This window comes from Streptomyces sp. NPDC127038 (assembly GCF_042725875.1).
Lineage (GTDB): Bacteria > Actinomycetota > Actinomycetes > Streptomycetales > Streptomycetaceae > Streptomyces.
In genome coordinates this window covers 1-57,353 of sequence record NZ_JBHXDQ010000039.1, presented here as the reverse complement: position 1 = coordinate 57,353, position 57,353 = coordinate 1, and the positions used below count along the sequence as shown (strand labels likewise).

Genomic DNA, 57,353 nt, shown 5'->3' with positions numbered 1-57,353 from the left:
TCGCCTGGGGCAAGAAGGTCCTGCTGCGCACGCCCCTCGTCGGCAACACCATCTACGAGTCGCTGCACGGAGCCAAGAAGGGCTTCAAGGACGCCTTCGCGCCGCAGGGCATGTTCGAGGACCTCGGGCTCAAGTACGTCGGCCCGATCGACGGCCACGACGTGAGAGCCGTGGAGTCCGCCCTGCGCCGCGCGAAACGCTTCCACGGGCCCGTCCTCATCCACTGTCTGACGGAGAAGGGGCGCGGCTACGAACCGGCGATCGCGCACGAGGAGGACCACTTCCACACCGTCGGCGTGATGAACCCGCTCACCTGCGAACCCCTCGCGCCGTCCAACGGCCCTTCCTGGACCTCGGTGTTCGGCGACGAGATCGTCAGGATCGGCGAGGAGCGCGCCGACGTCGTGGCCATCACGGCGGCCATGCTGCATCCCGTCGGTCTCGGCAAGTTCGCCGAGCGGTTCCCCGACCGGGTGTGGGACGTCGGCATCGCCGAGCAGCACGCCGCCGTGTCCGCGGCCGGACTCGCCACCGGCGGTCTGCATCCCGTCGTCGCCGTGTACGCGACCTTCCTCAACCGGGCCTTCGACCAGCTCCTCATGGACGTGGCGCTGCACCGCTGCGGGGTGACCTTCGTCCTCGACCGGGCCGGGGTCACCGGCGTCGACGGGGCCTCGCACAACGGCATGTGGGACATGTCGATCCTCCAGGTCGTGCCCGGCCTCAGGATCGCCGCGCCGCGCGACGCCGACCAGCTCAAGGCCCAGCTGCGGGAGGCGGTCGCCGTGGACGACGCGCCGACCCTGATCCGCTTCCCGAAGGAGTCCGTCGGACCGGTGGTCCCGGCGGTGGACCGGGTGGGCGGCCTCGACGTCCTGCACCGGGGCGAGCACCCCGAGGTCCTGCTCGTCGCCGTCGGCGTGATGGCCCCGGTCTGCCTCCAGACCGCCGACCTGCTGGAGTCCCGCGGCATCTCCTGCACCGTCGTCGACCCGCGCTGGGTCAAGCCCGTCGACCCGGAGCTGCCCCGCCTCGCCGCCGGTCACCGGCTCGTCGCCGTCGTCGAGGACAACAGCCGGGCCTCGGGCGTCGGCGCCGCCGTCGCACTGGCCCTCGGGGACGCCGAAGTCGACGTACCCGTACGGCGGTTCGGCATTCCCGAGCAGTTCCTGGCGCACGCCAAGCGGTCCGAGGTGCTCGCCGACATCGGGCTCACGCCCGTGGAGATCGCCGGACGGATCAGCGCCGGCCTGGCCGTCAGGGACGAGCGGGCCAAGGCCCTACCCGAGCTGACCCCGGCCGCCGACCGGCCGGCCGAGGACGAGCCGTCCAAGGAGAAGAAGGAATGAACGACCCTGCCCACAAGGGCGAGTTCGACCTCGGCGCACTCCTCGCCGAACGGGGCGCCGAGCGCTATGACCTGCACACCAGGTACCTGAACCACCAGCTCCCGCGCATGCTGCACACCATCGGCTTCGACAAGGTCTACGAGCGGGCCGAGGGCGCGCACTTCTGGGACGCCGACGGCAACGACTACCTGGACATGCTCGCCGGCTTCGGGGTGATGGGACTCGGCCGCCATCACCCCGTGGTCCGGCGGGCGCTCCACGACGTCCTCGACGCCTCGCTCGCCGACCTCACCCGCTTCGACTGCCAGCCGCTTCCCGGCCTCCTCGCGGAGCGGCTGCTCACCCACAGCCCGCACCTGGACCGGGTGTTCTTCGGCAACAGCGGCACGGAGGCCGTCGAGACCGCGCTGAAGTTCGCCCGGTACGCCACCGGCAGGCCGAGGATCCTGTACTGCTCGCACGCCTTCCACGGGCTGACCACCGGCTCCCTCTCGGTCAACGGCGAGGACGGGTTCCGCGACGGCTTCGCCCCGCTGCTGCCCGACACCGCCGTCCCGCTCGGCGATCTCGACGCCCTGGCCCGCGAGCTGAGGAAGGGAGACGTCGCCGCGCTGATCGTGGAGCCGATCCAGGGCAAGGGCGTCCACGAGTCCCCGCCCGGATATCTGCGCGCCGCCCAGGAACTGCTGCACCGGCACAAGGCCCTGCTGGTCGCGGACGAGGTGCAGACCGGCCTCGGACGGACCGGGGACTTCTACGCCTACCAGCACGAGGAGGGTGTCGAACCGGACCTGGTGTGCGTGGCCAAGGCCCTCTCCGGCGGCTATGTCCCGGTGGGCGCGACCCTCGGAAAGGACTGGATCTTCAAGAAGGTCTACTCCTCCATGGACCGGGTCCTCGTGCACTCGGCCAGCTTCGGCTCCAACGCGCAGGCCATGGCGGCGGGCCTCGCCGTGCTCTCCGTGATGGAGAACGAGCAGACAGTCGCCCACGCGCGGATCACCGGCGAGCTGCTGAAGTCCCGGCTGGCGGCCCTGGTCGACCGGTACGAACTGCTCAGCGAGGTGCGCGGACGAGGCCTGATGATCGGCATCGAGTTCGGCCGGCCCCGGTCGCTCAAGCTGCGCAGCCGCTGGACCATGCTCCAGGCCGCGCGCAAGGGCCTGTTCGCGCAGATGGTCGTCGTGCCGCTGCTCCAGCGGCACCGCATCCTCACCCAGGTCTCCGGCGACCACCTGGAGGTGATCAAACTGATCCCGCCGCTGGTGATCGACGAGAAGGACGTCGACCGGTTCGTGGAGGCCTTCACGGCCGTGATGGAGGACGCCCACAGCGGTGGCGGGCTGATGTGGGACTTCGGGAGGACGCTGGTGAAGCAGGCCGTGGCCAACCGCTGAGACCCGGCCGTCCCTCCTGGCCGCCCGACGGTCACCGGCGGGGGCGGCCGGGGCACGATCAGGGGGTGCGAGCAGGGGTGCGGCCGGGCTCTTTGCCTCTGGGGCAAGAAAATTGCCCCGGAGGTAATTGTTTGGCTCAATGGTCCTATGAGCCCCGCCGATCCAGGGGCGGCCCAAGAGCCGTCCGCCGAGCTGCACGCCGTGGCACCCCGGCTGCGCGCCCTGCGCCGCGCCGCCTCCCTCACGCTGGAGGCCGCGGCCCGTGCCGCCGGGCTCTCACCCGCTCATCTCTCCCGGCTGGAGACCGGGCAGCGCCAGCCCTCGCTGCCGATGCTGCTCACGCTCGCACGGGTCTACGGTACGACGGTCTCGGAGCTGCTCGGCGAGGCGGTCCCCGAACGTGACGCGGTCGTCAGGGCCGCCGACATGGAGCCGGCCCCGGCGGGCGGCTGGACCTACTGGCAGGCGGGCTCCGCGGGCCGCGGCATGCAGGCGCTGCGCGTGCATGTCCCGTACGGCTCGCAGGGCGACATCGTGCGCGTCCACCCGGGCGAGGAATGGCTGTACGTCCTCCAGGGGCGGCTCAGTCTGCGGCTCGGGGACACCGCGCACGTCCTCGCGCCGGGGGACAGCGCCCACTTCGACTCGCTGACCCCGCACCGCATCGCCGCCGCCGAGCGCGACGGGGCCGAGCTCCTCTTCGTACACACCCTGCTGCAGAGCCCCGTCGCCGCGCTGTGCCTCGGCGCGGCGGCGGGCCACCCCACCCCGGGAGAGACGTCATGACCGAACCCACGGAACCCCGCCGGTCCATGGAGGACAGGTTCCCCCGCGCCCTGTGGGTGCGGCTGATCATCTACGTCGCCGTCGGCCATCTGTTCGCGGCCTTCATCTACCTGCTCTTCACGCTCGGCGCCCAGAACCAGTAGCCGCCCGGCCCGCGCGCGGCTCAGTCCAGGAGCCGCGCGCGCAGGCGCTCCCGCAGCTCCGGCGTCAGCCCCAGGCCCTGCTCCAGATAGGCCTCGACGCCGCCCCAGGTCTCCTCGATCGTCTCGAACGCGGCCGTCAGGTACTCGGCGCGCGCGTCGAACAGGGGGCTGAGCAGTTCCATCACCTCGGGGGAGTAGGCGCCGGCCGAGGAATTGGTGCGGTGCACCTTGTAGCGGCGGTGCGTGGCGTTCGACTCCAGGTAGTCGGCCACGATCGCCTCGCGCTCGACGCCGAGGGCGAGCAGGGTGACGGCGATGGACAGCCCGGCACGGTCCTTGCCCGCCGCGCAGTGCATCAGCGCGGGCACACTGTCGTCGGCCAGGGCGTGCAGCACCTGGGAGTGCTCGGCCGTCCGGTCCCGGATGATCGCGCGGTACGAGCCGATCATGCGGTTCGCGGCCTTGCCGTCGCCGAGGAGGCCGCGGAGCTGGTCGATGTCGCCGTCGCGGACCATCTTCCAGAACTCGCTGCCGTCCGCCGGGTCGCTCAGCGGGAGGTTCACGTTCCGCACGCCCGGCAGCTCGACGTCCGGGCCCTCCAGCTTCTGGTCGGCGGCGTTGCGGAAGTCGAAGATCGTGTGGAGCCCGAGGGAGGAGAGGAACGCGGCGTCCTCCTCCGTGGCGTGCGCGAGGTGGCCGCTGCGGAAGAGCTGCCCGTGGCGCACGCGTCGGCCGTCCTCGGTGGGCAGCCCGCCCACGTCGCGGAAGTTGCGCACTCCGCCGAGCTCGGGCTCGGTCGACGGGATCTGCTGCGTCACGGGGGCTCCTTCTCTTCGGCCTCCGGCGTCGCCGGGCTGGACTCGGCGCCGCTCGTCGGCAGTTGTACCTGCTCGCGCTCTCGACGATACGACATGGGTTCCTCAGGCAATGAGTTATTCATTCGCATGCATGTTCGAATCAAAAGCGCGTTTCGGATCTCTCTTTCCGGAGGGAAGGTCGAATGTGCCGGATATCCACGCACAGCGCATTTGACCGCTCTGTCCGAATAAGCACCTTCATGACAACTGGCCCTGGAATAGGGGGTGCTGGGGCGAGTCGCGTGAGGAGGGTCATATTCGTGACGATGCGTTGCCGTCGCCGTTTCTCAAGAGGTCCGTGTTTCCAGGCGGGTTGAGATGTCCGGAAGATCGTCATTCCACGGAGGGTGACGGCGAATTCCGCATGGATCAAGAAGGGCGAGCGTGCGGAAACCGGACCTGGTTGTCGACGCGCTCTCATGTCGCTTACGTTCTGCCTCAATCCGGACGGACGCCCAATCCTGCCGCCGCCCGGAATCCGCACACTCACCCGCACACGGCAGGAGCGGGGGACCCACAGGTTCCGTGCCTGGTCCGGTTCCCGGAACAGGCTAGGGGTACAGCCGCGCAGCGACGCGGCCGGGCATCTCCAGCCCGCACCCGACAGCTCACCCCGCAGGCGACGGAGAGGAATCCGCCATGCCCGCCAAGGGTAAGCACCGCCGTCCCAAGTCCCTGCGATTCACCCGCACCATGGCCGCGGCCGGAACCGGTGGCGCCGCGCTCGCGCTGCCCCTGATGGGAGCCACGGGCGCCCACGCCGCGACCCAGGCCACCGTCGCCCAGCACGTCGAGAAGGCCCCGGCCGTCGCCCACGCCGACAAGGCCGCCGAGGCCCCCACGACGAAGACGTACGCGGTGAAGTCCGGCGACTACCTCTCGAAGATCGCCGACGAGCAGAACGTCACCGGCGGCTGGAAGAAGATCTACTCCGACAACCGCTCCGCCATCGGCAGCGACCCGTCGCTGATCCACCCCGGGCTGAAGCTGTCGCTCGGCCACAGGGCCGCCTCCGTCGCCCACACGGCCACCCGGACGTCGGCCCCGGCGAAGTCCGCGGCGACCCCGGCCGCCGACACGGCCGCGTCCGCCCCCGCCTCCACGGGCAGCTCCACCAGCAGCTCCTCCGGCTACACCCTGCCGGTCGACAGCAGCACCATCGGCACCGGCTACAAGGTGGCGGGCAGCATGTGGTCCAGCGGCTACCACACCGGTGTGGACTTCGTGGTCCCGACCGGCACCACCATCAAGTCCGTCGCGGCGGGCACCGTCGTCTCCGCGGGCTGGGGCGGCGCCTACGGCAACCAGGTCGTCATCCAGCACGCCGACGGCAAGTACTCCCAGTACGCCCACATGTCGTCGCTGTCCGTCTCCGCGGGGCAGACCGTGACCGAGGGCCAGCAGATCGGCCTCTCCGGCGCGACCGGCAACGTGACCGGACCGCACCTGCACTTCGAGATCCGCACCACGCCCGACTACGGCTCCGACGTCGACCCGGTGGCGTACCTGCGCTCGCACGGTGTCGCCGTGGGCTGACGCCCCACCTCCTGCTCCTGACGGCAGGGCCATCGACGGAGGCCGGACCCGTGATCCCCTGGGTCCGGCCTTCGCCGTACGAGCGGGACCGCTTTCCGGGGTATCCGGGTGATCGCTGCTTCAACATCCTTGATGCGGGCCTTATTCCGGAGTTGACCAACGTTTGGCGCGTGGCTTATCTCACCGCCCGTCAACCCTTCCCTACGGTCGCGTAGCTCACATCGAAAGGTGAATCATGCTCGATGTGGCAGACGATTCGAAGAATGACAACAGATCAGTGATCGGGTCGTACGTGGCGGTGGGGGACAGCTTCACCGAGGGCGTCGGCGACCCTGGGCCCGACGGGGCGTTCGTCGGCTGGGCCGACCGGTTCGCGGTCCTTCTCGCGGACCGCAGGCCCGAGGGCGACTTCGACTACACCAATCTCGCGGTGCGCGGGAAACTGCTCGACCAGATCGTCGAGACCCAGCTCCAGCGGGCCAAGGAACTCGGCCCGGACCTGGTCTCGTTCTGCGCCGGCGGGAACGACATCATCCGTCCCGGCACCGACCCCGACGAGGTCGCGGAGCGCTTCGAGCGCGCGGTCGCGGACCTCACCTCCGCCGTGGGCACCGTGATGGTGACCACCGGCTTCGACACCCGTGGCGTTCCCGTGCTCAAGCATCTGCGCGGCAAGATCGCCACCTACAACGGTCATGTGCGGGCCATCGCGGACCGCTACGGCTGTCCCGTCCTCGACCTCTGGTCCCTGAAGACGATCCAGGACCGCCGCGCGTGGGACGGCGACCGGCTGCACCTCTCTCCCGAGGGGCACACCCGGGTGGCGCTCCGGGCCGGACAGCTCCTCGGCTACGAGGTGCCGGCCGACCCCGACCAGCCCTGGCCGCCCCTCCCGCCGCGCGGCACGCTGGAGATGCGCCGCGACAACATCCAGTGGGCGCGCGAGTACCTGGTCCCCTGGATCGGACGACGGCTCCGCGGGGAGTCCTCCGGCGACCACGTGGCCGCCAAGGGAGCCCTGTCACCGGACGACATCAAGCTCCGCATCGAATCGGTGGCCTGACCCGAACGGCCCCGACGGGGCACCCTTTCCCGGACCGGCGTCGGTGGGCACCCCGGGCGGGGCCGATGGGGGGCGGCACCCTGGGCGCAGCCGGTGATCGGCGGCACTCGGGGTGGAGCCGACAGGGCTGCCCCCCGGCGGAGCCGGCATTCCGGGCGGGGGCCGGATCGTACGTACGGGCACCGGACTCCGCGTGGGGCTCCGGGCCCCCGGCCGGGATCCGGGCCTCGGGTCGGACCTCCGGGTGCCTGGTCGGACCCCACGCCCCGGGCCGGGCCCCGGATCCGGGTGAAGTCCGCGTCCCGGCTCCGGCTTCGCGCGCGGGCCCGGCCCCCGCGCTCCGAGCCGGACTCAACGGCTCTGTCGGGTTCCCGGCCCCGGGCCGCCGTCCCCACCGGGGCGGGACCCCGGACCTTGGTCGGCCCCGGGACACCTGATGGTGCCCCGAGCCTGGGTCGGACCCCGGACCCCTGGGACGACCTCGGACCCCTGGTGTGACCCCGGACCCTTGGTCGGCCCCGGCACGCCTGATGGTGCCCTGAGCCTGGGTCGGACCCCGGACCCCTGGTGGGACCCTGGACCCTTGGTGGGACCCCCGACCCTTGGTCGGCCCCGGGACGCCTGGTGGTGCCCCGAGCCTGGGTCGGACCCCGGACCCCTGGAACGACCCCGGACCCCTGGTGGGCCCCCGAGCCCAAGTCGGACCACGGGGCCCTCGTAGCACCCCGGCCGGGGTCAGGCCTGCGAACCGCGCGGCTAGCGCACTGCTGCCATCAACGCCGCGCGTTCCAGGCCCAGTTCGCGGGCGAGGGCCTCGTCCACCCATTCCTGGGTGCGGGCCCGTGACACCGCGCCGGAGTACGCCGTCATCTGGACCGCGAGCCCGTCCAGCAGGGCCGTGAGCCTGAGGGCCGCGCCGACGGGGTCCGGGCAGCGGAACTCGCCCGCGGCCACGCCCTCCGCGATCACCTCGGTCATCGCGGCCTTCCACTGCCGGTCGAGATCACGGGTGACCTCGCGCAGCGCGGGCTCGCGCAGGGCGACCGCCCAGCCCTCGATCCACAGGCGCCAGCCCTTGGCCTGCCCGGTCGGCGCGTACCACCGCACGGCGGCCCGAAGGCGTCGCAGTGCCGTCGTACGGCGCCCGAGCAGCTTGCGCAGACGGGCGAGGTCGTCCTCGGCGGCATAGGTGAACGCGGCGGCGACCAGCTTCTCCTTCGTCGAGAAGTGGTACAGCACCAGCGCGTTGCTCACGCCCAGGGCCGAGGCCACGTCGGCGATCCGTACCGCCGCCACGCCCCGCGCCTCGATCTGTTCGACGGCGGCCCGCAGCAACTCCTCGCGCCGCTCCGCCACGCTCAACCGAACTCTCGCCACGCGGCAACCCTACACAGCCCGCACGGGGGAGACCCCGACAGGAGTTGGCGCCTTCCCGCCGCCCCGCCGGGCGCCGGCCTCAGCGGTACCAGCCGAACCGCTCCGCGATGACCGGCAGCCGGTCGGTGACGATGGCGTGGGCGGCGGCCCGCGGGGTCGTCCCGTCGGCCTCTGCGCGCGCGAGCGTCCGGTCGATCAGGGCGCGCATCGAGCGCCGGGTGTGGGCGAACGCCTCGTCCGCGTCGGCGCCGATGTCGCCGAACAGGGTCCACCACCACCAGGCGTTCGTACCGGAGTTGACCACGACGTCCGGCAGGACCGTGACCCCGCGCGCGGCCAGCAGCCGCTCCGCGTCGGCCAGGACGGGCATGTTGGCCGCCTCGACGATCCACCGGGCCGTGATCTCCCCCTGGTTCGCCGTGTCGATCGCGTACGAGACGGCGGCAGGCACCAGCACCTCCGCGTCGGCGGACAGCCAGGCGTCACCGGGGAGTTCACGGTCCGCCGGGCGCAGCACCCCGCGGTCGACCGTGCCGTAGGCGTCCCGGGCCGCGAGCAGGGACTCGACGTCGAGGCCGTCCGGGTTCGCGATGGTCCCCTTGACGTCGGCGACGGCCACGATCCTGAGCCCCGCGCGCGCGAGGAACCGCGCGGTCGCCCCGCCCATGGTGCCGAGCCCCTGCACGGCGACACGCGTTCCCGCGTACGGCGTTCCGGCCCGGTCCAGGGCGGCGAGCACCGACTCGGCGACCCCGCAGCCCCCGACCAGTTCGTCGAGGCCGATGCCGTCCACCTCGACCGCGAAGGCGTCCGCGAGCCGTTCGCGGGCCGCCGCCTCGTCGTCGAGCAGCGGGTACACGGCCTGGATGGACGAGACGAGGCCGGCCTCGGCGGCGGCCCGGTCGACCAGGTCCTGGCTGAGCCCGAGGTCCTCGCCGGTGGTCCAGAAGGACTCGATGTAGGGGCGCATGGCGCGCAGGTAGCGCACCAGCAGGCCGTACGCCGCCGGATCCTGGGGATCGCAGTCGATGCCGCCCTTGGCGCCGCCCAGCGGGATGTAGCGGCCTTCGGGGTTGTAGTGCAGCGCCTCTTTCATGGTCATGCCACGGGCGAGTCCGGCGACCTCCTCCAGCGTGCAGCCGGGCCGCATCCGCAGGCCGCCGCTGGAGACACCCCGTACGAGCCGGTCGACGACGAGGAAGCCCGCGCGGCCGGTGACGTGGTCCGTCCAGGTGAGCGTCATCAGGGGGGCGGCGGTCATCGGGTCTCCTCGGGGACGACGATCAGGGTGGGGCCGGGGGTGCGCAGGGCCTCGGCGAGCGCGGCGCTCAGCTCGTCCGGGCCGTACGCGTGCGTGCCCTGTCCTCCGTAGGCGCGGGCCAGGGCGGGCAGGTCGACCGGGGCGAGGTCGACGGCCGTGGGCGTGTCGCCCCGGGCCGTCATCTCGTCGCGGATCTCCCCGTAGCCGCCGTTGTCGAACACCACGACGGGCAGCGGAAGGCGGAGCTGTACCGCGGTCGCCAGTTCCTGCACGGTGAACTGGAGCCCGCCGTCCCCGCTGAGCGCCACGACCTCGCGGCCGGGGCACGCCGCCTTGGCTCCGATCGCCGCGGGCAGAGCGTAGCCGAGCGTGCCGTAGCCGGTCGGGTGAAGATAGCGGCCGGCGGGGCCGAGCGCGAGGTGGGGGAGCGCTCCGTAGTAGCAGCACTGGGCGCTGTCGGAGGTGATCACGGCGTCGTCGGGGAGCACGGAGCGGACGGCCCGCAGGTACGGGATCCAGCGGGCGTCGCGTTCCGCCGTCTCGGCGTTCCGGGCGGCACGCAGCGCTTCCGCCTGCCGGGCGGGTTCCGGGTCGGCCACGCGCGCGTGCGGCCGCGAGCCGTCCGGTTGCCCGACGGCGGCGAGCAGGGCCGTCAGGCTGAGCCGTGCGTCGCCGACGACCGCGATGTCGGCGGCGAGGCCCGCGTACATCTGGCCGGGGTCCACGTCGACGCGGATCAGGGTGCCGTCGAGGGAGGGCGGCGCGGACCAGAAGTCGGACTCGGCGAGCTCGGTGCCCACGGCGAGCACGGCGTCCCGGCCCGCGAGCCAGCTCCGTACCGAGGGACTGTGCAGGGACACGCCGAGGGCCAGCGGATGGGTCTCCGGGACGGTCCCCTTGCCGTTGGCCGTGGTGACGACGGGTGCGCCCAGCGCCTCGGCGAGGGCCAGTGCGGGGACGGCCGCGCCGCGCGCCCCGCCGCCGAGGACCACGGCCGGCCGGCGGGCCTCGCGCAGGGCCTCGGCGGCCCGTTCCACCGCCTCCGGGAGCGGGGCTGGGTGTGCGACGGGCGGACTGACCCGAATGGGACCGGTCTCCTCGGCCGCCTCCAGCAGATCGAGGGGGATCTCGATGTGCGCGGGCCTGGGCCTGCCGGTGCGGAAGAGGGTGAAGGCGCGTGCCACCGCCGCGTCGATCTCGGCGACCGAGGACACGCGGTGGCTGAACGCCGCCACTCCCCGCAGCGCCTCGGTCTGACTGCGGGTCTCGTGCAGCAGTCCGGTGGCGAGCCGCGGGTGGCGCAGGGGCACACCGGGCGAGATCACGAGGAGCGGCACGCTGTCGGAGTAGGCCTGGCCGACGGCCGCCGCGGCGTTCAGCAGGGCCGGCCCGGTCGTGGTGATCACGACGCCGGGACGGCCGGTCACGCGCGCGTAGCCGTCGGCGGCGTATCCGGCGCCCTGCTCGTGGCGCGTCAGGACGTGCCGGATCCCGTAGGCGGACAGATGGCGGTAGATCTCCAGGTTGTGGGTCCCGGGGATGCCGAAGGCCCGGGTCACCGCGTGTCCGGACAGAGCGCGGACGAGGGCCTCGCCGCCGGTGAGGATCTCGCCCATCACAGGCTCCGCGCGGCGGCGCGGCGCCCGGTGCGGGCGGTGCCCGTGGCCGGGTCGGCGGTGAGGTCGGACACGGTGTCTCCAGACGTGGAAGGGCCGGCGCGGCCCGCGGGTGCGGTGAGCGCGGCGGGGCGGTCGGACCGGACGCGCGCACACTGACTACTGAACCATGAGTCAGTATCGGAACGAGTGCCGGGTCATGTCAACGCGCCGGACCGGCGTCCGCCGGAGGCGCGGGGCGAAGGTGCGGGCACTGGCGCGGGGCGGGGCGCGCGGCGGGGTGCGGCGCGGACACGCGGACGGAGGGCGCGGTGGCCCGTGGGACCGGTCCGCACTCCCGCAGGGGCGGCTCGCGGGACCTGCACGCACACCCCCCGGGCCGGCCCCGGCGGGGTCCGGTTGGTGTGATCGCCCCCGGAACGCGTCCCGGGGGCGGAAGAAGAGCGGGTGCGACGGGGTTGAGGACATACGGACCCGGGGTCACGGACATCGCGCAGTGACCGGGGTGACCCGGCGCTGTCAGAGGCGACGACCATAATGAAAGCCTGACCGACTCCATCTGGAGGTATCCGTGACCGGTTTCCGTACCCTGAGCTCCGGGCTCCGCGCGCTGCGGCCCGCCGCCTTCGGCGCGGATCCGGCTGGTGCGCGCCTGCGCCGCATCCGCAGTTCGCCGAATTTCGCGGACGGAGTGTTCCAGAACCCGGAGACCGCCCGCACCCGCCCCGACGGCTCGATGACCGAGTTCGCCAAGGTCTACTTCCGCAGCGAGGAGCGTGCCCACCGCTCCCCGGCCGGGACCGTGCCGGTGCACCCGACCACCCTCGCCGACCTGGCCAGGCCCGCCGCCACCGGGCTGCGGCTCACCTGGATGGGGCACTCCAGCGTCCTCGCCGAGATCGACGGCCACCGGGTCCTGTTCGACCCCGTCTGGGGCGAGCGCTGTTCGCCGTTCGCCTTCGCCGGCCCCAAGCGGCTGCACCCGGTCCCGCTGCCGCTCGCCGCGCTCGGTCCGGTCGACGTCGTGGTGATCTCGCACGACCACTACGACCACCTCGACATGCCCACGATCAAGGCGCTGGGCGGCACGGACACCGTGTTCGCCGTGCCGCTGGGCGTGGGAGCCCACCTGGAGCACTGGGGCATCGCCGCCGAGCGGATCCGCGAGCTGGACTGGAACGAGTCGGTCAAGGTCGGCGGGATCACCCTCACGGCGACGCCGGCGCGCCACTTCTGCGGGCGCGGCCTGCGCAACACCCAGCACACCCTCTGGGCGTCCTGGGTCGCCGAGGGCGAGGCGCACCGGATCTACCACAGCGGCGACACCGGCTACTTCCAGGGCTTCAAGGAGATCGGCGCGGCCCACGGCCCCTTCGACGCCACGATGATCCAGATCGGCGCCTACAGCGACTTCTGGCCCGACATCCACATGACCCCGCAGGAGGGGATGCGGTCCCATCTGGACCTCCAGGGCGGGAAGCCCTCCGGAGTGATGCTGCCGATCCACTGGGGCACGTTCAACCTTTCCACCCACGCCTGGGCCGACCCGGGCGAGGGCACGCTGGCCGCCGCCCGCGCGGTGGGCGCCCGCGTCGCGCTGCCCCGCCCGGGTGAGCCCTTCGAGCCGACGGCCGAGAGCGTCCCGTCCGAGCCGTGGTGGCGGGGCGTGGCACGCGTGCCCGCGGGCGGCTGGCCCGCCGTCGAGGAACCGGCCACGGACAACACGGCGGGTGACGTCGCGGACGGCTCGACGGAGGGCACCGGAGAGCCCGAGACGGTGCCCGCGGGCTGATCCACCGACCGACGGCGAGGGCCGGGGAGCGTCATGCTCCCCGGCCCTCGCTGTTTGCTTGCGACCGCTTCTGACCAGCTCTGATCGGATCCGCGGGGCCGCGCGAACGGGTGTCCGATCGCCTTATCGGTCAGCCGTGCGAGGGCTCATACCAGAGCGGGAAGCCACCTGGGGGACTTTGTCAACAGCCCACCGCACATGATGGGTTGGCGACTACTGTCAGTTGCCGACGGGCGACGCAGGGCCGATTTTTTCGGCTCTCTCGACCGGCACCGCGACGGCGACGCCCGAGTCGCGGAACCGAGGGAGCTCCACGCCCCCGACGCATCCAGTACGAGGACGCCGATGTCTCACCTCCGCGCACCGGCCGTACGCGCAGACCGCCGCGAGGGCGGGCGGCACGGCCGCCCGGCCGCCCGCGCCACCGCCGCGCCTCCCGAGACGCACCTGCGGCCCCAGCTGCTGCGCCTGGCGGTCCTGCCGCCGACCGCCGTGGCCCTCAGCGCCTGCGCCGCCGTACTGTTCACCGTCCGCTCCACCGGAGCCCGGCCGGGACTCGTCCTGTGGACCGTCCTCGCCGGAGCCGCGGGCGTGGCCCTCGCCGGCGTCCTGATCGCCGCCGTGGCCGCGAACCGCACCGCCACCTCCGTGCGCGAACGCATAGGAGCCCTCCGCCGCACGAGCGCCCGCACCGAGACCGAACTGGCCGCCGTGGTCGAGGGGCTGCGCCGCGGCGAGGACCCGCCCGCGCGCAGGAAGCGCCGCCGCCCGCCCGCCGACGCCGACGACTTCGAGCTGCTCGCCGCCGACCTCTCCCGCGCCCACGACGGCGCCGTGACGGCCGTCGTGCAGGCCTCCCGGCTCTCGAGCCGGGCGGACAGCGACCAGAAGGTCGAGGTCTTCGTCAATCTGGCCCGGCGTCTTCAGTCCCTCGTGCACCGCGAGATCTCCCTCCTCGACGAGCTGGAGAACGAGATCGAGGACCCGGACCTGCTCAAGGGCCTCTTCCACGTCGACCACCTCGCCACCCGCATCCGGCGCCACGCCGAGAACCTCGCCGTGCTCGGCGGCGCCGTCTCGCGCCGTCAGTGGAGCAACCCGGTCTCCATGACCGAGGTGCTGCGCTCGGCGATCGCGGAGGTCGAGCAGTACTCGCGGGTCAAGCTGGTGCCCCCGACCGACGGCACCCTGCGCGGCCACGCCGTCGCCGACGTCATCCACCTGCTCGCCGAACTCGTCGAGAACGCCACCCTGTTCTCCGCCCCGCACACCCAGGTGCTGCTGCGCGTCGACCACGTCACCTCGGGCCTGGCCATCGAGGTGGAGGACCGCGGGCTCGGCATGCAGGCGGCCGAACAGGACAGGATGAACGCCCTGCTCGCCGACCCCGACCAGGTCAACGTCGACGGTCTGCTCCAGGACGGGCGCATCGGCCTGTTCGTGGTCTCGCAGCTCGCCCGCCGGCACGGCATCCACGTACGGCTCCAGAGCAACATCTACGGCGGTGTCCAGGCCGTACTCGTGGTTCCGCAGGGCCTGTTGGGCGCGGCGCCGGACGCGGGCGAGGGCGCAGGGGCCGAAGCCGTCGGTGTGGCACAGGCACAGGCGCCGGCACAGGCACCCGCCCCGGTGACCGGGACGGACGGCGCGGCGAACGGGAGCCGGAGGCCCGCCCTCGGCCCCGGGCCCGCGCACACGCCGCCGGCGCAGGTCCCGGCCCTTCCCGGCGGGGGACACCGGATGTCCCCCGTGGTGCCGCGGCAGGGTCCGCGCGAGCCGGTGCCCGGGCCCGCGCGCGCGGAGCGGACGTCCCCGGGCGTCGCGGGCGCGCCGGCCGGAGCGCGCGGCGCGGCACCGCTGCCGGTGCGCGGTGCCAGGGACGGGCGGCCCAACCCCGCCGAGGCCGTCCCCGGAATCCGCCCGGAGGACCGGCTCACCGCCGCCGGGAACGCGGCCATGCCGCCCACACCGCGCACCGGAGTCGTGCGCGGCACCATGGACAAGCCCAACCTGCCCAAGCGGCGCGCCCAGGAGCACCTCGTTCCGCAGCTGCGCGAAGGACAGGCGCCCCGCCCGGCGGCCCCGGAGAACCCCGTCGGGCACGACCCGGGGCTCATGGCGGCGTTCCAGCGCGGGATCTGGCTGGCGGAGGCGGCCGCCCACGCCGACCCGGCGGCCGGGGAGCTCCCGGAGCCGTTCCCGGGCCCGTCGCCCGCCACCGGACCGGCCGCCCCGGCGTCGTTCCCGGACCGGGCCCGCCCTGACGGGCTCCACCTGGACGCACCGCACCTGGACGCACCGCACCTGGAGACGCCGCTCCCAGAGGCGGCGCTCCGCGAGGCGGTGCGCGCGGAGGGCACGGTCAGGGCCCGCCGTGAGCCGCCCACGGGCACCGTCGCCCCCGACGGCGACCCCCTGGACGTACCCCTGCCGGACACGTCCTCGGACGCGCGCCTCGGCCCACGCCCGGACGCACCCCCGGAGTTCCTTGAGGACGGCACACCGGCCGTTCGCACGGGTCCGCAGCCCGCCCCGCACACCCGCACACCGTCCGGAGCCCACGACATCGCCTCCGGCCACGACCGCACCGCCCGGCACGACGGGAGCACACCGGCCGGATGACGACCTCCCCCTCCACCCCCACCGCTCCCGCAGACCTTCGTACCTCAAGGAGTCGATCCCCCATGGCGAGCGATGTGCCGACCGGTCACGTGTCCGACCTCGACTGGCTGATGAGCGGCCTCGTCCAGCGCGTACCCCACACCACGAGCGCCGTACTGCTCTCCAGCGACGGGCTCGTCAAGGCCGTCCACGGCCTCGCCCCGGACAGCGCCGACCACATGGCGGCGCTCGCCTGCGGCCTGTACGCCCTCGGGCGCAGCGCCGGCGTGCGCTTCGGGGACGGCGGCGAGGTGCGCCAGGTCGTCGTCGAACTCGCCTCGACGCTGCTGTTCGTCTCCACCGCGGGCTCCGGGACCTGTCTCGCCGTGCTCGCGGGCCGCGAGGCCGACGCGGCCGTCCTCGGCTACGAGATGGCGATGCTGGTCAAGAGCGTCCGGCCCTATCTGGTCACCGCGCCCCGGCAGCACGCCGTCGAACCCTCGGCGATGAGGTCTTGAGGGGGGCCGCGGCCGGCGACGGGCCCTGGCTCGACGACGCGGCGGGACGCCTGGTGCGCCCCTACACCGTCAGCGGCGGACGGACCCGGCCGAGCACCGCGCTCGACCTCCTCTCGCAGGTCATGGCCACGGGAGCCACACCGCTCGGCCATCTCGGACCCGAGCACAACCAGGCGCTCGAACGCTGCCGGGCACCCGTCTCGGTCGCGGAGGTCGCCGCCCATCTGAAGCTGCCGGCCGCGGTCACCAAGGTGCTGCTGTCGGACCTCGTCGACTGCGGGGCGCTGACCACGAAGCCCCCGCGGTTCCACCACAACCCCACTGACCGATCCCTTCTGGAGGCAGTGCTCGATGGACTACGACGACAGCTCTGACCCCTTCCCCACCGCGCTGAAGATCCTGGTGGCGGGAGGGTTCGGGGTCGGCAAGACGACGTTCGTCGGCGCGGTGAGCGAGATCGCGCCGCTCAGTACGGAGGAACTGCTGACCACGGTCAGCGCCTCGACCGACCGGCTCGACGGGATCGAGAACAAGGTCGAGACGACCGTCGCCATGGACTTCGGCCGCATAACCCTGGACCCGGAACACGTGCTCTATCTCTTCGGCACACCCGGGCAGGAGCGGTTCTGGTTCATGTGGGACGAGCTCTCCGACGGCGCTCTCGGCGCGGTGGTCCTCGCCGACACCCGGCGCCTGGAGGACTGCTTCGCGGCCGTCGACTTCTTCGAACAGCGCGGTCTCGCGTTCATCGTCGCGGTCAACGAGTTCGACGGCTCCTACCGCTACGACCCGGCCGAGGTCCGCGCGGCCATCGACCTCGACCCCGCCATCCCCGTGGTGTGCTGCGACGCCCGGATCTCCAGCTCGGGCGTGCAGACCCTGCTCACCCTGGTCCGCCACCTCCTCGCCCACGCGCCCGCCCCCACCCCGAGCCATGGAGCCCGCGCATGACGTACGACCCGCCCGGGACGGCCGGTCGCCTGCTGCTGACACCGCAGGACAAGGACGCTCCGGCCCGGGTGCGACGGCTGCGCAGGCTGGGCCTCGGGGAGCGCTCCGAGCCCGGCCTCGACGCCTTCGCCGACCGCCTGGCGCAGATCGCGGCCGCGCCGTACTCGATGGTCAACTTCATCGACGAGCAGCAGCAGTTCTTCGCCGGTCTGCACACCCCCGACGACGGCGCCGGGGGCGGCCGCCGCGCCGTCCTCCCGGACGGCGACGGGCTCGAACTGGGCCGCTACATGGCCCGGGACCACGGCTTCTGCCCGCACGTCGTGGTGCGCCGCAAGGCCCTCGTCCTGGAAGACGTCTGCGACTACCCGCGCTTCGCCGGGAACCCGGTCGTCGACGAGTTCGGCGTCCGCTCCTACCTCGGTGCCCCGCTGCTCGACCGCAGCGGCATCGCGCTCGGCACGATCTGCGTCGTCGACGTCGAGCCGCGGCCCTGGGGGAGGGCGGGTCTGGAGACCATCAAGGCGATGGCGGCCGAGCTGGCCGGACAGCTCGGCCGGCGGGAAGAGGTGCACGGGATCTGACGACGCGCCGGGGCCCGGGTCCGGCCCTGTCGGCCGCTCGGGACCCATCCTGTGACGTATGCCGGACCCCGAGCCAGACGCAGGTGGCGGGCCCCCGTGGAACGGGGGTGACGCATGGCCACGTAGCCATGGCTGACCTCACCGACCCCCACGTCCTCCGCCCGCCTCCCCGCCGCCGCGGCGGCCCGGCGGCCGTTCCCGGCCGGTCCGGGAGAACACGGGCGTGAAGGAAAGCTGGGGCCGCGCTTAAGAAATCCTCGATGGACCCGGGGCACCGTCGTACGGCAGATTCCTGGGTGAACCCACCTCTCTCCCCGGTACGGGCCGCTTCGGCGTGCCCTTTCCCGGGACCTCACGCACAGGAGCCGTACGAGTGAAGGCGCTGGTCAAGGAGAAGGCGGAGCCCGGACTCCGGCTCATGGACGTCCCGGAGCCGCAGGCCGGCCCCGGCGACGTACTGATCAAGGTCCTCAGGACCGGGATCTGCGGCACCGACCTGCACATCCGCAACTGGGACGGCTGGGCCCAGCAGACCATCAAGACGCCCCTCGTGCTCGGCCACGAGTTCGTCGGCGAGGTCGTCGAGACCGGCCGCGACGTCAGCGACATCAACGTCGGCGACCGCGTCAGCGGCGAGGGCCACCTCGTCTGCGGCAAGTGCCGCAACTGTCTCGCCGGACGCCGTCACCTCTGCCGCGCCACCGTCGGCCTCGGCGTGGGCCGCGACGGAGCGTTCGCCGAGTACGTCGTGCTGCCCGCCACCAACGTGTGGGTGCACCGCGTCCCGGTCGACCTCGACGTCGCCGCGATCTTCGACCCGTTCGGCAACGCCGTCCACACCGCGCTGTCCTTCCCGCTGGTCGGCGAGGACGTCCTGATCACCGGTGCCGGCCCGATCGGTCTGATGGCCGCCGCCGTGGCCCGCCACGCGGGCGCCCGCAACGTCGTCATCACCGACGTGAGCGAGGAGCGCCTGGAGCTGGCCCGCAAGATCGGCGTCAGCCTCGCCCTCAACGTCGGGAGCTCGACCATCGCCGACGGGCAGCGCACGCTGAACCTGCGCGAGGGATTCGACATCGGCCTGGAGATGTCCGGCCGCCCCGAGGCGATGCGCGACATGATCGCCAACATGACCCACGGCGGGCGGATCGCCATGCTGGGTCTGCCGTCCCAGGAGTTCCCGGTCGACTGGGCCCGGATCGTGACCTCGATGATCACGATCAAGGGCATCTACGGCCGCGAGATGTTCGAGACCTGGTACGCGATGTCGGTCCTCCTGGAGAGCGGCCTCGACCTCATGCCCGTGATCACCGGCCGTTACGGGTTCCGGGACTACGAGGCGGCGTTCGACGACGCGGCCGGCGGCCGTGGCGGCAAGGTCATTCTCGACTGGACCCTCTGAGGACTTAAGGAACTGATGATGTTCGACTCCGTCCGTGACGACCTGCGCACCACCCTCGACGAGATCCGCGCCGCCGGGCTGCACAAGCCCGAGCGGGTCATCGGCACCCCGCAGTCCGCGACCGTGAGCGTCACCTCGGGCGGCCGCCCCGGCGAGGTCCTCAACTTCTGCGCGAACAACTACCTCGGCCTCGCCGACCACCCCGAGGTCGTCGCCGCCGCCCACGCGGCGCTCGACCGCTGGGGCTACGGCATGGCCTCCGTGCGCTTCATCTGCGGTACGCAGGAGGTGCACAAGGAGCTGGAGGCGCGGCTGTCCGCGTTCCTCGGCCAGGAGGACACGATCCTCTACTCCTCCTGCTTCGACGCCAACGGCGGTGTCTTCGAGACCCTCCTCGGCGCCGAGGACGCGGTCATCTCCGACGCCCTCAACCACGCCTCGATCATCGACGGCATCCGGCTGTCCAAGGCGCGCCGCTTCCGGTACGCCAACCGTGACATGGCCGACCTGGAGGCCCAGCTCAAGGAGGCCTCCGGCGCGCGCCGGAAGCTGATCGTCACCGACGGCGTCTTCTCGATGGACGGCTACGTGGCCCCGCTCCAGGAGATCTGCGACCTCGCCGAGCGGTACGACGCGATGGTCATGGTCGACGACTCGCACGCGGTCGGCTTCGTCGGTCCCGGCGGCCGGGGCACCCCCGAGCTGCACGGGGTCATGGACCGCGTCGACATCATCACGGGCACGCTCGGCAAGGCCCTCGGCGGCGCCTCCGGCGGCTACGTCGCCGCCCGCGCCGAGATCGTCGCCCTGCTGCGCCAGCGGTCCCGCCCGTACCTCTTCTCGAACACGCTCGCCCCGGTGATCGCCGCCGCCTCCCTGAAGGTCCTCGACCTGCTGGAGTCGGCCGACGACCTGCGGGTGCGGCTGCGGGAGAACACGGCGCTGTTCCGCTCGCGGATGACCGAGGAGGGCTTCGACATCCTCCCCGGCGACCACGCGATCGCCCCCGTCATGATCGGTGACGCGTCCGTCGCCGGCCGCATGGCGGAGCTGCTCCTGGAGCGCGGCGTGTACGTGATCGGCTTCTCGTACCCGGTCGTCCCGCAGGGGCAGGCCCGTATCCGGGTGCAGCTGTCGGCGGGGCACTCCACCGAGGACGTGAACCGGGCCGTGGACGCCTTCGTGGCGGCGCGGGCGGAACTCGACGCCTGACGGCCGGGCGCGCCCCCTTCGCCGGGGGCGCCCACCGGTCCGATGGCCGGAAAACGCGTGTGACCTGAGAGAATCGGTCGCATGATCGAAGCGCGGCGGCTCCACATCCTCCGTGCGGTGGCGGACCACCGCACGGTCACGGCGGCGGCCGCCGCGCTGTATCTCACCCCCTCGGCGGTCTCGCAGCAGCTGACCGCCCTGGAGCAGGAGACGGGCCACCGGCTCGTCGAGCGCGGCGCCAAGGGCGTACGGCTCACCCCGGCCGGCGAGATCCTGCTCGGCCACACCAATGCCGTTCTCGCTCAACTGGAGCGCGCGGAGGCCGAGTTGGCCGCGTACAGCGCGGGTTCCGCCGGTACGGTCACGGTGGCCTCCTTCGCCACCGGCATCGGCCTGGTCGTGGCCCCCGCGCTGGCCAGGCTCGCCGTCACCTCGCCCGGCATCCTCGTGCGCGTCCAGGACGCCGAGGGCGACGCCAGCCTGCCGATGGTGCTCGACCGGCAGGTCGACATCGCGGTGGCCGTCGAGTACCGGGGTGCCCCGGACGCGGACGACCCGCGCCTGACCCACGTCCCGCTCTACGCGGAGCCCTTCGACGCGGTCGTGCCGGTGACCCACCGCCTGGCCGACGCCGAGGAGGTGCCGCTCGCCGAGCTGGCCAAGGACCCCTGGATCGGCCCCTACCCGGGCAACCCCTGCCATGACGTGGTCGTCCTGGCCTGCGAGAACGCCGGGTTCCAGCCGCGCCTCGAACACTCCTCGGACGACTTCCGGGCCGTCGTCGCCCTGGCCTCCGCCGACGCCGGCGTGGCCCTCGTACCGCGCTCGGCGCTGCGGGGGATGGAACTCACCGGCGTGGTCGTGCGCCCCGTGGACGGCGTCGCCCCCACCCGCCGCGTCTTCGCCGCCGTACGCCGCGGCGCCGAGGACCACCCCCTGATCCGCCCGGTCCTGGACGCGCTGACGCGGGCGGCCACGGTCGACTGATCCCGGAGGGTCCCGTATCTGGGATAGCATCCCGGATATGGGAATCGAGGACGAGGGTGCCGTCGACGTCCGGCTCGGGGCGCGGCTGGCCGAGCTGAGGGCCGAACGGGACTGGACCCTGGGGGAACTGGCGGAGCGCAGCGGGATCAGCCGATCGACCCTCTCCCGAGCGGAGCGCGCCGAGATCAGCCCCACGGCCTCGCTCCTGAACCGCCTGTGCCATGTGTACGGGCGGACCATGTCGCAGCTGCTCAGCGAGGTCGAGCGGGAGTCCGCCCTGCTGGTGCGCGCCGGGGACCAGACGGTCTGGACGGACCGGGCCTCCGGATTCGTCCGGCGCTCGGTGTCGCCGCCCCATCCGGGGCTGCGCGGGGAGCTCGTCGAGGGGCGGCTCGCGGCCGGCGCGGACATCGCGTACGACCGGCCCCCCGTGCCCGGCCTTGAGCAGCACGTCTGGGTCCTCGACGGCCGCCTCGACGTGACCGCGCAGGACACGGAGCACCGCCTCGGTACCGGTGACTGCCTCCGGCTGCGCGTCTGGGGGCCGACCCGCTTCCACTGCCCCGGCCCCGAGGACGTGCGGTACGCCTTGGCGGTGGTCCTGCCGTGATCACCACGACCCGTCTCGACGCGGCCGAACTCAGTTCCGCTACAGCCGAGTTGGCTGACCTGCTCATCGACACCGTGGACAGTGGCGCCTCGATCGGGTTCCTCGCCCCGCTGGACCGCGCGGACGCCGTCGCCCATTGGCGGGAGCGCGCGGACGCCGTCGCCGCCGGGCGCCACACGGTCTGGGTGGCCCGCCGCGGCGACCGGTTGCTCGGCACGGTAGCCCTCGCCTTCCCCGACAAGCCCAACAGCCGCCACCGCGCCGAACTCGTCAAGCTCATGGTCCACCGGGACGGCCGCGGACAGGGCGTCGGCCGTACGCTCCTCACGACCGCGGAGACGGGAGCCGCCGCCGCGGGGATCACCCTCCTCCACCTGGACACCGAGACCGGCAGTCCCGCCGAGTCGCTGTACCTCTCGGCCGGCTGGACCCGGATCGGGGCGATACCGGACTACGCGGCGACGCCCTCGGGCGCGCTGCACCCGACGACGATCTTCTACAAGCGGCTGGGAACGGCCACCGAACCTCCGGACCCGGCCGAACCTCCGGACCCGGCTGAACCTCTGGGCGCGGCCGAGCCCCCGCGCTCCGCCGCTCCCCGGCACTCTGCCTCGCCCCCGCGCCCGGCCCGCTGACGTCGTGCTTCGTCGCGTCGATGTCAGTGGCATTGGCTAGCGTGCTTCTCATGCCGGATGCCGAAGACGTACGCCGTATCGCCCTCTCCCTGCCGGACACCACGGAGAAGATCGCCTGGAGCATGCCCACCTTCCGGGTCGCCGGAAAGATGTTCGCCACGCTGCCCGAGGCCGAGACCTCCATCGCCGTGCGGTGCCCGAAGGAGGAGCGCGACGAACTGGTGCTGGCCGAACCGGAGAAGTTCTGGATCGCCGACCACGAGGCCGGCTTCGCCTGGGTCAGGGCCCGCCTCGCGGCCCTGGAGGACGACGACGAACTCCACGCCATCCTCGCCGACTCCTGGCGCCAGGCGGCCCCGCCCCGACTCGTCGACGCCCACCCCGAGTTGGGCCTGCCGTCCGACGGCTGAAACGCCCTCTGCACCGCCGTCGCCGCGTGGCATGATCCGCATCGCGGAGTGATCCGGGGGGACGGACACGCCGCAGGGGCGGGCCGCTTCGTGGGGGAGCGGCCGGGGCGTGGGGAGGGCACGAGCGGGATGTCCATGACGTCATCGGGCGAGGAGCCGCGGAGAGCAGGGCCGTCGGACCGCGCGGCGGGGATGCGCGCACAGGACGGCGGCGCCGACGCCGGGGGCGGTCCGCCCGGCCACGGGCCCGGGGCGCCGGGCCCGGAGCGCTCCCGGGCCGACCCCCTTCAGGACAGGGCACAACGGCCGGTCTGGTCACGGGACTTCGCCCTGTTCTTCGTCGCGCGCGCCCTCGCCCGGCTCGGCGAGAGCATGCTGCCGGTCGCCCTCGCCGCGGGACTCCTCCGGTACGGATACGGCGCCGGTGCCGTAGGCCTCGCCATGGCCGCGTCGGCCGCGCCCTTCGCCGCACTGGTGATCTTCGGCGGGGTGATCGCCGACCGGTTCAGCACCCGCAGACTGATGATCGGCGCCGACCTGGTGCGGCTCGCCGCCCAGTCGGCCGCCGCCGCCCTCTTCTTCACCGGCCACGTGGTGCTGTGGCAGATCTGCCTGATCGGCGCGGTCAACGGCGTGGCCGGTGCCGTCTTCCAGCCCGGTGTCGCCAGCACCGTGCCCCGCCTGGCCACCGACATCCAGGGAGCCAACGGCGCCATCCGGATCGCCGAGTCCGCCGCCCAGCTCGCCGGCCCGGCCCTCGCGGGCATGCTGGTCGCGTTCTCCTCCGCCGGAGGGGTCTTCGTGGCCCACGCCGCGACCTACGCGCTCAGCGCCCTGTGCCTGCTGCTGCTCCGGCTGCCCCCGGCCGCCCCCGGAAGCCCGGCCCACGGCGGGACCTTCAGGGCCGACCTCGCCGAAGGATGGCGGGAGTTCAGCTCCCGCACCTGGCTGTGGGGGGTCATCGTGATCTGGTGCGTCTACATGATCTCGGTGTGGGGCCCGACCGTCCCCCTGGTGGCGACCGAGGTCGTGCAGCGGCACGGCCCGCGGGCCTACGGCCTGATCAACTCCGCCCTCGGCGCGGGTACGGTCGTCGGCGGGCTCCTCGCCCTGCGCCTGCGCCCGCGCCGCATGCTGCGCGCCGGTTCCTTCGCCCTCCTGGCCTTCGCCTGCTTCCCCGCGGCCGTCGGGGCGGGGTACGGCGTTGCGGTCATCTCGGCAGGCGCCGTGGCGGCCGGAGCGGGCATGTCGCTGTGGGGGGTGATGTGGGCGACGAGCGTGCAGACCCAGGTCGCCCCCGACGTCCTCAACCGCATCCACGCCTACGACGTCGCCGGGTCCCTGGCGATGATGCCCGTCGGCCAGGCCCTCGCGGGGCCCGCCGCCGCGGCCCTCGGCGCGGACCACGTCCTGCTCACCGCCGGCGTGATGTCGCTCGTCGTCCCGGTGGCCCTGCTCTCGGTGCCCGCGATCCGTGACCTGGTACGGGTCGACGGCTCCGCGCCCCGGCCGGCGAACGCCCTCGCGGGACCGCCCGGACCGGCCCGCCGCCCACCCGGCCCGCGCAAAACGGGTGCGCGACCACCGGCGTGAGTGCGGTATTGTTTCCGTGCACGTCCAGCCAGGGGAAACCCCAGGTCAGACGGGCATCGGGACGTGGCGCAGCTTGGTAGCGCACTTGACTGGGGGTCAAGGGGTCGCAGGTTCAAATCCTGTCGTCCCGACTGGAGTCTTCTCCGTAGTCGCAGGTCTGAGGCCGTTCTCTCGTAGGCGAGAGGACGGCCTCAGTCGTTTCCGGTCCCGGCCCACACGGGTCTCCCGGTCCCGGCCCGGATGGGGTCCTCCGGTTTCCGCTCACGCGGGTGCGAGGTTCTCCGGCCTCGTCTGCGCGGACGACGGGGTGAGGTCCTGTTCGGCCCAGATCGCCTTGCCCCGGCTGACGCCCCGGACACCCCAGCGGCGGGTGAGCTGCGCGGTGATGAAGAGCCCGCGCCCGTGCTCGTCCATGTCCAGCGCCCGGCGCAGATGCGGGGCGGTGCTGCTGTCGTCGGCGACTTCGCAGGTGAGGGTGTCGCCGAGGATCAGACGCAGCCGGATCGGGCCCTCGGCGTACCGGACGGCGTTGGTCACGAGCTCGCTGACGATGAGCGCGGTGTTGTCGGCGAGGTCGGGGCCGATGCCCCAGCCGGCCAGTTGAGCGGTCGCGGCCCTGCGGGCCCGGGAGACGATCGCGGGGTCGTTGGGGAACGTCCAGGTGTTGGTCCGGTCCGGGCCGAGTGCGCGGGTACGGGCCAGGAGCAGGAAGGCGTCGTGTTCGAGCCGGTCGGGACTGAGATCGCGGGCCAGCGAGTCGCACAGCGCCTGGAGGGAAGGGCCGGGCGCGACATCGGAGATCCGGGCCGGCAGCGACCGCGTCATGCCCGCGGGATCGGCCGTGAGGGCCGTGTTGTGGAGCACCAGGGTGCTGCCCGGGGGCAGGGCGCGTTCGGTGGCCCGGTACTGGGCGACGCCCTGGCCCAGCGCGGGGCCCGGGTCGACGTCGAGGTTCTCGACCTGTCCGCCCGGGTGGACCAGGACGGGCGGCGGATGCCCCGCGCTCGCCGCGGTGCAGAGGCGGGTGACCGGGTCGTAGACGACGTAGAGACAGCTCGCCGGGGCGGTGCCGGACACGGCGAGGCCGGGATCGCCTGCCGGAACCGGCTGAGGGGGGCTGGCGAGGTCGTGCAGGCGCTCCAGGATCTCGTCGGGCGGCAGGTCGAGGCCGGACAGCGCCTCGATCGCGGCCCGCAGTTCGCCCATGGCCGTGGGATCGGCCGCGTCCGCCCCTCCGGCGCTGTCCCCGGTGACGAGCGCGATCCTGGCGCCGGACAGGGGAATGACGTCGAACCAGGCGCCGCCCGTCCCGGCGGGCAGGTAGGTGTGGGCGAGGTCGACCGCGGCGGCTCCTGGCGTTCCGGGCTGGGTGAGCCGTCCGGTGAGGATCCGGGCCGTGGAGCGCTCGCGTCCGTACTGGCGTGCGTTGTCCAGGCAGAGGGCCGCGTGCGTGGTGAGCTGCTCCGCCACGGCCAGGTCCTTCTCGTCGAACGGGGTCGGATTGCTCCACCGGTAGAAACAGGCCAGCCCGAGCACGAGGCCCCGGGCCCGGATGGGGACGAGCAGCATCGAGTGCACTCCGGCGGACAGGATGCGGGCGTCGCGCCGCCGGTCCGGGTCGAGCCAGACGGCGTCCGGGCGCAGCCCGCTGATCAGCCGGGGGGCCAGGGTGTCCAGGGCGGCCCGGTAGGGCGTGGCGGGCGGGTAGGCGGTGATCTCGCCCGTCCTGGGCACGCCCTGGTGTTCGGGACCGGCCACGGAGCGGAAGCCCGCGCGCCGCAGGACCGCCCCCCGGTCGCGGGACTCCGGGGTGGGCGCGTGACCGCGCACGACGGAGTCGTAGACGTCGACGGTCACGGTGTCGGCCAGACGGGGGACGGCGAGGTCGCCGAACTCCGCGGCGGTACGGAACACGTCCAGCGTGGTGCCGACCCGGGTGGCCGCCTCGTTCAGCAGGCGCAGGTTCGCCTCGGCCCGCACCCGGGCGGTCACGTCGGTCAGCGCGGCGGCGACCCCGAGCACGGTGCCGTCGGCGCGCTGGAGCCGGAGGACGTTGGCCGAGACGACCGCCTCGGCCGCGGGCTCCCGACGGCTGCGGAGCCGGACGGTCAGGTCGAACACCGGGTTCCCGGACTCCAGCACCTGCCGGGCGGCCCGCTCGACGACTCCACGGGCCGAGACCTCGAAGGCCTGGAGCACCTCGGACAGGGAGGACCCGACCATGCGGTCGATCGGGAAGTCGCGCAGCATGCGCGCGGCGGTGTTCACCCGTACGAGCCGCAGGCCCCGGTCGTAGACGTGCAGGCCGGCCGGAGACCGGGAGAACAGCGCGTCCAGGAGCGCGCCCTCCAGCTCCTCGCCCGTCGAGTCGGCTGTCGAACCGTATCCATCCGTCACGACGGAACACCTCGATGAGTCGGCAACGATCCGTCGCACCGATCCAACCTCCGACCCCGGGCTCCTGCCACCGGAGCGGGCCGACGGCCGTCCGGAAGCCCGCAGCCCCCGCCGCGCCGCCCGGTTCCGGCGGCGCGTGCAGGGTTCCGCCGGGGTCCTGGCCCGGAGCCGCCGGTGGCCGAGAAAAACGCGTGGACCGGGTGGCCCCCGTCACGGGACCATGGACCTTCTCGCCCGCCCGCCATGTCCGGACATCGGCATGCCGCGAACCGTGGACGGCGTGACCCATGGACGGCCCGGCGGGCAGCCGTACGACGACACAGGACTGTGATGGCCTCTCCTGAATCGCCCAAGGCCTTACCGCGCAAGGGTTCGGTGCTCCTCGCACTCCGCTACTACGGAAGGGAGCTGCGCAGGCTCCGACGACTGACCGTGCCCGGCATGCTGCTGCCGGCGCTGGGCAACATCGGCATCAGCTACGTCGCGCCGCTCGTCGTGGCGAAGCTGGTCGGCCGGATCGCGGGCGACGGCGCCGTCTCCGCCGGCGACGCCCTGCCGTACGTCCTCGCCTTCGGCGCCGTCCTGCTCCTCTCGGAGGCGTTCTGGCGCCTCGGCCTGCACTGCCTGAACCGACTGGACGCCCTCGGCATCGAGCGGCTGTACGTGATCGGCATGGACGAACTGTTCGCCAAGGACGCCGCGTTCTTCCACGACAACTTCGCCGGCTCGCTGACCAAGCGGGTGCTGAGCTTCGCCTCCCGCTACGAGGAGTTCGTCGACACCATGACCTTCCAGGTCGTGGGCAGCCTCGTGCCGCTGCTCTTCGGCTCGGTGGTCCTGTGGCGCTACGAACCGCTGCTCGTCGTCGGCCTCCTCGTGATGATCGCCGTGACGGGGGTGTGCGTGGTGCCGCTCATCCGCCGCCGTCAGGCACTCGTCGACGAACGCGAGGAGGCGATCGCCCGGGTCTCGGGCCATGTCGCCGACAGCCTGATGAACATGGACACCGTCCGGGCCTTCGCGGCCGAGGAGCGCGAGGCGGCGGAGCACCGCTCCCGGGTGGCGGCGTCACGGCGGCTCACCCTGCGCTCCTGGGACTACGGCAATCTGCGCATCGACACGTTCGTCGCGCCGATGTCCGTCCTGACCAACGCGCTCGGCCTGCTGCTCGCCGTCACCCTCGGAGGGGGCGCGCACGGGGTGGAGGCGGTCGTGGTGGCCTTCACGTACTACGCCAACGCCACGAGGATCATGTTCGAGTTCAACCAGATCTACCGGCGGCTGGAGAGCTCGATGACGGAGGCGGCCCAGTTCACCGAACTGCTGCTGAGGCCGCCGACCGTGCTCGACCCGGTCGCCCCGGAGCCGCTGCGTCCCGGCGGCGCCGACGTCCGCTTCGAGCGGGTGGACTTCACCCACGGCGGCGCCGAGCCGCTGTTCACCGGCCTCGAACTGGACGTTCCCAGCGGCGCGAAGGTCGGTCTGGTCGGCCGGTCGGGCGGCGGCAAGACCACGCTCACCCGGCTGCTGCTGCGGATGACGGACATCGAGGGCGGCCGCATCCTGATCGGCGGCCAGGACATCAGCAAGCTGCGCCAGGCCGATCTGCGCAGCCAGATCGCGTACGTGCCGCAGGACCCGGCGATGTTCCACCGCACGCTCCGGGACAACATCGCCTTCGCCCGTCCGGACGCCACCGAGGCGGAGATCCGGCGCGCGGCCGAGGCGGCCCACGTCACGGAGTTCGCCGACGCGCTGCCCGAGGGGTTCGCCACCATGGTCGGGGAGCGTGGCATCAAGCTGTCCGGCGGCCAGCGCCAGCGGGTCGCCCTCGCCCGCGCGATCCTGCGCGACGCGCCGATCCTGCTGCTCGACGAGGCGACCAGCGCCCTGGACTCCGAGAGCGAGATCCTGGTCCAGTCGGCGCTGTGGCGGCTCATGGAGCGGCGTACGGCGCTGGTGGTCGCCCACCGGCTGAGCACGGTGGCCGGCATGGACCGGCTCGTCGTCCTCGACCGCGGACGGATCGTCGAGCAGGGCACGCACCAGGAGCTGCTCGCGTCGGACGGCGCGTACGCGAAGCTGTGGCGCCACCAGTCCGGCGGCTTCATAGACGACAGCCCCGCCACGGCCGACCGCCACTGACCCGCGGCGGCCCGTCGCGGGCCGGGTGGCCGGTCCGGCCCGCGTGAGCGCGCTGTGGCGCGGCCCGGGTGGCCGGTCCGGTGCGGGTCGGTCAGGACGGGTCGGCGCGGGTCGGTCAGGACGGGTCGGCGTGGTGCAGCGGTACCGTCCACTCCAGGACGGTACCGCTCGGCTCGTTGGCCGTCAGGGTGCAGCCGCCGCCCAGGTGCTCGGCCCGGGTGCCGATGTTGCCCAGGCCGCTGCGACGGGTGACGTCGGGCCCGATCCCGCGCCCGTTGTCCGCCACCCGCAGCCGCAGCGCGGTGGCGGTGGCCTCGGCGGTGACCTCCACCGCGGTGGCCTCCGCGTGCCGGGCGACGTTGGACAGGGCCTCGCGCAGCACCGCGACCACGTGTTCCCGCTGCTCGTCGGACACGTCGGTGTCCAGCAGGCCGCTCATCCGCAGGGCGGGGGCGAAGCCCAGGGTCTCGGCCGCGCGGCCCACCTCGTTGACGAGCCGGGTGCGCAGACCGGCGCTGGCGTCGGACCGGTCGCTCTCCCGCAGGGCGTAGATCGTGGACCGTACGACCTTGATCGTGTCGTCGAGGTCGTCGACCACCCGCTGGACGCGTTCGGCGACGTCGGGCCGGTCGGCGAGACGGTTGAGGACCGACTGGAGGCTGAGCCCGCCCGCGAAGAGCCGCTGGATGGCCAGGTCGTGCAGGTCCCGCGCGATCCGGTCACGGTCGTTGAGGATGAGGAGCTGTTCCGCGTCGCGCCGGTGCTCGGCGATCTCCAGGGCCAGCGCGGCATGGCCCGCGAAGCCGGCGATCATGTCGACGGTGGCGTCGGGGAACGCGGTGCCGCCCTGCCGGTTCGCGACCTGGAGCACGCCCCGCACCCGCTCGTGGGTGCCGAGCGGGATCACGAACGCCGGGCCGAGGTCGAGGACCGAGGCGCTGCCCGTCCCGGTGCGCGGGTCCTGGCTGAGCGAGGGACTGACGATCCGCTCGCCCGAGGCGTACACCTTGGCCGCCAGACTCGTCCCGTCGGGCAGGGTCAGCCCCCGCACCTGATCGGCGTCGCGCCCTTCGGCCGACTCGATGACCAGGTCCGTGGTCCCGCTCAGCGGCAGCGCCAGCGTGACGAGATCGGCGTCGGACAGCTCCCGGACCGTGGCCGTGAACGCGTGCAGGACGTCGACAGGGTCGGCGCCCGACAGCAGGGTGCGGGTCAGATCGCTGCTCGCGGCCAGCCAGCGCTCCCGGCGCCTGGCGTCGTCGTACAGCCGGGCGTTGTCGATGGCCACACCGGCCGCCGCGCCGAGCGTGCGCAGCACCGCCTCGTCCTCGGCGTCGAACTCGGCCCCGCCGTGCTTCTCCGTCAGATACAGATTGCCGAAGATCTTGTCGCGGACCTGCACCGGGGTGCCGAGGAACGTGGTCATCGGGGGGTGGCCGGGCGGGAAGCCGACCGAGTCCGGGTGGTCGCTCAGGACGGGGAGCCGCAGGGCGTGCGGCTCGCGGATCAGCAGGCCGAGGATGCCCTCCCCGCGGGGGTAGTGACCGATGCGGGCGATGGTCTCCTCGTCGATCCCCACCGTGATGAACTGCTTGATGCCGCCCTCGTCGCCGAGGACGCCGAGCGCGCCGTAGCGGCAGTCGACGAGCTGCACCGCGGACTCCACGATCTGCCGCAGTACGACGTCGAGGTCCAGGTCGCTGCCTATCGCGAGGACGGCTTCGAGGAGGGTGTGCACCCGGTTCTGGGTGCCGCGCACACGCTGTACCTGCTCCTGGAGGTCCTCCAGAAGGGCGTCGAGCCGGAACTGCGGGGCCGACGGCTCCTCCGGAAGGTGTGCGCTCCGGTCCATTCGACATCCCCTCCACGTACCGCCCGTCGAAGCCATGATGCCCGACCGTCAGCGCCCGTGGTCGGGCACCCGCACGGAACGGGACGGGGGCTTCGGGGGCGGAACGGGGAGGAACGCGCGCGAATCGTCCAGGAGCGGTGCGCGGGGCCGCCGGCCGCGGGGGCACGACGCGCACATCACGTCCGCCGAGGGCCGCCCGGTGTTCGGCGTTCGGGCAGCCGGTGGTGCTCGATCCGGTGTGGGGGACGGGGCTCGGCCGAGTGCGTGTCGTCGACGCGGAAGGTCAGGCCGTTCATCACCCCGACCACGCCGTCGACGCGCCAGGCCAGTCCGACGGCCTCCGGGATCTCGCCGCGGCGCTCCAGCCGGCCCTCCAGCCGCACCACCCCGTCACCGACCGAGACGATCACGGAGCCCGGCGGCACGGACAGGGCCCGGCCCAGTACGTCGGTGACCTCCCGGCGGATCTCCTCGTCCGTCCGCAGGAAGACCCGCAGCAGGTCACGGCGGGTGGCGATCCCGATCAGCCGGTCCTCCTCGTCCACCACCGGGAGCCGTTCGACGCCATGGCGCTCCATGACCCGGGCGGCGTCGGCCACGCGCTGCTCGGGATGCACGGTGATCGCGGGAGTCGACATCAGCTGCTCCGCGGTCCCGCGACGCGCTGCCCCGGCCTCCGCGGCCCCGGCACCCGCGGTCGCCGTCCGCCGCGGGCCGGACGACTGCCACGGCCACGGCCACGGCAGCGCGCGGCGCAGCGAGCGCGGACGGCGGCGCGGTTCCCGTCCGCGGCCGGACCGGGCGGTCCCCGACCGCAGCAGATCGGTCTCCGAGATCACGCCCACGACCTTGTCGTCGTCGTCCACGACCGGCAGCCCGCTGATCCGGTACCGGTCCAGCAGCCGGGCCACGTCCTTGAAGGACATCTCCCGGCGCGCCCCGACCACCTCGCTGGTCATCACCTGCCCGACGATGAGGGTCATCTCGCCATCTCGCTTCCTGCTCGGACGGCTTCCCAGCCTGCCCCCGCGGGGCCCGCGCGGGCAGGGGCCGACCGTCCCCGGCCGGGGGCCGGACCGTCCCGGGACCCGGGTCCAAGGCCCCGGGCCGGTCAGGACGCCGTCCGCGGCCCCGCTCACCCGCGCTTCAGGCCGACCCCGCCGTACAGGGACACCGGGCCGTCGCCGATCGGGGTCTCGTCCTCCGCGAGCCCGGGGCGCCAGTCCTTCACCTGGACGACACCGGGCTCGACCAGGTCCAAGCCCTCGAAGAAGCGGCTCACCTCGGCGTGGGAGCGTCCCACCAGGGTGACGCCGCCGCGCGCGTACGCCTCGATGCCCCGCCGGACCTCCTCCGGCTCGAAGTCGGCGGTCATCGCCGACAGCACCAGGAAGCTGCCCGGCGCCAGCGCGTCGACCAGGGCGCCGACCAGCTCGTACGCCCCGCCGTCGTCGGCGATGAAGTGCATCAGCGCGATCAGCGACAGGCCCACGGGCCGGTCGAGGTCGAGCACGCGCCCGGCCTCGGCGAGGATCTTCCCGGGCTCGCGGACGTCGGCCTGGACGTACTCCGTCAGGCCCTCCGGGGTGCCGCGCAGCAGCGCCTCCGCGTGGGCGAGGACGATCGGGTCGTTGTCGACGTACACCACCCGTGCCTCCGGGGCGGTGCGCTGGGCGATCTGGTGCAGATTGGGCTCGGTGGGGATGCCGGTGCCGATGTCCAGGAACTGGCGGATTCCCGCCGTACGGACGAGGTGACGGGTGGCCCGCTGCATGAACCAGCGGTTGCTGCGCGCGGCCCGCTTGGCTCCGGGATCACGCGCCGTGATCTGCTGCCCGAGCCGCTCGTCGACCGGGTAGTTGTCCTTGCCGCCGAGATACCAGTCGTACACCCGTGCAGGATGCGGCCTGGTGGTGTCGATCCCGTCCGCGGCGGACTCGGTCCCCGTCATACGACAACTCCCCGTTCAGCTCGGTCGGTTCACCCCGTCGGCCCGGCTGCGGCGGGGTGCGCGAGCAGTCTGCCACCCGGGCCGGGAGCGGAGCGGCCGACGGTCGATCCCCGGCCACGGTCCCGGCGGGGGATCTTCCCAAGCGTCCGGCGCGGGACTATAGTCCAAAACTAGCAGTGCTAATTAATGCTGGCGCCGGCCCGGACCCGTCGAACTCCGATGCCGGTCGCCGGTGTCCGTCGGGTCCGGTGGATCGTCCGCCGGTGCCCGTCACGACCGGTGGGATCGTCCGCCGGTGTCCGTCACCTCCGGTGGGCCGTCCGCCGGTGTCCGTCAGGAGTCCTGCCGTGCGTCCCGTCCACTTCGCGGCCGCCCGCCGCACCCCCATCGGCAAGCTGCGCGGTTCCCTGTCCTCCGTGCGGCCCGACGACCTCGCCGCGCACGTCGTCCGCGGCCTGGTCGCCGAGGTGCCCACGCTGGACCCGGCCCGTGTCGACGACGTCTACTGGGGCGCCGCCAACCAGGCGGGCGAGGACAACCGCAACGTCGCCAGGATGGCCGCGCTGCTCGCCGGACTGCCCGACAGCGTGCCCGGCGCCACCGTCAACCGGCTCTGTGCCTCCGGCCTCGAAGCCATCACCACGGCGGCCCGCGCCATCGCCTCCGGCGAGGCCGACATCGTGCTCGCCGGCGGCTCCGAGTCGATGAGCCGGGCCCCCTTCGTGCTGCCCCGCCCGGACGAGGCGCTGCCGCACCGCATCGAGACCGTCGACACCCGGCTCGGCTGGCGGCTGGTCAACCCGGCGATGAGGGACCTGCACGGCGTCCTGTCCATGGGGGAGACCGCGGAGGAGGTCGCCGAGCGGTACGGCGTCTCGCGCGAACGGCAGGACGCGTTCGCGCTCCGCAGCCACCAGCGGGCCGCGGACGCCCGCAAGAACGGGTACTTCGCCTCCGAGCTGCTTCCGTTCGAGCGCCCCGACGGCGTGATCGTCGACAGCGACGAATGCGTGCGGGAGGACACCTCGCTCGACAAGCTGGCCCGCCTCAAGCCGGTGTTCCGCGCCGGGGGCTCGGTCACCGCGGGCAACGCCTCGCCGATGAACGACGGCGCCGCCGGTGTGCTGCTCGTCAGCGAGGAGGCCCTGAACGACCTCGGCCTCGAATCCCTCGGCCGCTACGTCGCCGGTGCCTCGGCCGGTGTCGACCCCGACGTCATGGGCATCGGCCCGGTGCCCGCGACCCGCAAGGCGCTCGCACGCGTCGGCTGGAGCGTCGCCGACATCCAGGAGGCCGAGTTCAACGAGGCGTTCGCCGCCCAGGCCCTCGCCTGTGTGGACCAGCTCGGCATCGACCCCGACCTCGTCAACCCGACCGGCGGCGCCATCGCGCTGGGCCACCCGCTCGGTGCCTCGGGCGCCCGCATCCTGACCACCCTGCTGCACCGGATGCGCCGCACGGGCGCCGGGCGCGGGCTGGCCACGATGTGCGTCGGCGTGGGACAGGGCAGCGCGGTCCTGGTCGAACGCCACTGACCCACCCGGGGAGCGGGCCGGAGGCGCCGGGCGGGTCCGGTGTCCCGGCCGGCCCGGGAAACCCCCGGTGGGACCCCTCGCCCCCGGGGGCGAGAAGCGTGGGCATAGCATCGGCCCCCGCATGAACACCATGAACCTCTGGCACATATCCGTCGGCGAGTTCACGGCGCTCGCCGCCGCGGCGCTCCTCGTCGGCTTCTCCAAGACCGCCGTCAGCGGCGCCAACACCGTCAGCCTGGCGGTCTTCGCCGCCGTGCTGCCGGCCCGCGCCTCGACGGGCGTCCTGCTGCCCCTGCTGATCGTCGGGGACGTCCTCGCCGTCGCCACCTACCGGCGCCACGCCCACTGGCCCACGCTGTGGCGGCTGTTCCCCGCGGTCGCCGCCGGTGTCGTCCTCGGCACCCTGTTCCTGGTGTGGGCCGACGACGCCGTCGTACGGGCGTCCATCGGCGCGACCCTGCTGCTGATGACCGCGATCACGCTGTGGCGCCGCCGGGCCGCCGTCCGGGACGAGGAACCCGACGCCGTCGTGACCCGCGCGGGCCGCGTCAGGGCGCGTTCCTACGGTGTCCTCGGCGGCTTCACCACCATGGTCGCCAACGCGGGCGGCCCGGTCATGTCGATGTACCTCCTCTCGGCGGGCTTCCGCAAGCTCGGCTTCCTCGGCACCTCCGCCTTCTTCTTCCTGATCGTCAACGTCTCCAAGCTGCCGTTCAGCGCGGGTCTCGGCCTGATCGACGGCCGCTCGCTGCTGCTGGACGCGGCGCTCGCCGTCTTCGTTGTTCCGGGCGCCCTCATCGGGAAGTGGGCCGTCCAGCGCATCAACCAACTCCTCTTCGAGCGGCTGGTGATCGCGGCGACCGTGATCGGCGGAGTGCAACTCCTGCTCCGCTGAACCGCGTTCGCGGCTCAGCCGCCCCCGGCCGGGGGCGGGGAGGGCGCGGCCCGGGTCAACTCGTCGTGGCCGACGTCAGTTCCGGGGTCCGGTCGGGCAGGCCCTGTGTCAGGTCCTCGACCAGCAGCCGTTTGGCGATCGTGTCGACGGCGGCGCGCAGCTCCGCCCCGGACGGCCCGCCGAGGTCCTGTTCGACCCGCCCGGCGAGCCAGCGGCCCCAGGCCTCGCCGACCACCCGCGCCTCCCGCTCACCCGCCGCGGTGTGTGAGAACAGCGAACCGTGCCGGGTCAGATACCCCTCGTCGACCATGCGCTCGAAGACCGGCACGAGCACCTCGGGCGGCAGCCGGCGCCGGGCGGCGATCAGCGCGAGATTGGCGTGGCCGACCATGCGGGTGAACAGCTCCACCTGCATCACGGCCCAGGCGCCGGCCACGTCGAGCCGGGTGTCGGAGTCCAGCACGATCCGGCGCGCGGTGTTCATCTCCGTGGTACCGATGATCTTCCCGACGGCGGCCTCCAGCAGCCGCTGGGAGTCGGCGGTGGACGGTGACGCGAATCCCTCGCCCATGTCCGTCGACCCCAGCCGCGCGCTGTCGCGCAGCTCCACCTGCTTGAGGAACAGCGCCACGAAGAAGCCGATCACCGCGACCGGAACCGTCCACAGGAACACCGTGTGAATGGTGTCGGCGTACGCGTCGACGATGGGCGCGGCCGCCGCTTCCGGCAGTCTGTGCAGCCCCTCCGGGCTCTGGGCCGCCCGGGCGATGACGGCGGGCGGGGCGGCACCCGTCGCCGCGGCGGCCCTGACCCCGTCCGTCAGGTTGGGCTTCAGCGCGTTGGTGTAGATCGTGCCGAACACGGCCGTGCCGAACGAGCTGCCCAGCGTACGGAAGAAGGTGACCCCGGAGGTCGCGGTGCCGAGGTCGGTGTACTCGACGGTGTTCTGCACGGCGATCGTCAGCACCTGCATGCACAGCCCGATCCCGGTGCCGAGCACGAACATGTACAGCGACTCCCGCCACGCACCGGTCCCCGGCCCCATGCGTGACATCAGATAGAGCCCGACCGCCATCACGAGGGAGCCGACGATGGGGAAGATCCGGTACTGCCCGGTCTTGCTGACCACGTTGCCGCTGAAGACCGAAGCGATGAGCAGCCCCATGACGAGCGGCAGCGTGCGCACTCCGGAGACCGTGGCCGAGTCCCCGTCGACGTACTGGAGATAGGTCGGCAGATAGGTCATCGCGCCGAGCATCGCGAAACCCACGATGAAGCTGAGGATCGAGCAGACCGTGAAGACCGGGTTGGAGAACAGCCGCATCGGCAGCATCGGTTCGGCCGCACGGGTCTCGACCCAGCAGAACAGCGCGAGCGCGATCACGCCGCCGACGAACAGGCCGATGATGGTGGGCGATCCCCACGCGTACTCGTTGCCGCCCCAACTCGTGGCCAGGATCAGGGCGCTGGCGCCGACCGCGACCAGGGCGATGCCCAGATAGTCGATGACGGGCCGGGTCACCGACTTCACCACGGGAATGGTGCGCGCCGCCGCGACCACCACGAGGATCGCCAGGGGCACGTTGATGTAGAACGCCCAGCGCCAGGTCAGATGGTCCGTGAACAGACCGCCGAGCAGCGGTCCGATGAGGGTGGCCACGCCGAAGACGGCGCCGATCGCGCCCTGGTACTTGCCCCGTTCGCGCAGCGGGATGACATCCGCGATCAGCGCCATGGACGTCACCATCAGACCGCCGGCGCCGACGCCCTGGAGGCCGCGCCAGGCGATCAGCAGCGACATGTTGGTGGCGAGCCCGCACAGGAACGACCCCGTGATGAAGATGATCGCCGACGCCTGGAAGACGATCTTGCGGCCGAACAGGTCGCCGAACTTGCCGACGAGCACGGTCGCCACGGTCTCCGCCAGCAGATACGCGGTCACCACCCAGGACATGTGCGCGGCGCCGCCCAGGTCCGAGACGATCGTCGGCAGCGCGGTGCCCACGATCGTCTGGTCCAGGGCGGCGAGCAGCAGGCCGAGCGCGATCGTCGCGAAGACGATGTTGCGGCGGCGGCCGTCCAGCACCGGCGGTCCGGGTGCCCCCGCCGGGGCCGGGGCGGTGTCCTCCGTGATCGTCACAATCGCCACCCTCACACCGGTCGGCTCCCGGTGCATGCGGGGCGACCCGCCCGGCGTACGGGCCTGTGCCCTACGTCGCCGGATTCCTGCGCAGCAGATACGTGTCCATGATCCAGCCCTTGCGTTCCCGGGCCTCGGCGCGCAACCGCTCGATACGGGGGGCGGCTTCGGCCAGCGGACCGGAGACCAGGATCTCGTCGGGTGTGCCGATGTAGGCGCCCCAGTAGATGTCGATGTCCTCGTCCGTGTACTTCCCGAAGGCCTGGTGGGCGTCGAGCATCACCACCACGTCGTCCACCCCGTCCGGGAAGCCCTCCGCGAGGCGCCGCCCGGTGGTGATCTGCACGGGCCGCGCGACCCGGTTCAGCCCGGTGCGGTGCCGGGCGACGAGTGCCGAGACACTGCTGATGCCGGGCACCACGTCGTACGAGAACGTCACCGCGCCCCGGTCCAGGATCTCCTCCAGGATGCCGAGCGTGCTGTCGTACAGGGCGGGATCGCCCCAGACCAGGAAGGCGCCGCTCTCCTCCTCGCCCAGTTCCTCGGTGATCAGCCGCTCGTAGATCGCGGCCCGGGCGCTGCGCCAGTCCCCGACGGCCGGGGAGTACGCCGAGCCGCCGGCGCTCCGGTCCCGGTCCGGGTCGCGCGCCTCGACCAGGCGGTAGGACCCCTCGGGTATGTGCGCGTCGAGGATGTCGTGACGCAGCCGGACGAGGTCCGACTTCACCTCGCCCTTGTCCAGGATGAAGAACACGTCCGTGCTCCGCAGCGCCTTGACCGCCTGAAGCGTGAGCTGATCGGGGTCGCCCGCGCCGATGCCGATGACATGAATCTTTCGCACACCGAGAGTCTGCCGCACGCCACCGACCGTGGACACACCGGCCGTGACCCCGCCTCTCCGCCCGCCCGGGCGCCGCCCGCGCACCCACCTCGACCGGCCCCGCCGCGTCCCCCTGTCAGCCGTCTCCGCCTCGTCCCCCTGCCAGCGGGCCCGCCGCGCGCCACCTCAGCCGGCTCCGCCGCGCCCCCGCGACACCGGTCCCCGCCGCGCTCCCCGTCAGCCGGTCCCACCGCGCAGCCGCGGTGCCTCCCGTGCCGCGTCGACCGGGCCGCCGCCCCGTTCCACGAGCGTCGCCAACCCCCTTGCCCAGCCTGCGACTTCGGTGAGGTCCAGCTCGTACGGCCGCGGTCGTCCCGTCTCCGCCGTCCACTCCTCGACCGCCCCGGCTCCGCGCCGCAGCAGCCGGGCGCCGCCCGTGACGTTCCCCCGTGCCGCGTGGGTCAGTCCCACGGCGAGCTGCGCCAGCCCGCGCCAGAGCCCGCGTTCGTCCTCGGGGCCGGACTTCCAGGCGTCCTCGAAGACCTCGTGCGCGTGGAACGGCCGCCCCGCGTCCAGCAGTGCCTGGGCCTCGGCGACCGTCTCCCCGGGAGCGCGCAGCAGCCCCTCCGGCTGCCGCTCCACCCCGTCGGTGCCGTACGGCAGCGGGCGCCCCAGTCCGTCACGGGGCCGGGCGTTGCGCGCCCGCCCCTCGGCGTCCCGGTCGCGTGCGCCCGGCCCTCGTGTCTCGGATGTCCCGGTCATACGCCGATTGTCGCGCGCCCCGTCCCCCTGCGGAGCGGCCCCCCGGCGTGGGGTAAAGTTCTGTTCGCACGATCACGCGGGGCACCGCGGGTGAGGGCACCGGGACGTGGCGCAGCTTGGTAGCGCACTTGACTGGGGGTCAAGGGGTCGCAGGTTCAAATCCTGTCGTCCCGACTTGCATCGACGCAGGTCGCAGGCCGTTTCCGCAGACGCGGGAACGGCCTTTTCCGTTGTCCCGGGTGCGGGCCGCCGTTCCTCCCGGCCGCGCCGGGGGCCGCGGCGGTCCGGCCGCCGGCGAGGGCCACGCCGGTCGGCCGGTCCGCCCGGCGCGTGCCGTTTTCGTCAGCCGATCCGTCCCACGTACGCCAGCGCCTGCCGCAGCAGCACGCCGTGGCCGCCCGGCATGTCGTCCGTGACCACGGGGGACGCGGCCTCCTCCGGGCTGAACCAGACCAGGTCGAGGGCGTCCTGGCGGGGGCGGCAGTCGCCGGTGACCGGCACGATGTACGCCAGGGACACGGCGTGCTGGCGCGGGTCGTGGAACGGTGTGACCCCCAGCGTCGGGAAGTACTCGGCGACCGTGAAGGGCTGGAGCGAGGCCGGGATCCGGGGGAGGGCCACCGGGCCGAGGTCCTTCTCCAGATGGCGCAGCAGGGCGTCGCGGACCCGCTCGTGGTGCAGCACCCGGCCGGAGACGAGGGTGCGGCTGACCGTCCCGTCCGGACCGATCCGGAGCAGGAGCCCGATGTGGGTGACCTCGCCGTTGTCGTCGACGCGTACCGGTACGGCCTCGACGTACAGGATCGGCATGCGGGCGCGGGCCGATTCCAGTTCGTCGCGGGACAGCCAGCCGGGCGTGGTTTCGGTCAAGTCAGACATTGCTTGATCATACTTTCCGTGCGTCCGGTGCGGGCGTGATGCTCCAGGTCAACGATGCCCCACGGAAAGGGTCATTGTGTGTTCTTCGGCGCCGGACGTGGTGTTCAGGCCGCCGCGCCGGACACGGAACGGCCGTGCGCCGGCCGGGGCCCGCACGCCCGCGCGGACTCGTAGCCTGGTGCACGCCCGGCAGCGCGGCCGGCGGGACCAGGGGAGCGGCATGGCCATGGATTTCACCACGGAGATCACCGACGCCGTCGTCGAGAGCTTCGCGGGCACGCCCGATCCGAGGCTGCGTGAACTGCTCGGCGCGCTCACCCGCCATCTGCACGCCTTCGTCCGTGAGACCCGGCCGGCCATGGAGGAGTGGGAGAGCGCCATAGCCTTCCTCACGGAGACCGGGCGGATGTGCACGGACACCCGGCAGGAGTTCATCCTGCTGTCGGACGTGCTCGGCGTCTCCATGCTGGTCGAGACGCTGAACGGCCACGACGACCCGGGCGCGACCGAGTCGACGGTCCTCGGGCCGTTCCACCTGACGCGCTCGCCGGTGAGGGAACTCGGCGAGAGCATCGACCTGGTGGGCACCGGGGAGCCCTGCGTGGTCAGCGGCCGGGTGCTGTCCCGGGACGGCACCCCGCTGCCCGGCGCGGTCCTCGACGTGTGGCAGGCCGACGGCGAGGGCTTCTACGACGTGCAGCGGCCCGACCTCCAGCCGCCCGGCAACGGACGCGGGCTGTTCACCACGGACACCGAGGGCCGTTTCCGGTTCCGGACCTGTGTGCCGAGCCCGTACCCGATCCCCGTCGACGGTCCGGTCGGCGCCCTGCTCGGGGCCACCGGACGCCATCCCTGGCGCCCCGCCCACATCCACTTCATCGCCTCCGCCGAGGGCCACGCCCCCGTCACCACGCACATCTTCGTGGCGGGCAGCCCCTACCTGGACTCCGACGCCGTCTTCGCCGTGAAGCGCAGCCTCGTCCAGGACTTCGCCGAGACCGACGACCCCTCGCTGGCACGGGAGTTCGGCGTCGCGAACCCCTTCCGGCACGCCCGCTTCGACCTCGTACTGGAGCCCGTATGACCACCCCGCCGAGCGCCCCGCTCGACTTCACCCACGAGACCCGGCCCGCCCGGGTCGTGTTCCGGTCCGGCGCCTCGGTGACCGCCACACCGGGGGAGGTCGCGCGGCTGGGGCTGCACCGGGTGCTGGTGGTGTGCGGGAGCCGGGGCACGGAGACCGCCCACGCGGTCGCGGACGCCCTCGGCGACAGCTGCGCGGGGGTTCACACCGGCGCCCGGATGCACGTCCCGGCCGAGGTCGCCGACGAGGCCGTCGAGGTGGCGCGGGCGAAGGGGGCCGACGGGTGCGTCGCCGTGGGCGGCGGGTCCGCGATCGGCCTGGGCAAGGCGATCGCGCTGCGCACCGGTCTGCCGCTGATCGCCGTGCCCTCCACCTACTCGGGCTCCGAGATGACGTCCGTGTGGGGACTGACCGAGGGGGGCGTCAAACGCACCGGCCGCGACTCCTCCGTACAGCCGCGCTGTGTCGTCTACGACCCCGACCTGACCCTCGGCCTCCCGGTCCCCCTCTCGGTGACCAGCGGTGTCAACGCCATCGCCCACGCCGTCGAGGCGCTGTACGCCCCCGACGCCTCCCCGCTGGTCTCGCTGATGGCGGAGGAGGGCGTCCGGGCGATGGCCGGCGCGCTTCCCGGCGTGGCCGCCGACCCCGGCGATCCGCGGGCGCGCGGCCGGGCCCTGTACGGCGCCTGGCTCTGCGGTTCCTGTCTCGGCGCGACGACCATGGGCCTGCACCACAAGCTGTGCCACGTCCTCGGCGGCACCTTCGGTCTGCCGCACGCCGAGACCCACACCGTGGTCCTCCCGTACGCCCTCGCCCACAACGCGCCCGCCGCCCCGGAGGCGGTCGCCGTCCTGGCGCGGGCCCTGGACACCGACGACGTCCCGCGTGCCCTGCGGGACCTCGCGGGGGGCCTCGGCGCTCCCCGTACCCTGGCCGAACTGGGCTTGAGGGAAGCCGACTTGGCGCGTGCGGCGGCGATGGTCGCCGCCGAGTCGTACCCCAACCCCCGTGAGGTCACGGCGAACGGCGTGCTCGGCCTGCTGACGGCCGCCTACGAGGGCTGGGAACCGCGCAGCGAGGCCTCGTAGCGAACCCGGCCGGCCCCGCTCCGTGTCCGGTCGGGAATCCTGGCCAGCGCTGCTCCGCGTCCGGCCGGGAACCCCGGCCGGCCCTGCTCCGGGTCCGGCCGGGCATCCGTCATCGCTCCGACACCCACGGCCTCTGGTGTTTTCCCGGCACGCCCGGGAGGCTGACCCGGGCATGCCAAAATGACCGCCCGGTCTGCCCCGCCCCCACGCCGCGGTCGATCTGGAGGAAGCAGTGACAACAAGCTCGCGGGCCCGCAGGGCCGCGCTCGTCCTCGGCAGCGCCGTCGCGCTGGTCGTCGCCCTGCCGGGCAGCGCCCTCGCCGACCCGCCCACGGCCCTGCCCGGGAACGCGGACGCGCTGGAGAGCACGTTCCAGCCGGCCTTCGACTACGACACCGACGGCTGCTACCCGACCCCCGCCATCGGCCCCGACGGGACCATCAACCCCGGCCTCAAGCCCTCAGGGGCGCTCAACGGCCACTGTCACGACCCCTGGGACCTCGACAACACCAACGGGTACTCCCGCGAGAAGTGCAACAACGGCTGGTGCGCCGTCATCTACGGCCTCTACATGGAGAAGGACCAGGCCGTCGTCGGCAGCGGGCTCGGCGGGCACCGCAACGACTGGGAGCACGTCGTGGTGTGGATCCAGGACGGCGAGGCCAAGTACGTCTCCACCTCGGCGCACGGCGACTTCAACGTCTACAGCCGGGACCGGATCCGCTGGGACGGCACGCATCCCAAGGTCGTCTACCACAAGGACGGCATCGGCACCCACTGCTTCCGGCCCGCGAACACCAACGACGAACCGCCGGAGAACAGCTACCACACCTGGCAGTTCCCGACCCTGGTCGGCTGGAACGGCTACCCCGCCGGACTGCGCGACAAGCTGACCTCGTACGACTTCGGCAGCGCCCACTTCGGCCTCAGGGACGACAGCTTCAGCTCCCACCTGGCGAAGGCCGAGCCCGCGGGCATCCCCTTCGACCCCAACGCCTGACCGGCCCCGGGACACCGGCCCCCTCCGTCGCCGACCGTGCTGCGCTGCGGCGATGACCCTGTGTGTGCGGACGTCCACCGAGGTGCGGTAGGGTTCGGGTGCGCGAACACGCGGGTCACCGTGTGCGAGACGCATCGGGACGTGGCGCAGCTTGGTAGCGCACTTGACTGGGGGTCAAGGGGTCGCAGGTTCAAATCCTGTCGTCCCGACTGAAGAAGTCGTGGCCGGAGGCCGTATCGGACATCCGATACGGCCTCCGGGCGTTCCCGGGGCGTTCTCCGCGCCCCGGGAGTGAGGGTGTACGCGCCGACCGCCCCCGGGGGGCGGGTCAGGCCTGGTCCAGCAGGGCGACCAGGGCCTTGCGCAGTGTCGTCCGGGGGTCCTTGGACGGTCCCTCGGAGCGCCAGGCGACGAAGCCGTCGGGGCGGACCAGCACCGCGCCCTCCGCGCCCACCCCGTGGACCTGCGCCCAGTCCGTCTCGCCCGCGGGCACCAGGTCCGCCTCTGGACCGTCGCCGATCCGGTACGAGTCGAGCGGGACGGACAGCTGCCGGGCCGTGTCCTGCGCCGCCTCGTGCCAGGCACCCGCCCCGTCGGCCGAGCTCAGCAGCACCATCGAGCGCTCGTACAGATCGAGAGTGGAGATCCGGGCGCCGGCCCGGGTCAGCCACAGGTGCGGCGCCCGGGTGCCCGGCTCGCCCGTCAGCCGTACGCCCTCGGGCACCACCGGAGCGGCCGGGTCGGCGCCGAGGATCGCACCCCGCGGGTAGCGGTACGCAAGCGCCACGTTGAGGATGCCGCCCTTCCTGCCGCCCGGGCCGCCCTGCCCGGCCGCGCCCGGCTCCGGGGTGTACCCGGGGTGGCTGTGCTCGACCGACCGCGACGAGGCACGCGCGCTCGTCGCCTCCGCGACCGGCCTGCGCTCGGCGTCGTAGGACTTCAGCAGCCCGGGACCCGCCCAGCCCGCCAGCACCGCGGACAGCTTCCAGGCGAGGTTGTGGGCGTCCTGGATACCGGTGTTGGAGCCGAACGCCCCCGTCGGGGACATCTCGTGGGCCGAGTCGCCGGCCAGGAACACCCGCCCCTGCGCGTACCGTTCGGCGACCCGCTCCGCCGCGTGCCAGGCCGCCCGGCCGGTGATCTCCACATCCAGATCCGGGACGCCGACGGCCCGCCGGATGTGCTCCACGCAGCGCTCGTCCGTGAACTCCTCCAGGGTTTCCCCGTGTTCGGGGTGCCAGGGAGCGTGGAAAACCCAGTGCTCCTTGTTGTCCACCGGCAGCAGGGCGCCGTCCGCCTCCGGGTTCGTCAGATAGCAGACGATGAACCGGCGGTCGCCGACCACCTCCGCGAGACCGCGCGAGGTGAACGTGAGGCTCACGTTGTGGAACAGGTCGCCGGGCCCGGTCCTGCCGATGCGCAGTGTGTCCCTGATGGGGCTGCGCGGACCGTCCGCCGCGACGAGATAGTCCGCGCGGATCGTCGTGTGCTCGCCGGTCTCCCGGCTCTTGACCTTCGCCGTCACCCCCTCGGCGTCCTGCTCGAAGGACATCAGCTCGGTCGAGAACCGCAGATCGCCGCCCAGCTCCCGCGCGGTCCTCAGCAGCACCGGTTCGAGGTCGTTCTGGCTGCACAGGCACCACGCGCCCGGGCTGAAGCGCGCCAGTCCGCCGCCGGGGTCGATCTCCTTGAACAGCCACTCCCCGGCATCACCCACCAGGGTCGGCGTCTGCAGGATGCCGTGGTTGTCCGCGAGGACGGACGCGGCCTCCTCGATGCGCCGCTGCACCCCGGCCACCCGGAAGATCTCCATGGTGCGCACGTTGTTGCCGCGCCCCCGCGGATGGTGCGACGTGCCCGCGTGCCGCTCGACCAGGATGTGCGGCACCCCGAGGCGCCCCAGGAACAGCGACGTCGAGAGGCCCACCAGTGAGCCGCCGACGATGAGGACGGGCGTGTGCGGACCGTTCTCGCCGGCCTCTTCGGATCGGTTCATCGATTGCCTCCAGCGCCGCCAGGGACGCGAGTCAGGGATGGGGATGCAGATTCCATGCCCGGTGCGGGCCGGTTCGCACGGCAGCGGCACCCGGATGGCGCGCGGTTCACTCGCCTGACCCGCGGGGCTCGCGGAGTCCGCGACACGCGGCAACGATCAGCTCATGGCGGCCCCGGCGTGTCGGACACCGCGGTCGTTCCGGACCTTCCGTGACGAAAAGGAGAGGTGTGCCGCAATGTCCAACTCCGGACGTATCGCGCAGTCGGCCTTCGACGGCTCGAAGCTGCGGGTGATCCTGCTGCTCGACCTGTACGAAGGGGCCCAGCAGCAGTTCCTCGACGCCTACGAGCTCATGCGCAACCAGGTCGCCTCGGTCCCCGGTCACATCAGTGACCAGCTCTGCCAGTCGATCGAGAACCCCTCGCAGTGGCTCATCACCAGCGAGTGGGAGAGCGCCCCGCCCTTCCTCGCCTGGGTGAACAGCGAGGAGCACGTCGAGACCGTACGCCCCATGCACAGCTGCGTCCGGGACACCCGGTCGATGCGCTACAGCATCCTGCGCGAGACGAGCCCCGCCGAACCGCTCACCCCGGAGTCCGCCAGGTCGGCCCTCCAGGTCGAGGCCCGCGAGGGCAAGGGAGTCGCGCGCCACGCCCTCACCTTCACCGTCAAGCCCGGATCCGAGTCGAAGGTCGCGGAGATCCTGACCGGCTACGAGTCGCCCCAGGCGAAGGTCGACGACACCACCCGGCTGCGCCGCACCTCGCTGTTCATGCACGGCAACCGGGTCGTACGGGCCGTGGAGGTCGAGGGCGACCTCCTCGCGGCGCTGCGCCACGTGTCGCGCCAGCCCGAGGTCCGGGCGGTCGAGGAGGCCATCAACCCCTACCTGGAGCAGGACCGGGACCTCAGCGACCCCGACTCCGCCCGGGTCTTCTTCACCCGTGCCGCGCTCCCCGCCGTGCACCACGTGGTCGCCGGCCGCGAGGAGCCCGCCAAGGTGACCCGGCACGCGCTGTTCTACCCGGCCCGGCCCGGCTGCGGCATGGAACTGGCCCGGCTGCTCGCCCACCAGGACGAGGCCGCGGCCGACGACAGGAACAGCCCCGTGTACAGCAGCACCGTCTTCCAGCGCGACGACATCGTGGTGCGCCTCATCGACATCACCGGCGACCTCGACCTCGACCCCGTCGCCTCCCTCGGCCTCAAGGGCTCCCGGAAGGCCGCCGAGCTGGAGCGTCTCCTCGACGGGGCCGCGATCGGCGTCGAGGGCTCCCTGGAGACGGAACGCAACATCAACCGCCTCCTGTCGCACGCCGACATGCTGCCCATCACCGACCGGAGCTCGGCGGACTCCTGACGGAGCGCCGCAGCCCGCGTCCCCAGGACGTCCCATCCGACGTCCTCGCCACACCCGGAGGTTCAAGCATGATCCAGCACCATCCACGCATCGTGGACCTGAGCGAGACGGAACCCAACCGCAGGCGCGGAGGAGACGTCCGGGCCCTGCTCACACCCGCCACGGCGGGGTCCACCAGCGGCTTCATGGGGCTCGCCATCATCCAGCCAGGCGAGCGCATCGGTGAGCACTACCACCCGTACTCCGAGGAGTTCGTGTACGTGGTCAGCGGCGCCCTCGAAGTGGACCTGGACGGTGAGGCGTTCGCGCTCCGGCCCGACCAGGGCCTGCTGATCCCGATCGACATGCGGCACCGCTTCCGCAACGTGGGCGACGAGGAGGCCCGCATGGTGTTCCACCTCGGCCCGCTCGCACCCCGTCCGAGCCTCGGCCACGTCGACACGGAGGCCACCGACGACTCCGTGCCCAGCCCCGAGTTCATGACCGCCGTGCCCCACCTGTCCGCGCCCGACCACGGACAGCCGTCCGAACGAAGCGGGGCCATAAAGTGACGCGGCGGGTGGCCGTCACCGGCATCGGTGTGGTCGCTCCGGGCGGGACCGGGACGAAGGCGTTCTGGGACCTCCTCGAAGGCGGCCGAACCGCGACCCGGGGGATCACGCTCTTCGACCCGGTGGGCCTGCGCTCGCGCATAGCCGCCGAATGCGACTTCGACCCGCTCGCCCACGGCCTGGACCCCGAGCTGATCGAACACGCCGACCGGTACATCCAGTTCGCCGTGGTCGCGGCCGAGGAGGCCGTCCGCGACTCCGGCCTCGACCCGGGCCGGGAGGACCCCTGGCGCGTCGGAGTCTCCCTGGGCAGCGCCGTCGGCGGCACCACCCGTCTCGAACACGACTACGTCCAGGTCAGCGAGTCGGGCCGGCGCTGGGACGTGGACCACCGCGCGGCCGACCCGAAACTGCACCTCGCGTTCGCGCCCAGCACCCTCGCCTCCGTCGTCGCCGAACAGTTCGGGGCGCAGGGACCGGTGCAGACCGTCTCCACCGGATGCACCTCGGGGCTCGACGCGGTCGGATACGCCTTCCACACCATCGAGGAGGGCCGGGCCGACGTCTGCATAGCCGGGGCGTCCGACTCGCCGATATCCCCGATCACGATGGCCTGCTTCGACGCCATCAAGGCCACGTCGCCCGACAACGACGACCCCGCGCACGCCTCCCGGCCCTTCGACGCCAACCGCAACGGCTTCGTCATGGGCGAGGGCGCCGCCGTCCTGGTCCTGGAGGAGTACGAACACGCCAGGGCCCGCGGCGCGCACATCTACTGCGAGATCGGCGGCTACGCCACCTACGGCAACGCCTACCACATGACCGGTCTCACCAGCGAGGGCCTGGAGATGTCCCGGGCCATCGACAGCACCCTGGACCAGGCCCGGCTCGACCCCACGCTCATCGACTACGTCAACGCGCACGGCTCCGGCACCCGGCAGAACGACCGGCACGAGACCGCCGCGGTCAAACGGTCCCTCGGCGAACACGCCCGCCGGACACCGATGAGCTCCATCAAATCCATGGTCGGCCACTCACTGGGCGCGATCGGCGCCATCGAGGTCGTCGCCTGCGTCCTCGCCATCAAGCACCAGGTGGTGCCGCCCACGGCGAACTACGAGACCCCCGACCCCGAGTGCGACCTGGACTACGTGCCGCGCACCGCCCGCCCGCGGAAGCTCAGGAACGTGCTCTCCGTGGGCAGCGGGTTCGGCGGGTTCCAGTCCGCGGTGCTCCTGACCGGGCCGGCTGGGAGGACACGATGAGCACGCAGCGCCCCCACAACGCGGCCGTCACCGGCATCGGTGTCATCGCCCCCAACGGACTGCGCACCGACGCCTACTGGAAGTCCGTCAGGGAGGGCCTCAGCGTCCTCGACGGCATCACCCGCGAGGGCTGCGGACACCTGCCGCTGCGCGTCGCCGGTGAGGTAAGGGCCTTCGACGCCGCCGACCTCATCGAGGAGCGCTTCCTCGTCCAGACCGACCGCTTCAGCCACTTCGCGCTGGCCGCGACCGTTCTCGCCCTCGACGACGCGGGCCTCGGAACGGGCGCCCCCGACGACGCGTACGACGTCGGCGTCGTCACCGCCGCCGGATCGGGCGGCGGCGAGTTCGGCCAGCGCGAACTCCAGAAACTGTGGGGCCAGGGCTCCAAGTTCGTCGGGCCCTACCAGTCCATCGCCTGGTTCTACGCCGCCAGCACCGGCCAGATCTCCATCCGCGGCGGGTTCAAGGGCCCCTGCGGAGTCGTCGCCAGCGACGAGGCCGGGGGACTGGACGCCGTCGCGCACGCCGCCCGCGGCGTGCGGCGCGGTACCGGCGCCATGGTCGTCGGCGCCGCCGAGGCGCCGCTCGCCCCGTACTCGATGGTCTGCCAGCTCGGCTACCCCGAACTCAGCACCGTCGAGGACCCCGGCCGCGCCTACCGCCCCTTCACCGAGGGAGCCTGCGGCTTCGTGCCCGCCGAGGGCGGCGCCATGCTCGTCGTCGAGGACGAACGGCGCGCTCGCGAACGAGGAGCCGGGATCCGGGCCCTCGTCGCCGGACACGCGGCCACCTTCACCGGGGCCTCGCAGTGGGAACGGTCACGAGAAGGGCTCGCCCACGCGATCCGGGGCGCCCTCGCCGAGGCCGGCTGCGCCCCCGAGGACATCGACGTCGTCTTCGCCGACGCCCTGGGCGTCCCGGCCGCCGACCGCGCCGAAGCCCTGGCCATCGCCGACGCCCTCGGGGCGCACGGCACCCGGGTCCCCGTCACGGCACCCAAGACCGGCATCGGGCGCGCCTACTGCGGGGCACCCCTGCTGGACACCGCCGCCGCGGTCCTCGCCATGGAGCACGGCCAGATCCCTCCCACCCCCAACGTGTTCGACGTCTGCCACGACCTCGACCTGGTGACGTCGAACGCCCGCCCCGCCGAACTGCGCACGGCCCTGGTCCTCAGCAGGGGACTCATGGGGTCCAACGCCGCCCTGGTCGTACGCCGCGGCGACCGCGCCCGCTAGTCCGGGCCGCACGTGAGGAGAACCACCGCATGATCACCACCGAAGTGACCGTCGACGAACTCGCCGCCCTCATGAAGAAGGCGGCCGGCATCACCGTCGACCCCCTCGAACTCGCGCAGTCCTTCGACGCGCCGTTCGGCACCCTCGGACTCGACTCGCTGGGCCTGCTCGGCATCGTCGGCGAACTGGAGAACCGGTACAGCCGGCCCCTGCCGCCCGACGCGGAGCGCTGCAAGACCCCGCGGGAGTTCCTCGACCTCGTCAACGACACCCTCAAGGCTGGAGCCTGAAGTGCCCGGACACACCGAGAACAGCATCGTCATCGACGCCCCGCTCGACCTCGTGTGGGACATCACGAACGACATCGAGAACTGGCCACGGCTGTTCAGCGAGTACGCGGCCCTGGAGATCCTCACCCGGGACGGTGACACGACCACCTTCCGGCTCACCATGCACCCGGACGAGAACGGCAAGGTGTGGAGCTGGGTCTCGCAGCGCACCGTCGACCGCCCCGGGCGGACCGTCCGGGCGCGCCGCGTCGAGACGGGACCGTTCGCGCACATGAACATCCGGTGGGAGTACGAGGAGACGCCGGCCGGCACGCACATGCGCTGGGTGCAGGACTTCGCGATGAAGCCCGACGCCCCGGTCGACGACGCCTGGATGACGGACAACATCAACCGCAACTCCGTCGTCCAGATGGCCCTCATCCGGGACCGGATCGAGCAGGCCGCCCGCGAGCGGCGCAGCCCCGCCGCCATGCCCCGCTGACCGCCCGCACCGGCACAGGAAAGGACACGCGATGCATCACGCCCTGATCGTCGCCCGTATGGCACCCGGTTCGGCCCCGGCGATCTCCGACGTGTTCGCCGCCTCCGACCGGGGCGAGCTCCCGCACCTCATCGGGGTCAGCCGGCGCAGCCTCTTCCAGTTCGGTGACGTGTATCTGCACCTCATCGAATCGGAACGGGACCCGGGCCCCGCCATCGCGAAGGTGGCCGGACACCCCGAGTTCCGCAGCGTCAGCGAGGAACTGTCGGCGTACGTCAGCGCGTACGACCCGAAGACCTGGCGCGGCCCCAAGGACGCCATGGCGCACTGCTTCTACCGCTGGGAGCGGGACACCGCCTCCTGAGGCACCGTGACACAACCCGAGGCCGCCGGCTCCGCGAAGAAGCGGAACCGGCGGCCTCGGGTTGTTCTCCGTACGCAGCCCGGTCAGCCCGGGACGGTGCACTCGAAGGCGTGCAGATAGGGGTTCACCGGGCGGATCTCACCGATGACCAGGCCCGCCGCGGTGAGCCGGTCGATCATGCTCTGCCGGGTGTGCTTGGCACCGCCGACGTTCAGGAGCAGCAGCAGGTCCATGGCCGTCGTGAACCGCATGGACGGGGTGTCGTCCACGAGGTTCTCGATGACGACGACCCGGGCGCCGGGCCGGGCCGCCGCGCGGACGTTCGCGAGCGCCCTGCGGGTGCTCTCGTCGTCCCACTCCAGGATGTTCTTGATGATGTACACGTCCGCCTGGACCGGGATGTCCTCACGGCAGTCCCCGGCCACGATCCGCACCCGGTCGGCCAGCGCCCCGCCCTCGCGCAGCCGCGGATCGGCGTTCTCCACCACGCCCGGCAGGTCGAGCAGGGTGCCGTGCAGCGAGGGGTGCTTCTCCAGCAGACTCGCCACGACGTGCCCCTGGCCGCCGCCGATGTCGGCGACCGACTGCACGCCCCGCAGGTCCAGGAGCTTCGCCACGTCCTGGGCGGACTGCGAACTGGACGTCGTCATGGCCCGGTTGAAGACGTGCGCGGACTCCGGTGCGTCCTCGTTGAGGTACGGGAAGAACTCCTTGCCGTACACGTTCTCGAAGACGCCCCGGCCGGAGCGGACCGCCTCGTCGAGCTGTGGCCAGACGTTCCACGTCCACGGCTCGGTGCACCACAGGGCGATGTAGCGCAGGCTGTTCGGGTCGTCCTCGCGCAGCAGCCGGGACATCTCCGTGTGCGCGAACGTGCCGTCGGGGCGCTCCGTGAAGACGCCCTGGCAGGTCAGGGCGCGCAGCAGCCGGCGCAGGGTCCCCGGCTGGGTCTTCACCGCGGCGGCCAGTTCGTCGGCGCTCATGGGGACGTCGTCGAGGGCGTCCGCCACACCCAGCCGGGCCGCGGCGCGCACGGCGGCGGCGCGGGCCGCACCGAAGACGAGTTCCCGCAGCTGCGAGGACGGCGGGGGACTCTGTTCGACAGTTGTCATTCAATGCCTCGATTCTGGTGGCGTGCGCTCAGCACATGCCGGCGGGCTCGGAGACCTTGCAGGTGTTGCCCCGGAACGTGTTGCCCTTGCCGGCGGTGTCGCGGTTCGCGAGATCGGAGGGCCCGTTGCGCAGGAGCACGTTGTCGCGCACCTCGTTGCGCTCGCTGAGCGCGCCCACGAAGCTCTTGAACAGCACGATGCCGCCGGACAGCGGGGACGTGCCCACGTTGTCCTCGACCCGGTTGTGCGTGATGCGGGTGTCCTCCGCGCCGGTGAGGACGATCCCCGAACCCTGGAGGGCGGGGAGCCGGGCGGTCTTGGGGCAGGACTTGTTGTTGGCGTGGATGTAGTTGCCGCGCACGGACAGGTCGCCGACCCGCGGCTTGTTCTCGTCGCCCACGACGAACACCGCGGTGCAGTTGCCGGTGGCCTCGTTGCGGGCGACGCTCAGGTTCCGCAGCCGCCGCACCGTGACGCCGATCCGGTTGCCGCTCAGCAGGTTGTGGGCGATCACCGTGCCCTGGGTGTCGCGGGCCCCCTCCTCGGTGGCGACCGTGTTGGCCAGGAACACTCCGGCGTCGCCGTTGTCCTTCGCGGTGTTGCGGACGATCCTGGTCCGCACCGACCGCTCCTCGGCGATGCCCCACTGGCCGTTCTTCTCGGCGGTCACCCCGCGCACGGTCAGCCGGTCGGTCCCGGTCGCCCACAGGCCCTGCTTGGAGAAGCCCCTGACGGTCAGTGAGGCGACGGTGACACCGGAGACGCGCTTGGCGTCGGTCCCGGTCACGCAGATGCCGTTGCCCGCCTTGCCGCAGGCGTCGGTGGCGGCCGCGTTCGGCACGATGACGGTGGACCGGGCGCTCGCGCCCCGCAGCGTCAGGTCCTTCACCGTGACGGTGACGCTCTCGTGATAGGTGCCGGGGGCGACGACGACGGTGTCGCCCGCGCGCGCCGCGTCCACGGCCTTCTGGATGGATTCACCCGGGCGTACCAGGTGCACCGACGGGTGGTCGGCGGGCAGGGCTGCGCCCACTCCCGACGCCACGACGACCGCCGTGCAGGCGAGGTAGGCCATCTGTTGTCTGGTCATGGGCCGAAGCTATGAACGGGCGTTGCCCGCCGCCACCGCTGATCCTCCAGGTGGCCCGCTCCGTCACCGTGACGCGCCGCGGGGCGGCTCCGTCACCGTGACGCGCCGGTTCGGCCGCCGGGCGGCCGGATGCCCGTACGACGACGCCGCCCCGGCCGGAGGGATCCGGCCGGGGCGGCGGGTGCGGAGTCGGCTCCGCGAGGTGGTGCGTGGGTGGTGCGGTGGATCAGGCGAGGTTCGCCAGCGTCTCGTTCCAGGTGGCGGACGGACGCATGATCTTCGCGGCCTTGGCGGGGTCGGGCTGGTAGTAGCCGCCGATGTCGGCCGCGTTGCCCTGGACCGCGTTCAGTTCGCCGACGATCGTCTCCTCCTGCGCGGCGAGCGTCTCGGCGAGCTGGGCGAACGCCTTGGCGAGCTCCGCGTCGTCGGTCTGACGGGCCAGCTCCTGCGCCCAGTACAGGGACAGGTAGAAGTGGCTGCCGCGGTTGTCGATGCCGCCGACGCGACGGGTCGGCGACTTGTCCTCCTCGAGGAAGGTCGCCGTGGCGCGGTCGAGGGTGTCGGCGAGGACCTGGGCGCGGGCGTTGCCGGTGGTCTTCGCGAACTGCTCCAGGGACGGCACGAGCGCGAAGAACTCACCGAGCGAGTCCCAGCGCAGGTAGTCCTCCTTGACGAGCTGCTGGACGTGCTTCGGCGCGGAACCGCCGGCGCCCGTCTCGAACAGGCCGCCGCCCGCCATCAGCGGGACGACCGACAGCATCTTGGCGCTGGTGCCCAGCTCCAGGATCGGGAACAGGTCGGTCAGGTAGTCACGCAGCACGTTGCCGGTCACCGAGATGGTGTCCTCGCCGCGGCGGATGCGCTCCACCGACAGCTTGGTGGCCTCGACCGGGGCCAGGATGCGGATGTCCAGGCCCTCGGTGTCGTGCTCCGTCAGGTACTGCTCGACCTTGGCGATCAGGTTGGCGTCGTGGGCGCGGGTCGCGTCCAGCCAGAACACGGCCGGGGAGCCGGTGGCGCGGGCGCGGGTGACGGCGAGCTTCACCCAGTCCTTGATCGGCGCGTCCTTGGTCTGGCAGGCGCGGAAGATGTCGCCGGCGGAGACCGCCTGCTCCAGGACCACGTCGCCGGCCGCGTCGACCAGGCGGACCGTGCCGGTGACCGGGATCTCGAAGGTCTTGTCGTGGCTGCCGTACTCCTCGGCCTTCTGCGCCATGAGGCCGACGTTCGGGACCGAGCCCATGGTCGACGGGTCGTAGGCGCCGTGGGCGCGGCAGTCCTCGATCACGGCCTGGTAGACGCCGGAGTAGGAGGAGTCCGGCAGCACCGCGAGGGTGTCGGCCTCCTCGCCGTCCGGGCCCCACATGTGGCCGGAGGTGCGGATCATGGCCGGCATCGAGGCGTCGACGATGACGTCGGACGGCACGTGCAGGTTGGTGATGCCCTTGTCGGAGTCGACCATCGCGAGGGCCGGGCCCTCGGCGAGCTCGGCGTCGAAGGACGCCTTGATCTCGGCACCCTCGGGCAGGGCCTCCAGGCCCTTGAAGATGCCGCCGAGACCGTCGTTCGGGGTGAGACCGGCGGCGGCGAGCTTCTCGCCGTACTGCGCGAACGTCTTCGGGAAGAAGGCGCGCACCACGTGACCGAAGACGATCGGGTCGGAGACCTTCATCATCGTGGCCTTGAGGTGCACCGAGAACAGCACGTCCTCGGCCTTCGCGCGGGCGATCTGCGCGGTCAGGAACTCGCGCAGCGGCGCGACGTGCATGACGGACGCGTCCACGACCTCGCCCGCGAGGACGGGTACGGACTCGCGCAGCACGGTGGTGGAGCCGTCGTCGCCGACCAGCTCGATGCGCAGCGTGCCGGCCTCGGCGATCACCGCGGACTTCTCCGTGGAGCGGAAGTCGTCGACGCCCATGGTGGCGACGTTCGTCTTCGACTCGGGCGACCACTTGCCCATGCGGTGCGGGTGCGTCTTGGCGTAGTTCTTGACCGACGCGGGGGCGCGGCGGTCGGAGTTGCCCTCGCGCAGGACCGGGTTCACGGCGCTGCCCTTGACCTTGTCGTACCGGGCGCGGATGTCGCGCTCCTCGTCCGACTTCGGGTCGTCCGGGTAGTCCGGAAGGGCGTAGCCCTGAGCCTGGAGCTCGGCGACGGCCGCCTTCAGCTGGGGGATCGACGCCGAGATGTTCGGCAGCTTGATGATGTTCGCGCCGGGCGTCTTGGCCAGCTCACCGAGCTCGGACAGGGCGTCCGCGATGCGCTGGTCCTCCTGGAGGAACTCCGGGAAGAGGGCGATGATGCGCCCGGCCAGCGAGATGTCACGGGTCTCCACAGTGACACCCGCCTGCGAGGCGTACGCCTGGACCACCGGCAGGAACGAATACGTCGCCAGGGCCGGGGCCTCGTCAGTGTGCGTGTAAATGATGGTCGAGTCAGTCACCGGGTGCTCCGCTCCACGTCTGCAACATTGCTCGACATCAAGATATCTCGTGAGCGCCCCCGGCTCGACAGGGGTCCGTCCCGCGTCGGACCGGGCGTGGTGGAAATCCGCCGTCCGCGCCGGAGGCGGCCCGCGGCGGCCGCGGCGGGGGACGCGAGGGCGTCCGTCCGGCCCCGCCTGATGTGAACACGTCGGCCGGAGTGAAATCGGAACCCGCCGCCCGGACGCAACCGGGGCGTCCGGCCGTGCGTACAGGGGGTGATCACGCACCCCATGCCGCGGCGGACCTTCCGGCCCTCCGCCGCCCGAACGAAAGCGAACCATGAGATATCGCACCCGAGTGACGGCCCCGGCCGCCGCGCTGCTCGGCACCGCCGTCGCCCTCGCCGCCGCCCCCACCGCCTCGGCGCGCCCCCTGGACCCGGGGCCCGGTCAGGGCACCCCGGGTGCGGAGACCCTGGGCGACTCCGTCTTCCCGTCCCTCGGCAACGGCGGCTACCGCGTCGAGGCCTACCACCTCGACTTCTCGTACGACGCCACCACCCGCCTGGTCGACGCCAAGGCGGTCCTGATGATCAGGGCGACCCAGGACCTCTCCCGCTTCTCGCTCGACGCCCTCGGCCTCGACGTGCGCGCGGTTCGGGTCGGCGCCGTCGACGCCGCCTTCGAGCAGGTGGGCGAGAAGCTGCGGATCACCCCGGCGCGGGCCCTGCCGGAGCACCGCGCCGTCGCGGTCTGTGTCGAGTACGGCGCGGACCCGGCGAGGAAGCTCACGCACACCGCCTGGGTTCCCACCCCCGACGGCTTCGCGATCTGCCCGCAGCCGGACGCCGCCCACACCGTCTTCCCGTGCAACGACCACCCGACGGACAAGGCGGACTTCAGCTTCCGCATCACCGTGCCGAACACCCTGCGCGGTGTCGCGAACGGCTCGCTGACCTGCACGGAGCACCTGGACGGCGACCGGACCGCGTACACGTACCGCTCGGCCTTCCCGATGGCCACCGAACTGGTGCAGATCACCGTCGGCGACTACACCGTCAAGGACCGGCAGGGGCCCGGCGGGCTGGGCCTGCGGGACGTCGTCCCGACGGCGCGCGCCGCCGCGCTGGAGCCGGCGCTCGCGCTCACCCCCGGCCTCCTCGACTGGCTGGAACAGCGGCTCGGCGCCTACCCGTTCGAGACGTACGGGCTGCTGCCCTGCAACTCCGACGACCCCGACGCGTTCGACTTCACGGGCCTGGAGACCCAGACCCTGACGCTCTACAAGCCGAACTTCCTGCTCCAGGAGGAGAAGAAGATCGGCTCGCACATGATGCACGAGCTGGTCCACTCCTGGTTCGGCAACTGCGTGAGTCCCGCCGACTGGGCCGACCTGTGGCTGAACGAGGGACACGCCGACTTCTACGGGCTGCTGTACCGCTACGAGCGCGGCTGGGCCGACTCGCTCGGGCTGACCACCATGGAAGCCCGGATGCAGGACACGTACGCGCGCGGTGACCAGTGGCGCCAGTCCTCCGGGCCCGTCGCCGCGCCGAACGCCGTCAACCTGTTCGACAACCAGCGCTACCTGGGCGGCGTGCTGGTGCTCTACGCGCTGCGCGAGCTCGTCGGCGAGGACGTCTTCCACGGCATCGAGCGCACGTTCCTGGACCGCCACCGCAATCGTACGGCGACCACCGCCGACTACATCGCGGTCGCCTCCGAGGTCTCCGGACAGGATCAGTCCGGCTTCCTGAACGACTGGCTGTACGGGACGAAGACGCCGCGCATGCCCAACCACCCGGACTGGACGGTCACCCCGGTGGTGTCGAGCCTGGTCGCACCGCGCCACCGCGAGCCCGGCCACTACCCGGACTCGACCGCCACCCTCTGAGCGGACCGGTGAAGGACGGCGGGGGCCGGGCGGTGTGTTCCGCCCGGCCC

The 57,353-nt window shown here is 72.6% G+C and carries 49 protein-coding genes, 3 tRNA genes and 1 riboswitch (1 of these 53 running past the window's edge); of the genes, 36 read left to right on the top strand and 16 right to left on the bottom strand.

All coding sequences use genetic code 11. The annotated features are described in order from the left end of the window. From dxs to ACFWI4_RS25000, 4 genes are all read left to right on the top strand, one after another. Positions 1–1,349, top strand: the 3' portion of a protein-coding gene (gene dxs / locus ACFWI4_RS25015; protein ID WP_387200118.1) for a 1-deoxy-D-xylulose-5-phosphate synthase. The gene continues 604 nt to the left of window position 1, outside the view; only the last 1,349 of its 1,953 coding nucleotides appear in the window; its start codon lies off the left edge, out of view; it ends in the stop codon at positions 1,347–1,349. Continuing rightward, on the top strand, positions 1,346–2,746 hold the full coding sequence (locus ACFWI4_RS25010) for an aspartate aminotransferase family protein (protein ID WP_387200115.1): 1,401 nt from the start codon (positions 1,346–1,348) through the stop codon (positions 2,744–2,746). The genes dxs and ACFWI4_RS25010 overlap by 4 nt, the downstream gene beginning before the upstream one ends. Before the next feature lie 147 nt (positions 2,747–2,893). Beyond that, positions 2,894–3,532, top strand: coding sequence for a helix-turn-helix domain-containing protein (locus ACFWI4_RS25005; protein ID WP_387200112.1), 639 nt, complete (start codon positions 2,894–2,896; stop codon positions 3,530–3,532). Between the two features lie 26 nt (positions 3,533–3,558). After that, positions 3,559–3,675, top strand: coding sequence for a DUF6126 family protein (locus tag ACFWI4_RS25000; protein WP_037618597.1), 117 nt, complete (start codon positions 3,559–3,561; stop codon positions 3,673–3,675). Between the two features lie 20 nt (positions 3,676–3,695). Here ACFWI4_RS25000 and ACFWI4_RS24995 read toward each other — a convergent pair whose 3' ends face one another. Then, a complete protein-coding gene (locus ACFWI4_RS24995) occupies positions 3,696–4,493 on the bottom strand; it encodes a tyrosine-protein phosphatase (protein WP_387200108.1) in 798 nt (265 codons plus the stop codon). A 516-nt stretch (positions 4,494–5,009) separates the two neighbouring features. Continuing rightward, positions 5,010–5,167: riboswitch (cyclic di-AMP (ydaO/yuaA leader) on the top strand. 4 nt (positions 5,168–5,171) lie between these two features. On the opposite strand from ACFWI4_RS24995, the gene ACFWI4_RS24990 reads away from it, so the two are divergent. Beyond that, entirely contained in the window at positions 5,172–6,068 is an 897-nt protein-coding gene (locus tag ACFWI4_RS24990) for a peptidoglycan DD-metalloendopeptidase family protein (protein ID WP_387200105.1), read from the top strand. A 277-nt stretch (positions 6,069–6,345) separates the two neighbouring features. Continuing rightward, positions 6,346–7,131 carry an SGNH/GDSL hydrolase family protein gene (locus tag ACFWI4_RS24985; RefSeq protein WP_385403563.1) on the top strand — a complete coding sequence of 262 codons (786 nt, stop codon included), beginning with the start codon at positions 6,346–6,348 and terminating at the stop codon, positions 7,129–7,131. A gap of 756 nt (positions 7,132–7,887) precedes the next feature. On the opposite strand, the gene ACFWI4_RS24980 is transcribed toward ACFWI4_RS24985, so the two are convergent. From ACFWI4_RS24980 to ACFWI4_RS24970, 3 genes are all read right to left on the bottom strand, one after another. Then, entirely contained in the window at positions 7,888–8,508 is a 621-nt protein-coding gene (locus ACFWI4_RS24980; RefSeq protein WP_387200102.1) for a TetR/AcrR family transcriptional regulator, read from the bottom strand. A 79-nt stretch (positions 8,509–8,587) separates the two neighbouring features. Further along, the gene (locus tag ACFWI4_RS24975) at positions 8,588–9,769 is read right to left on the bottom strand and encodes a Glu/Leu/Phe/Val dehydrogenase dimerization domain-containing protein (RefSeq protein WP_387200099.1); all 1,182 of its coding nucleotides are present in this window, start codon (positions 9,767–9,769) and stop codon (positions 8,588–8,590) included. Further along, a complete protein-coding gene (locus ACFWI4_RS24970) occupies positions 9,766–11,385 on the bottom strand; it encodes a 5-guanidino-2-oxopentanoate decarboxylase (protein WP_387200096.1) in 1,620 nt (539 codons plus the stop codon). The genes ACFWI4_RS24975 and ACFWI4_RS24970 overlap by 4 nt, the downstream gene beginning before the upstream one ends. A gap of 571 nt (positions 11,386–11,956) precedes the next feature. Here ACFWI4_RS24970 and ACFWI4_RS24965 point away from each other — a divergent pair. From ACFWI4_RS24965 to ACFWI4_RS24900, 14 genes are all read left to right on the top strand, one after another. Then, on the top strand, positions 11,957–13,177 hold the full coding sequence (locus tag ACFWI4_RS24965; protein WP_387200093.1) for an MBL fold metallo-hydrolase: 1,221 nt from the start codon (positions 11,957–11,959) through the stop codon (positions 13,175–13,177). A 345-nt stretch (positions 13,178–13,522) separates the two neighbouring features. Further along, positions 13,523–15,799 (top strand): ATP-binding protein, encoded by a 2,277-nt coding sequence (locus ACFWI4_RS24960; protein ID WP_387200090.1) that lies wholly within the window; start codon positions 13,523–13,525, stop codon positions 15,797–15,799. A gap of 62 nt (positions 15,800–15,861) precedes the next feature. Continuing rightward, on the top strand, positions 15,862–16,296 hold the full coding sequence (locus ACFWI4_RS24955; RefSeq protein WP_387200087.1) for a roadblock/LC7 domain-containing protein: 435 nt from the start codon (positions 15,862–15,864) through the stop codon (positions 16,294–16,296). Beyond that, a complete protein-coding gene (locus ACFWI4_RS24950) occupies positions 16,293–16,670 on the top strand; it encodes a DUF742 domain-containing protein (protein WP_385403547.1) in 378 nt (125 codons plus the stop codon). Before ACFWI4_RS24955 ends, ACFWI4_RS24950 begins: the two co-directional genes overlap by 4 nt. Then, positions 16,648–17,247 carry an ATP/GTP-binding protein gene (locus ACFWI4_RS24945; protein WP_387200083.1) on the top strand — a complete coding sequence of 200 codons (600 nt, stop codon included), beginning with the start codon at positions 16,648–16,650 and terminating at the stop codon, positions 17,245–17,247. The genes ACFWI4_RS24950 and ACFWI4_RS24945 overlap by 23 nt, the downstream gene beginning before the upstream one ends. Further along, complete coding sequence (locus ACFWI4_RS24940) at positions 17,244–17,831, top strand: GAF domain-containing protein (RefSeq protein ID WP_387200080.1); 588 nt, start codon at positions 17,244–17,246, stop codon at positions 17,829–17,831. The genes ACFWI4_RS24945 and ACFWI4_RS24940 overlap by 4 nt, the downstream gene beginning before the upstream one ends. 373 nt (positions 17,832–18,204) lie before the next feature. After that, the gene (gene tdh / locus ACFWI4_RS24935; RefSeq protein WP_385403540.1) at positions 18,205–19,233 is read left to right on the top strand and encodes an L-threonine 3-dehydrogenase; all 1,029 of its coding nucleotides are present in this window, start codon (positions 18,205–18,207) and stop codon (positions 19,231–19,233) included. A gap of 18 nt (positions 19,234–19,251) precedes the next feature. After that, entirely contained in the window at positions 19,252–20,445 is a 1,194-nt protein-coding gene (locus tag ACFWI4_RS24930) for a glycine C-acetyltransferase (RefSeq protein WP_387200176.1), read from the top strand. 81 nt (positions 20,446–20,526) lie between these two features. Further along, positions 20,527–21,432: a LysR family transcriptional regulator gene (locus tag ACFWI4_RS24925; RefSeq protein ID WP_339132817.1), complete on the top strand. Its 906-nt coding sequence runs from the start codon at positions 20,527–20,529 to the stop codon at positions 21,430–21,432. Positions 21,433–21,469: 37 nt separating this feature from the next. Beyond that, on the top strand, positions 21,470–22,042 hold the full coding sequence (locus tag ACFWI4_RS24920) for a helix-turn-helix domain-containing protein (protein ID WP_387200075.1): 573 nt from the start codon (positions 21,470–21,472) through the stop codon (positions 22,040–22,042). Then, complete coding sequence (locus ACFWI4_RS24915) at positions 22,042–22,677, top strand: GNAT family N-acetyltransferase (protein ID WP_387200173.1); 636 nt, start codon at positions 22,042–22,044, stop codon at positions 22,675–22,677. Before ACFWI4_RS24920 ends, ACFWI4_RS24915 begins: the two co-directional genes overlap by 1 nt. A 50-nt stretch (positions 22,678–22,727) precedes the next feature. Then, positions 22,728–23,087 carry an MmcQ/YjbR family DNA-binding protein gene (locus tag ACFWI4_RS24910; protein WP_387200072.1) on the top strand — a complete coding sequence of 120 codons (360 nt, stop codon included), beginning with the start codon at positions 22,728–22,730 and terminating at the stop codon, positions 23,085–23,087. Between the two features lie 192 nt (positions 23,088–23,279). After that, on the top strand, positions 23,280–24,680 hold the full coding sequence (locus tag ACFWI4_RS24905; RefSeq protein WP_387200069.1) for an MFS transporter: 1,401 nt from the start codon (positions 23,280–23,282) through the stop codon (positions 24,678–24,680). Positions 24,681–24,737: 57 nt separating this feature from the next. Continuing rightward, positions 24,738–24,811, top strand: a tRNA-Pro gene (locus ACFWI4_RS24900). Between the two features lie 130 nt (positions 24,812–24,941). Here ACFWI4_RS24900 and ACFWI4_RS24895 read toward each other — a convergent pair. After that, positions 24,942–27,077 (bottom strand): SpoIIE family protein phosphatase, encoded by a 2,136-nt coding sequence (locus ACFWI4_RS24895; protein ID WP_387200066.1) that lies wholly within the window; start codon positions 27,075–27,077, stop codon positions 24,942–24,944. Between the two features lie 330 nt (positions 27,078–27,407). On the opposite strand from ACFWI4_RS24895, the gene ACFWI4_RS24890 reads away from it, so the two are divergent. Then, entirely contained in the window at positions 27,408–29,222 is a 1,815-nt protein-coding gene (locus ACFWI4_RS24890) for an ABC transporter ATP-binding protein (RefSeq protein WP_387200062.1), read from the top strand. 115 nt (positions 29,223–29,337) lie between these two features. Here ACFWI4_RS24890 and ACFWI4_RS24885 read toward each other — a convergent pair whose 3' ends face one another. The 3 genes from ACFWI4_RS24885 to ACFWI4_RS24875 all read right to left on the bottom strand — a co-directional run bounded on the left by ACFWI4_RS24885 (position 29,338) and on the right by ACFWI4_RS24875 (position 33,025). Further along, positions 29,338–31,074, bottom strand: a complete 1,737-nt coding sequence (locus tag ACFWI4_RS24885) for a GAF domain-containing protein (protein WP_387200058.1) — start codon at positions 31,072–31,074, stop codon at positions 29,338–29,340. A 176-nt stretch (positions 31,075–31,250) separates the two neighbouring features. Then, on the bottom strand, positions 31,251–32,057 hold the full coding sequence (locus tag ACFWI4_RS24880) for a CBS domain-containing protein (RefSeq protein ID WP_387200055.1): 807 nt from the start codon (positions 32,055–32,057) through the stop codon (positions 31,251–31,253). 152 nt (positions 32,058–32,209) lie between these two features. Then, positions 32,210–33,025 (bottom strand): SAM-dependent methyltransferase, encoded by an 816-nt coding sequence (locus ACFWI4_RS24875; protein ID WP_387200052.1) that lies wholly within the window; start codon positions 33,023–33,025, stop codon positions 32,210–32,212. 347 nt (positions 33,026–33,372) lie between these two features. On the opposite strand from ACFWI4_RS24875, the gene ACFWI4_RS24870 reads away from it, so the two are divergent. After that, complete coding sequence (locus ACFWI4_RS24870; protein ID WP_387200049.1) at positions 33,373–34,560, top strand: thiolase family protein; 1,188 nt, start codon at positions 33,373–33,375, stop codon at positions 34,558–34,560. 121 nt (positions 34,561–34,681) lie between these two features. Beyond that, the gene (locus tag ACFWI4_RS24865) at positions 34,682–35,455 is read left to right on the top strand and encodes a sulfite exporter TauE/SafE family protein (protein ID WP_387200046.1); all 774 of its coding nucleotides are present in this window, start codon (positions 34,682–34,684) and stop codon (positions 35,453–35,455) included. 55 nt (positions 35,456–35,510) lie between these two features. Here ACFWI4_RS24865 and ACFWI4_RS24860 read toward each other — a convergent pair whose 3' ends face one another. From ACFWI4_RS24860 to ACFWI4_RS24850, 3 genes are all read right to left on the bottom strand, one after another. Beyond that, positions 35,511–37,595: an MDR family MFS transporter gene (locus ACFWI4_RS24860; protein ID WP_387200043.1), complete on the bottom strand. Its 2,085-nt coding sequence runs from the start codon at positions 37,593–37,595 to the stop codon at positions 35,511–35,513. A gap of 70 nt (positions 37,596–37,665) precedes the next feature. Further along, a complete protein-coding gene (cobF, locus tag ACFWI4_RS24855; RefSeq protein ID WP_387200040.1) occupies positions 37,666–38,436 on the bottom strand; it encodes a precorrin-6A synthase (deacetylating) in 771 nt (256 codons plus the stop codon). Positions 38,437–38,652: 216 nt separating this feature from the next. Beyond that, positions 38,653–39,177, bottom strand: coding sequence for a DUF309 domain-containing protein (locus ACFWI4_RS24850; protein WP_387200037.1), 525 nt, complete (start codon positions 39,175–39,177; stop codon positions 38,653–38,655). Positions 39,178–39,277: 100 nt separating this feature from the next. Between ACFWI4_RS24850 and ACFWI4_RS24845 the strand changes: the two genes are divergently transcribed. Continuing rightward, positions 39,278–39,351, top strand: a tRNA-Pro gene (locus ACFWI4_RS24845). A gap of 168 nt (positions 39,352–39,519) precedes the next feature. Here ACFWI4_RS24845 and ACFWI4_RS24840 read toward each other — a convergent pair. After that, positions 39,520–40,056, bottom strand: a complete 537-nt coding sequence (locus ACFWI4_RS24840; protein WP_385403455.1) for an NUDIX hydrolase family protein — start codon at positions 40,054–40,056, stop codon at positions 39,520–39,522. 220 nt (positions 40,057–40,276) lie between these two features. Between ACFWI4_RS24840 and ACFWI4_RS24835 the strand changes: the two genes are divergently transcribed. The 4 genes from ACFWI4_RS24835 to ACFWI4_RS24820 all read left to right on the top strand — a co-directional run bounded on the left by ACFWI4_RS24835 (position 40,277) and on the right by ACFWI4_RS24820 (position 43,440). Continuing rightward, positions 40,277–41,140 (top strand): intradiol ring-cleavage dioxygenase, encoded by an 864-nt coding sequence (locus tag ACFWI4_RS24835; protein ID WP_387200033.1) that lies wholly within the window; start codon positions 40,277–40,279, stop codon positions 41,138–41,140. Further along, positions 41,137–42,231 carry a maleylacetate reductase gene (locus tag ACFWI4_RS24830; RefSeq protein ID WP_387200029.1) on the top strand — a complete coding sequence of 365 codons (1,095 nt, stop codon included), beginning with the start codon at positions 41,137–41,139 and terminating at the stop codon, positions 42,229–42,231. Before ACFWI4_RS24835 ends, ACFWI4_RS24830 begins: the two co-directional genes overlap by 4 nt. Before the next feature lie 232 nt (positions 42,232–42,463). Next, positions 42,464–43,231 (top strand): NPP1 family protein, encoded by a 768-nt coding sequence (locus ACFWI4_RS24825; RefSeq protein ID WP_387200026.1) that lies wholly within the window; start codon positions 42,464–42,466, stop codon positions 43,229–43,231. 135 nt (positions 43,232–43,366) lie between these two features. After that, a tRNA-Pro gene (locus ACFWI4_RS24820) sits at positions 43,367–43,440 on the top strand. A gap of 119 nt (positions 43,441–43,559) precedes the next feature. On the opposite strand, the gene ACFWI4_RS24815 is transcribed toward ACFWI4_RS24820, so the two are convergent. Continuing rightward, positions 43,560–45,227 carry an FAD-dependent oxidoreductase gene (locus tag ACFWI4_RS24815; RefSeq protein WP_387200024.1) on the bottom strand — a complete coding sequence of 556 codons (1,668 nt, stop codon included), beginning with the start codon at positions 45,225–45,227 and terminating at the stop codon, positions 43,560–43,562. Between the two features lie 235 nt (positions 45,228–45,462). Between ACFWI4_RS24815 and ACFWI4_RS24810 the strand changes: the two genes are divergently transcribed. From ACFWI4_RS24810 to ACFWI4_RS24780, 7 genes are all read left to right on the top strand, one after another. Continuing rightward, a complete protein-coding gene (locus ACFWI4_RS24810; protein ID WP_387200021.1) occupies positions 45,463–46,587 on the top strand; it encodes a SchA/CurD-like domain-containing protein in 1,125 nt (374 codons plus the stop codon). Between the two features lie 68 nt (positions 46,588–46,655). After that, positions 46,656–47,138 carry a cupin domain-containing protein gene (locus ACFWI4_RS24805; RefSeq protein WP_385403439.1) on the top strand — a complete coding sequence of 161 codons (483 nt, stop codon included), beginning with the start codon at positions 46,656–46,658 and terminating at the stop codon, positions 47,136–47,138. Continuing rightward, positions 47,135–48,403 (top strand): beta-ketoacyl-[acyl-carrier-protein] synthase family protein, encoded by a 1,269-nt coding sequence (locus ACFWI4_RS24800; RefSeq protein ID WP_387200017.1) that lies wholly within the window; start codon positions 47,135–47,137, stop codon positions 48,401–48,403. The genes ACFWI4_RS24805 and ACFWI4_RS24800 overlap by 4 nt, the downstream gene beginning before the upstream one ends. Further along, positions 48,400–49,644 (top strand): ketosynthase chain-length factor, encoded by a 1,245-nt coding sequence (locus ACFWI4_RS24795; protein ID WP_387200014.1) that lies wholly within the window; start codon positions 48,400–48,402, stop codon positions 49,642–49,644. Before ACFWI4_RS24800 ends, ACFWI4_RS24795 begins: the two co-directional genes overlap by 4 nt. A gap of 29 nt (positions 49,645–49,673) precedes the next feature. Beyond that, positions 49,674–49,934: a phosphopantetheine-binding protein gene (locus ACFWI4_RS24790; protein ID WP_037617929.1), complete on the top strand. Its 261-nt coding sequence runs from the start codon at positions 49,674–49,676 to the stop codon at positions 49,932–49,934. A gap of 1 nt (position 49,935) precedes the next feature. Then, positions 49,936–50,415, top strand: a complete 480-nt coding sequence (locus ACFWI4_RS24785) for an SRPBCC family protein (RefSeq protein ID WP_385403430.1) — start codon at positions 49,936–49,938, stop codon at positions 50,413–50,415. Between the two features lie 31 nt (positions 50,416–50,446). Continuing rightward, positions 50,447–50,779, top strand: a complete 333-nt coding sequence (locus tag ACFWI4_RS24780; RefSeq protein WP_387200009.1) for a TcmI family type II polyketide cyclase — start codon at positions 50,447–50,449, stop codon at positions 50,777–50,779. Positions 50,780–50,862: 83 nt separating this feature from the next. Here the strand turns inward: ACFWI4_RS24780 and ACFWI4_RS24775 are convergent, their stop codons facing one another. From ACFWI4_RS24775 to ACFWI4_RS24765, 3 genes are all read right to left on the bottom strand, one after another. Next, positions 50,863–51,891, bottom strand: coding sequence for a methyltransferase (locus tag ACFWI4_RS24775; protein WP_387200005.1), 1,029 nt, complete (start codon positions 51,889–51,891; stop codon positions 50,863–50,865). Between the two features lie 28 nt (positions 51,892–51,919). Continuing rightward, on the bottom strand, positions 51,920–52,981 hold the full coding sequence (locus tag ACFWI4_RS24770) for a nitrous oxide reductase family maturation protein NosD (protein WP_387200002.1): 1,062 nt from the start codon (positions 52,979–52,981) through the stop codon (positions 51,920–51,922). 226 nt (positions 52,982–53,207) lie between these two features. Further along, positions 53,208–55,427 carry an NADP-dependent isocitrate dehydrogenase gene (locus ACFWI4_RS24765; protein WP_387199999.1) on the bottom strand — a complete coding sequence of 740 codons (2,220 nt, stop codon included), beginning with the start codon at positions 55,425–55,427 and terminating at the stop codon, positions 53,208–53,210. A 322-nt stretch (positions 55,428–55,749) separates the two neighbouring features. Here ACFWI4_RS24765 and ACFWI4_RS24760 point away from each other — a divergent pair, with 322 nt between their 5' ends. Continuing rightward, the gene (locus ACFWI4_RS24760; RefSeq protein ID WP_387199996.1) at positions 55,750–57,303 is read left to right on the top strand and encodes a M1 family metallopeptidase; all 1,554 of its coding nucleotides are present in this window, start codon (positions 55,750–55,752) and stop codon (positions 57,301–57,303) included. The last annotated feature ends 50 nt before the right edge of the window (positions 57,304–57,353 follow it).

Coding starts and splice junctions, on each gene's coding strand:
- ACFWI4_RS24910 (WP_387200072.1), top strand. CDS start 22,728: ATGCCGGATGCCGAAGACGTACGCCGTATCGCCCTCTCCCTGCCGGAC.
- ACFWI4_RS24945 (WP_387200083.1), top strand. CDS start 16,648: ATGGACTACGACGACAGCTCTGACCCCTTCCCCACCGCGCTGAAGATC.
- ACFWI4_RS24850 (WP_387200037.1), bottom strand. CDS start 39,177: ATGACCGGGACATCCGAGACACGAGGGCCGGGCGCACGCGACCGGGAC.
- ACFWI4_RS24840 (WP_385403455.1), bottom strand. CDS start 40,056: ATGTCTGACTTGACCGAAACCACGCCCGGCTGGCTGTCCCGCGACGAA.
- ACFWI4_RS24885 (WP_387200058.1), bottom strand. CDS start 31,074: ATGGACCGGAGCGCACACCTTCCGGAGGAGCCGTCGGCCCCGCAGTTC.
- ACFWI4_RS24770 (WP_387200002.1), bottom strand. CDS start 52,981: ATGACCAGACAACAGATGGCCTACCTCGCCTGCACGGCGGTCGTCGTG.
- ACFWI4_RS24960 (WP_387200090.1), top strand. CDS start 13,523: ATGTCTCACCTCCGCGCACCGGCCGTACGCGCAGACCGCCGCGAGGGC.
- ACFWI4_RS24955 (WP_387200087.1), top strand. CDS start 15,862: ATGGCGAGCGATGTGCCGACCGGTCACGTGTCCGACCTCGACTGGCTG.
- ACFWI4_RS24805 (WP_385403439.1), top strand. CDS start 46,656: ATGATCCAGCACCATCCACGCATCGTGGACCTGAGCGAGACGGAACCC.
- ACFWI4_RS25000 (WP_037618597.1), top strand. CDS start 3,559: ATGGAGGACAGGTTCCCCCGCGCCCTGTGGGTGCGGCTGATCATCTAC.
- ACFWI4_RS24810 (WP_387200021.1), top strand. CDS start 45,463: ATGTCCAACTCCGGACGTATCGCGCAGTCGGCCTTCGACGGCTCGAAG.
- ACFWI4_RS24990 (WP_387200105.1), top strand. CDS start 5,172: ATGCCCGCCAAGGGTAAGCACCGCCGTCCCAAGTCCCTGCGATTCACC.
- ACFWI4_RS24890 (WP_387200062.1), top strand. CDS start 27,408: ATGGCCTCTCCTGAATCGCCCAAGGCCTTACCGCGCAAGGGTTCGGTG.
- ACFWI4_RS24775 (WP_387200005.1), bottom strand. CDS start 51,891: ATGACAACTGTCGAACAGAGTCCCCCGCCGTCCTCGCAGCTGCGGGAA.
- ACFWI4_RS24830 (WP_387200029.1), top strand. CDS start 41,137: ATGACCACCCCGCCGAGCGCCCCGCTCGACTTCACCCACGAGACCCGG.
- ACFWI4_RS24925 (WP_339132817.1), top strand. CDS start 20,527: ATGATCGAAGCGCGGCGGCTCCACATCCTCCGTGCGGTGGCGGACCAC.
- ACFWI4_RS24905 (WP_387200069.1), top strand. CDS start 23,280: ATGCGCGCACAGGACGGCGGCGCCGACGCCGGGGGCGGTCCGCCCGGC.
- ACFWI4_RS24940 (WP_387200080.1), top strand. CDS start 17,244: ATGACGTACGACCCGCCCGGGACGGCCGGTCGCCTGCTGCTGACACCG.
- ACFWI4_RS24795 (WP_387200014.1), top strand. CDS start 48,400: ATGAGCACGCAGCGCCCCCACAACGCGGCCGTCACCGGCATCGGTGTC.
- ACFWI4_RS24920 (WP_387200075.1), top strand. CDS start 21,470: ATGGGAATCGAGGACGAGGGTGCCGTCGACGTCCGGCTCGGGGCGCGG.
- ACFWI4_RS24970 (WP_387200096.1), bottom strand. CDS start 11,385: ATGGGCGAGATCCTCACCGGCGGCGAGGCCCTCGTCCGCGCTCTGTCC.
- ACFWI4_RS24880 (WP_387200055.1), bottom strand. CDS start 32,057: ATGACCCTCATCGTCGGGCAGGTGATGACCAGCGAGGTGGTCGGGGCG.
- ACFWI4_RS24875 (WP_387200052.1), bottom strand. CDS start 33,025: ATGACGGGGACCGAGTCCGCCGCGGACGGGATCGACACCACCAGGCCG.
- ACFWI4_RS24790 (WP_037617929.1), top strand. CDS start 49,674: ATGATCACCACCGAAGTGACCGTCGACGAACTCGCCGCCCTCATGAAG.
- ACFWI4_RS25010 (WP_387200115.1), top strand. CDS start 1,346: ATGAACGACCCTGCCCACAAGGGCGAGTTCGACCTCGGCGCACTCCTC.
- ACFWI4_RS24835 (WP_387200033.1), top strand. CDS start 40,277: ATGGCCATGGATTTCACCACGGAGATCACCGACGCCGTCGTCGAGAGC.
- ACFWI4_RS24780 (WP_387200009.1), top strand. CDS start 50,447: ATGCATCACGCCCTGATCGTCGCCCGTATGGCACCCGGTTCGGCCCCG.
- ACFWI4_RS24760 (WP_387199996.1), top strand. CDS start 55,750: ATGAGATATCGCACCCGAGTGACGGCCCCGGCCGCCGCGCTGCTCGGC.
- ACFWI4_RS24975 (WP_387200099.1), bottom strand. CDS start 9,769: ATGACCGCCGCCCCCCTGATGACGCTCACCTGGACGGACCACGTCACC.
- ACFWI4_RS24865 (WP_387200046.1), top strand. CDS start 34,682: ATGAACACCATGAACCTCTGGCACATATCCGTCGGCGAGTTCACGGCG.
- ACFWI4_RS25005 (WP_387200112.1), top strand. CDS start 2,894: ATGAGCCCCGCCGATCCAGGGGCGGCCCAAGAGCCGTCCGCCGAGCTG.
- ACFWI4_RS24815 (WP_387200024.1), bottom strand. CDS start 45,227: ATGAACCGATCCGAAGAGGCCGGCGAGAACGGTCCGCACACGCCCGTC.
- ACFWI4_RS24930 (WP_387200176.1), top strand. CDS start 19,252: ATGTTCGACTCCGTCCGTGACGACCTGCGCACCACCCTCGACGAGATC.